Origin of the sequence: Streptomyces sp. NPDC056222 (genome assembly GCF_042264065.1) — a bacterium.
In the GTDB taxonomy this organism is placed as follows: Bacteria; Actinomycetota; Actinomycetes; order Streptomycetales; family Streptomycetaceae; genus Streptomyces.
Window position 1 is genome coordinate 1 of the sequence record NZ_JBHJTL010000055.1, and the last position, 51984, is coordinate 51984.

Annotated in this window: 49 protein-coding genes and 1 riboswitch; of the genes, 16 read left to right on the top strand and 33 right to left on the bottom strand. The window is 70.5% G+C overall.

Annotation, left to right across the window (positions count from 1 at the left end; genetic code table 11):
• Positions 1–10: 10 nt before the first annotated feature.
• The gene (locus ACFC0D_RS24040) at positions 11–1816 is read right to left on the bottom strand and encodes a chitinase (protein WP_376439461.1); all 1806 of its coding nucleotides are present in this window, start codon (positions 1814–1816) and stop codon (positions 11–13) included.
• 67 nt (positions 1817–1883) lie between these two features.
• A complete protein-coding gene (locus ACFC0D_RS24045; RefSeq protein WP_376439464.1) occupies positions 1884–2351 on the bottom strand; it encodes a hypothetical protein in 468 nt (155 codons plus the stop codon).
• A gap of 287 nt (positions 2352–2638) precedes the next feature.
• Here ACFC0D_RS24045 and ACFC0D_RS24050 point away from each other — a divergent pair, with 287 nt between their 5' ends.
• The gene (locus ACFC0D_RS24050) at positions 2639–4939 is read left to right on the top strand and encodes an MMPL family transporter (protein ID WP_376439466.1); all 2301 of its coding nucleotides are present in this window, start codon (positions 2639–2641) and stop codon (positions 4937–4939) included.
• Between the two features lie 53 nt (positions 4940–4992).
• On the opposite strand, the gene ACFC0D_RS24055 is transcribed toward ACFC0D_RS24050, so the two are convergent.
• From ACFC0D_RS24055 to ACFC0D_RS24080, 6 genes are all read right to left on the bottom strand, one after another.
• On the bottom strand, positions 4993–6411 hold the full coding sequence (locus ACFC0D_RS24055) for an NAD(P)/FAD-dependent oxidoreductase (RefSeq protein ID WP_376439469.1): 1419 nt from the start codon (positions 6409–6411) through the stop codon (positions 4993–4995).
• Between the two features lie 25 nt (positions 6412–6436).
• The gene (locus ACFC0D_RS24060) at positions 6437–7231 is read right to left on the bottom strand and encodes an ABC transporter permease (protein ID WP_376439472.1); all 795 of its coding nucleotides are present in this window, start codon (positions 7229–7231) and stop codon (positions 6437–6439) included.
• Positions 7231–8166 carry an ABC transporter permease gene (locus tag ACFC0D_RS24065; protein ID WP_376439475.1) on the bottom strand — a complete coding sequence of 312 codons (936 nt, stop codon included), beginning with the start codon at positions 8164–8166 and terminating at the stop codon, positions 7231–7233. The genes ACFC0D_RS24060 and ACFC0D_RS24065 overlap by 1 nt, the downstream gene beginning before the upstream one ends.
• Positions 8163–9314: an ABC transporter ATP-binding protein gene (locus tag ACFC0D_RS24070; protein WP_376439478.1), complete on the bottom strand. Its 1152-nt coding sequence runs from the start codon at positions 9312–9314 to the stop codon at positions 8163–8165. Before ACFC0D_RS24070 ends, ACFC0D_RS24065 begins: the two co-directional genes overlap by 4 nt.
• A 70-nt stretch (positions 9315–9384) precedes the next feature.
• A complete protein-coding gene (locus ACFC0D_RS24075) occupies positions 9385–10635 on the bottom strand; it encodes a PotD/PotF family extracellular solute-binding protein (protein WP_376439480.1) in 1251 nt (416 codons plus the stop codon).
• A 29-nt stretch (positions 10636–10664) separates the two neighbouring features.
• Positions 10665–12179 carry a gamma-aminobutyraldehyde dehydrogenase gene (locus ACFC0D_RS24080; RefSeq protein ID WP_376439483.1) on the bottom strand — a complete coding sequence of 505 codons (1515 nt, stop codon included), beginning with the start codon at positions 12177–12179 and terminating at the stop codon, positions 10665–10667.
• Positions 12180–12324: 145 nt separating this feature from the next.
• Between ACFC0D_RS24080 and ACFC0D_RS24085 the strand changes: the two genes are divergently transcribed.
• Positions 12325–12903, top strand: coding sequence for an NADAR family protein (locus ACFC0D_RS24085; protein ID WP_376439486.1), 579 nt, complete (start codon positions 12325–12327; stop codon positions 12901–12903).
• A gap of 60 nt (positions 12904–12963) precedes the next feature.
• Here the strand turns inward: ACFC0D_RS24085 and ACFC0D_RS24090 are convergent, their stop codons facing one another.
• Positions 12964–13599, bottom strand: coding sequence for a DUF4190 domain-containing protein (locus ACFC0D_RS24090; protein WP_376439488.1), 636 nt, complete (start codon positions 13597–13599; stop codon positions 12964–12966).
• Positions 13600–13674: 75 nt separating this feature from the next.
• Between ACFC0D_RS24090 and ACFC0D_RS24095 the strand changes: the two genes are divergently transcribed.
• The 6 genes from ACFC0D_RS24095 (at position 13675) to ACFC0D_RS24120 (ending at position 19348) form a co-directional block, all read left to right on the top strand.
• Complete coding sequence (locus tag ACFC0D_RS24095) at positions 13675–14700, top strand: adenosine deaminase (RefSeq protein WP_376439491.1); 1026 nt, start codon at positions 13675–13677, stop codon at positions 14698–14700.
• 28 nt (positions 14701–14728) lie between these two features.
• On the top strand, positions 14729–15451 hold the full coding sequence (locus ACFC0D_RS24100; protein WP_376439493.1) for a glycerophosphodiester phosphodiesterase: 723 nt from the start codon (positions 14729–14731) through the stop codon (positions 15449–15451).
• Positions 15448–16233 carry an SAM-dependent methyltransferase gene (locus tag ACFC0D_RS24105; RefSeq protein WP_376439496.1) on the top strand — a complete coding sequence of 262 codons (786 nt, stop codon included), beginning with the start codon at positions 15448–15450 and terminating at the stop codon, positions 16231–16233. Before ACFC0D_RS24100 ends, ACFC0D_RS24105 begins: the two co-directional genes overlap by 4 nt.
• On the top strand, positions 16233–17402 hold the full coding sequence (locus ACFC0D_RS24110) for a sensor histidine kinase (protein ID WP_376439499.1): 1170 nt from the start codon (positions 16233–16235) through the stop codon (positions 17400–17402). Before ACFC0D_RS24105 ends, ACFC0D_RS24110 begins: the two co-directional genes overlap by 1 nt.
• The gene (locus ACFC0D_RS24115; protein ID WP_376439503.1) at positions 17399–18070 is read left to right on the top strand and encodes a response regulator; all 672 of its coding nucleotides are present in this window, start codon (positions 17399–17401) and stop codon (positions 18068–18070) included. The genes ACFC0D_RS24110 and ACFC0D_RS24115 overlap by 4 nt, the downstream gene beginning before the upstream one ends.
• Before the next feature lie 102 nt (positions 18071–18172).
• Entirely contained in the window at positions 18173–19348 is a 1176-nt protein-coding gene (locus ACFC0D_RS24120; protein ID WP_376439505.1) for a serine hydrolase domain-containing protein, read from the top strand.
• Here ACFC0D_RS24120 and ACFC0D_RS24125 read toward each other — a convergent pair.
• The 4 genes from ACFC0D_RS24125 to ACFC0D_RS24140 form a co-directional block, all read right to left on the bottom strand.
• Positions 19327–19872, bottom strand: a complete 546-nt coding sequence (locus tag ACFC0D_RS24125; RefSeq protein WP_376439507.1) for a hypothetical protein — start codon at positions 19870–19872, stop codon at positions 19327–19329. The two genes, ACFC0D_RS24120 and ACFC0D_RS24125, sit on opposite strands and share 22 nt — an antisense overlap.
• Positions 19873–19902: 30 nt before the next feature.
• The gene (locus ACFC0D_RS24130) at positions 19903–20424 is read right to left on the bottom strand and encodes an HXXEE domain-containing protein (protein WP_376439509.1); all 522 of its coding nucleotides are present in this window, start codon (positions 20422–20424) and stop codon (positions 19903–19905) included.
• Positions 20425–20459: 35 nt separating this feature from the next.
• A complete protein-coding gene (locus ACFC0D_RS24135; protein ID WP_376439511.1) occupies positions 20460–21623 on the bottom strand; it encodes a PotD/PotF family extracellular solute-binding protein in 1164 nt (387 codons plus the stop codon).
• A 143-nt stretch (positions 21624–21766) separates the two neighbouring features.
• Entirely contained in the window at positions 21767–23203 is a 1437-nt protein-coding gene (locus ACFC0D_RS24140) for a gamma-aminobutyraldehyde dehydrogenase (protein ID WP_376439514.1), read from the bottom strand.
• A 191-nt stretch (positions 23204–23394) separates the two neighbouring features.
• On the opposite strand from ACFC0D_RS24140, the gene ACFC0D_RS24145 reads away from it, so the two are divergent.
• The 5 genes from ACFC0D_RS24145 (at position 23395) to ACFC0D_RS24165 (ending at position 28705) form a co-directional block, all read left to right on the top strand.
• Positions 23395–23901 carry an Lrp/AsnC family transcriptional regulator gene (locus tag ACFC0D_RS24145; RefSeq protein ID WP_329115333.1) on the top strand — a complete coding sequence of 169 codons (507 nt, stop codon included), beginning with the start codon at positions 23395–23397 and terminating at the stop codon, positions 23899–23901.
• Positions 23886–25265, top strand: coding sequence for an aspartate aminotransferase family protein (locus ACFC0D_RS24150; RefSeq protein WP_376439517.1), 1380 nt, complete (start codon positions 23886–23888; stop codon positions 25263–25265). The genes ACFC0D_RS24145 and ACFC0D_RS24150 overlap by 16 nt, the downstream gene beginning before the upstream one ends.
• Before the next feature lie 218 nt (positions 25266–25483).
• Positions 25484–26212, top strand: coding sequence for an ABC transporter ATP-binding protein (locus ACFC0D_RS24155; protein WP_376439520.1), 729 nt, complete (start codon positions 25484–25486; stop codon positions 26210–26212).
• Positions 26194–27339, top strand: coding sequence for a hypothetical protein (locus ACFC0D_RS24160; RefSeq protein ID WP_376439524.1), 1146 nt, complete (start codon positions 26194–26196; stop codon positions 27337–27339). Before ACFC0D_RS24155 ends, ACFC0D_RS24160 begins: the two co-directional genes overlap by 19 nt.
• Before the next feature lie 271 nt (positions 27340–27610).
• Positions 27611–28705 (top strand): LOG family protein, encoded by a 1095-nt coding sequence (locus tag ACFC0D_RS24165; protein ID WP_376439527.1) that lies wholly within the window; start codon positions 27611–27613, stop codon positions 28703–28705.
• Between the two features lie 139 nt (positions 28706–28844).
• On the opposite strand, the gene ACFC0D_RS24170 is transcribed toward ACFC0D_RS24165, so the two are convergent.
• A complete protein-coding gene (locus ACFC0D_RS24170; RefSeq protein ID WP_376439530.1) occupies positions 28845–29957 on the bottom strand; it encodes a hypothetical protein in 1113 nt (370 codons plus the stop codon).
• A gap of 112 nt (positions 29958–30069) precedes the next feature.
• Between ACFC0D_RS24170 and ACFC0D_RS24175 the strand changes: the two genes are divergently transcribed.
• Positions 30070–31014 carry a hypothetical protein gene (locus ACFC0D_RS24175; RefSeq protein ID WP_376439533.1) on the top strand — a complete coding sequence of 315 codons (945 nt, stop codon included), beginning with the start codon at positions 30070–30072 and terminating at the stop codon, positions 31012–31014.
• Between the two features lie 96 nt (positions 31015–31110).
• Entirely contained in the window at positions 31111–32079 is a 969-nt protein-coding gene (locus ACFC0D_RS24180) for a hypothetical protein (protein WP_376439535.1), read from the top strand.
• Between the two features lie 77 nt (positions 32080–32156).
• Here ACFC0D_RS24180 and ACFC0D_RS24185 read toward each other — a convergent pair whose 3' ends face one another.
• The 11 genes from ACFC0D_RS24185 to rpsB all read right to left on the bottom strand — a co-directional run bounded on the left by ACFC0D_RS24185 (position 32157) and on the right by rpsB (position 44232).
• The gene (locus tag ACFC0D_RS24185; protein ID WP_376439538.1) at positions 32157–33179 is read right to left on the bottom strand and encodes an ABC transporter ATP-binding protein; all 1023 of its coding nucleotides are present in this window, start codon (positions 33177–33179) and stop codon (positions 32157–32159) included.
• On the bottom strand, positions 33179–34792 hold the full coding sequence (locus ACFC0D_RS24190; protein WP_376439574.1) for an ABC transporter permease: 1614 nt from the start codon (positions 34790–34792) through the stop codon (positions 33179–33181). The genes ACFC0D_RS24185 and ACFC0D_RS24190 overlap by 1 nt, the downstream gene beginning before the upstream one ends.
• Positions 34793–34830: 38 nt before the next feature.
• Complete coding sequence (locus ACFC0D_RS24195; protein WP_376439577.1) at positions 34831–35910, bottom strand: thiamine ABC transporter substrate binding subunit; 1080 nt, start codon at positions 35908–35910, stop codon at positions 34831–34833.
• A gap of 86 nt (positions 35911–35996) precedes the next feature.
• Positions 35997–36102, bottom strand: a riboswitch (TPP riboswitch).
• A 29-nt stretch (positions 36103–36131) separates the two neighbouring features.
• Positions 36132–37238 (bottom strand): 23S rRNA (adenine(2503)-C(2))-methyltransferase RlmN, encoded by a 1107-nt coding sequence (gene rlmN, locus ACFC0D_RS24200; RefSeq protein WP_361850956.1) that lies wholly within the window; start codon positions 37236–37238, stop codon positions 36132–36134.
• A 93-nt stretch (positions 37239–37331) separates the two neighbouring features.
• Positions 37332–37790, bottom strand: a complete 459-nt coding sequence (locus ACFC0D_RS24205; RefSeq protein ID WP_376439543.1) for an SRPBCC family protein — start codon at positions 37788–37790, stop codon at positions 37332–37334.
• Between the two features lie 160 nt (positions 37791–37950).
• The gene (locus ACFC0D_RS24210) at positions 37951–39570 is read right to left on the bottom strand and encodes an MFS transporter (RefSeq protein WP_376439546.1); all 1620 of its coding nucleotides are present in this window, start codon (positions 39568–39570) and stop codon (positions 37951–37953) included.
• Positions 39571–39702: 132 nt separating this feature from the next.
• Positions 39703–40794, bottom strand: a complete 1092-nt coding sequence (locus ACFC0D_RS24215; protein ID WP_376439549.1) for a phosphatidate cytidylyltransferase — start codon at positions 40792–40794, stop codon at positions 39703–39705.
• Complete coding sequence (gene frr, locus ACFC0D_RS24220) at positions 40794–41351, bottom strand: ribosome recycling factor (protein WP_137993093.1); 558 nt, start codon at positions 41349–41351, stop codon at positions 40794–40796. Before frr ends, ACFC0D_RS24215 begins: the two co-directional genes overlap by 1 nt.
• A 101-nt stretch (positions 41352–41452) precedes the next feature.
• Positions 41453–42217, bottom strand: coding sequence for a UMP kinase (gene pyrH / locus ACFC0D_RS24225; protein WP_376439553.1), 765 nt, complete (start codon positions 42215–42217; stop codon positions 41453–41455).
• A gap of 158 nt (positions 42218–42375) precedes the next feature.
• The gene (tsf, locus tag ACFC0D_RS24230) at positions 42376–43212 is read right to left on the bottom strand and encodes a translation elongation factor Ts (RefSeq protein ID WP_376439556.1); all 837 of its coding nucleotides are present in this window, start codon (positions 43210–43212) and stop codon (positions 42376–42378) included.
• A gap of 114 nt (positions 43213–43326) precedes the next feature.
• A complete protein-coding gene (gene rpsB / locus ACFC0D_RS24235; protein WP_376439559.1) occupies positions 43327–44232 on the bottom strand; it encodes a 30S ribosomal protein S2 in 906 nt (301 codons plus the stop codon).
• Between the two features lie 257 nt (positions 44233–44489).
• Between rpsB and ACFC0D_RS24240 the strand changes: the two genes are divergently transcribed.
• Complete coding sequence (locus tag ACFC0D_RS24240) at positions 44490–44954, top strand: murein hydrolase activator EnvC family protein (RefSeq protein ID WP_376439562.1); 465 nt, start codon at positions 44490–44492, stop codon at positions 44952–44954.
• Between the two features lie 74 nt (positions 44955–45028).
• On the opposite strand, the gene ACFC0D_RS24245 is transcribed toward ACFC0D_RS24240, so the two are convergent.
• The 8 genes from ACFC0D_RS24245 to lepB all read right to left on the bottom strand — a co-directional run bounded on the left by ACFC0D_RS24245 (position 45029) and on the right by lepB (position 51962).
• Complete coding sequence (locus ACFC0D_RS24245) at positions 45029–45586, bottom strand: TetR/AcrR family transcriptional regulator (RefSeq protein WP_376439580.1); 558 nt, start codon at positions 45584–45586, stop codon at positions 45029–45031.
• A 53-nt stretch (positions 45587–45639) separates the two neighbouring features.
• A complete protein-coding gene (gene whiG, locus ACFC0D_RS24250) occupies positions 45640–46479 on the bottom strand; it encodes an RNA polymerase sigma factor WhiG (RefSeq protein WP_329115397.1) in 840 nt (279 codons plus the stop codon).
• A gap of 239 nt (positions 46480–46718) precedes the next feature.
• A complete protein-coding gene (gene dprA, locus ACFC0D_RS24255; RefSeq protein ID WP_376439566.1) occupies positions 46719–48053 on the bottom strand; it encodes a DNA-processing protein DprA in 1335 nt (444 codons plus the stop codon).
• The gene (locus ACFC0D_RS24260; protein ID WP_376439569.1) at positions 48050–49663 is read right to left on the bottom strand and encodes a YifB family Mg chelatase-like AAA ATPase; all 1614 of its coding nucleotides are present in this window, start codon (positions 49661–49663) and stop codon (positions 48050–48052) included. The genes dprA and ACFC0D_RS24260 overlap by 4 nt, the downstream gene beginning before the upstream one ends.
• 1 nt (position 49664) lies before the next feature.
• The gene (locus ACFC0D_RS24265; RefSeq protein ID WP_376439572.1) at positions 49665–50129 is read right to left on the bottom strand and encodes a YraN family protein; all 465 of its coding nucleotides are present in this window, start codon (positions 50127–50129) and stop codon (positions 49665–49667) included.
• 117 nt (positions 50130–50246) lie between these two features.
• On the bottom strand, positions 50247–50555 hold the full coding sequence (locus ACFC0D_RS24270) for a DUF2469 domain-containing protein (RefSeq protein WP_005311352.1): 309 nt from the start codon (positions 50553–50555) through the stop codon (positions 50247–50249).
• A 55-nt stretch (positions 50556–50610) separates the two neighbouring features.
• Positions 50611–51087, bottom strand: a complete 477-nt coding sequence (locus tag ACFC0D_RS24275; RefSeq protein WP_376439583.1) for an NUDIX hydrolase — start codon at positions 51085–51087, stop codon at positions 50611–50613.
• A gap of 71 nt (positions 51088–51158) precedes the next feature.
• Positions 51159–51962 carry a signal peptidase I gene (lepB, locus tag ACFC0D_RS24280; RefSeq protein ID WP_376439586.1) on the bottom strand — a complete coding sequence of 268 codons (804 nt, stop codon included), beginning with the start codon at positions 51960–51962 and terminating at the stop codon, positions 51159–51161.
• Positions 51963–51984: the final 22 nt, after the last annotated feature.

Genomic DNA, 51984 nt, shown 5'->3' on the forward strand with positions numbered 1-51984 from the left:
CTGCCGGCCGTCAGCTCCAGCCGTAGGCGTCGAAGTTCCGGCTGAACTCCCAGCCGTTGAACCGGTCCCAGTTGATCGACCAGGTCATCAGGCCGCGCAGCGCCGGCCAGGTGCCGTGGGTCTGGTAGGTGCCGCAGTTCGTCTTCTTCGTCAGGCAGTCCAGCGCCTTGTTCACCTCGGACGGTGTCGTGTGGCCGTTGCCCGCCTGGGTGGAGGCCGGAAGACCGATGGCGACCTGGTCGGGGCGGAGCGCCGGGAAGACGCGCTCGGTGTTGCCGGCGACGGGGAAGCCGGTGAGGAGCATGTCGGTCATGGCGATGTGGAAGTCCGCGCCGCCCATGGAGTGGTACTGGTTGTCGAGGCCCATGATCGAGCCCGAGTTGTAGTCCTGGACGTGGAGCAGGGTGAGGTCGTCGCGCAGTGCGTGGATGACCGGGAGGTAGGCGCCGGCGCGCGGGTCCTGGCCGCCCCAGGGGCCGGAGCCGTAGTACTGGTAGCCGAGCTGGACGAAGAAGGTCTCCGGGGCCATCGTCAGGACGAAGTCGGAGCCGTACTTGGCCTTCAGGGACTTCACCGCCGAGATCAGGTTGACGATCACCGGGCTGGTCGGGCTGCGGAAGTCGGTGTCACCGGTCTGCAGCGAGAGGGAGTGGCCCTCGAAGTCGATGTCCAGGCCGTCGAGTCCGTACTCGTCGATGATCTTCGAGACGGAGGAGACGAAGGTGTCGCGGGCGGCCGTGGTGGAGAGCTGCACCTGGCCGTTCTGGCCGCCGATGGAGATGAGGACCTTCTTGCCTGCCGCCTGCTTGGCCTTGATGGCCGCCTTGAAGTCCGCGACGGACTCGACGTTCGGGCATTCGGTGGCCGGGCAGAGGGAGAAGCGGATGTCTCCTGAGGTCACCGAGGTCGGCTCGCCGAAGGCGAGGTTGATGACGTCCCAGGAGTCGGGGACGTCGGCCATCCGGGTGTAGCCGGAGCCGTTGGCGAAGCTGGCGTGGAGGTAGCCGACGAGCGCGTGGGCGGGGAGGCCGCCGCCGGGGTTCCCGCCACCGCCGGACGTCGTGGTGGCCGAGACGGCCGTGGACCTGGCCGACTCGCCGGCGCTGTTCACGGCGGAGACCTGGAAGGTGTACGAGGTGGAGGGCGCGAGGCCGGTCGCGGTGTACGAGGTGCCGGTCGCGGTCCCCGCCAGGGTTCCGCCGCGGTAGACCTTGTACGACGTGGCACCGGCGACGGCGGGCCAGGACAGCGGCACGGAGGTGGAGGTCGGGGAGCCCGCGGTGAGACCGGTGGGGGTGGCCGGTATCTGGACGGGGTCTCCGCCGGGGCCGACGAGGGAGACGTCGTCGGCGTGGTAGGCGCCGGTGCCGTACCAGCCGTGGGTGTAGATCGTCACCGAGGTCGTCGAGGCCCCGGTCGTGAACGTGGTGTTCAGCTTCTGCCAGTCGGGGGCGGACTGGGTCCAGGTGGAGACGTCGGACGTACCGGTTCCGGATGCGCCGAGGTAGACGTAGCTGCCGCGCACCCAGCCGCTCAGTGTGTAGGCGGAGTTCGGCTTGACGGTGACGGTCTGGGAGCACTTGGCGTGGTCGCTGCCGGCGGGGGTCGCCTGCAGCGCCTTCGTCCCACCGTGCACGGGTGCGGAGACGACGGCTCCGCTGCCCGCCGTACAACTCCAGCCGTCGAGACCGGATTCGAAGCCGCCGTTGCGTGCGAGGTCGAGGTCGGCGGCCTGGGCCGCGGGGGTGAGCGAGGCGAGTCCGCCGGCGGCGAGGACGCCCGCCAGCAGAAAAGTGAGAGGTCTGGTGCGGTCCACAACTGCCTCCGGGGGTGGGGGAATCGAGGTGGAGCGCGCCACAGCATGGTCCAGACCAATCAAGTGGTCAAGACCTCTGCCCCCCTTCCCCCCGCGCCAGTTGGCCCACCGCCTCGTGCATCGCGAGCTCCAGGAGCGAGGCGTCGTTGAGCGTCCCGCTCCCGTCGGGCGGGATCAGCCAGCGCACGCCGCCGGTGGCCCGCCCCGGGTAGGGGACGACGATCCAGGTGCCGCGACCGGCGCTGCGCACCCCGGTACCGAGCCAGCGCGCGGCCGTGCCGGGCGGCACGAAGAATCCCGTACGGGCCTCGCCGAAGTCGGCGAGCACCGGCCCGGGCCGTGCCACCAGCCGGGTGAGCACGTCGAGCGTGGGACAGCCGAGCTCCCCCGGCAGGATCAGCACGTCCCAGCGCCTGCCCGCGGGCAGCAGCGCCACCCCGTGCGGGTTGCGCTCCCATTCCCACCGGCAGGCGTCGGGATCCGGTGCCACCGATGCCAGCCATTCCACTGCGGTCCTGGCCCCCGAACCGGTCATTGCCCTTGGCCTCCATTCCGTGTGCGGACGCGACGTCCACACGCAGAGAGCGGGGTCGGCGACGATCATTACGCGGGTTCGGGCCACGGGTTGGTAGTGAACTGGGTCACACCGCGACCGACTGGTGTGCGCGGGGGGCGCACACCCGGCGCACGCCCTGGGGTCGAGGCCCGCCGGGACGCGCCCGATCGGGTGGACGGCGGCGGGCCGGGTCGACGGCTTCCGCCGCTCGCCGACCCCCGCGTGTTCGTATGGGCCTCCGCGCCGCCCTCACCACGGGAGTATCCATGCCCTTCCCGCCGTCTTCGGGTACCGCACCCGGCAGCCGAAGCACCGGCAAGAAGGGGCTGCTGTGGCGGCTGGGCGCATGGTGCGCCCACCACTTCGTCATCGTGATCGCGGCATGGATCGTCGCGCTGGCCGGCCTGTTGGTCCTTCAGCACGCGTACGGCGGGGAGTACTCGGACAACTACTCGCTGCCCGGCACCCAGTCCCAGGAGGGGCTCGACGTCCTCCGGGAGCACGAGCCGGCCGCCGGCGGCTACAGCGCCCAGGTGGTGCTGTACGACTCCGCGAAGCCGCTCACCGAGGTGAGCGACCAGATCTCCTCGACGGTCACCGCCCTCGGGAAGCTGCCGGAGGTCCTGAATGCGCAGAACCCGCTGCCGGCGCCCGGCACCACACCACCGGCCCCGCCCCCGGGCACCCCGAACGTCGGACCGCTCTCGACGGACGGCAAGACCGCCTACATCACGATGCGCTTCAGCGTGCAGCCCTCCACCCTCGGCGACGACTACCTGGACGGCGTGGACAGCGCCGTGGAACCGCTGCGCGCCGCCGGTGTCGAGGTCGAGTACGGCGGTTCGCTGGGCGAGCTGGCCCGGCCGGAGGCGGACGACCGGACCAGCGAGGCGATCGGCTTCGGGGTCGCGATCGTCGTCCTCCTGATCGGCTTCGGCAGTGTGCTGGCCGCCGTGCTGCCGCTGGTCACCGCCCTGTTCGCGGCCCTCTGCGGGATCGCGGTGCTCGGGCTGCTCGCCTCCGTGTGGACCTTCGCGACCGTCTCCCCGACCCTGGCCACTATGATCGGCATCGGCGTCGGCATCGACTACGCGCTGTTCCTGATCACCCGCCACCGCCAGCTGTTGATGAACGGCATGGACCCGGTGTCCGCCGGCGGGGCGTCCACCGCCACCAGCGGCCGGGCCGTCCTGGTCTCGGGCTGCACCGTCATCATCGCCCTCTCCGGACTCTGGGTCTCCGGACTGACCTTCATCGGACTGCTCGGACTCGCCGCCACGTGCACCGTCGTCACCGCCGTGATCGGCGCGCTCACCCTCGTACCGGCGATGCTCGGGCTGATCGGGCGGCGGATCGACAAGCTGAAGGTGCGCAAGCCGATCGCCGAGACCGACGCCGAGTCGGGCGTGGAGGAGGGGACCTGGCACCGCTACGCCCTGCGCGTCGAGCGCCGGCCGTGGTGGTTCCTGGCCGCGGGCGTCATCGTGCTCGTGGTGCTCGCCATTCCCATGTTCTTCATGCAGCTCGGGCACATCGGCGACGGCGCCGACCCGAAGTCCTTCACCGACCGGCGCGCCTTCGACCTGATGTCCTCGGCCTTCGGACCCGGCTCCAACGGCCCGCTGACCCTGGTCATCGACCAGACCTCGGTACCCGCCGCCGACCGGTCAGCCCTCGCCTCGCAGGCCCAGAAGGCCCTCACCGGGGTCCCGAACGCTCTCCTGATCACCCCGCTGCAGCCGACCTCGGACGGCGACGTCCTGCTCAGCACCGCCTACTCGGTCGCCGCGCCGCAGGACGAGCTGACGACGCAGCTGGTCAACGACCTGACCGGCACCGTCCTTCCGAACGCTGTCTCCGGGACCGTGGCCACCACCTACGTCACCGGCACCACCGCCGCCCAGGTCGACTTCCTCGACATCGTCTCCAGCCGGCTGCCGCTCATCATCGCCGTGGTCGTGGCCCTGGCGTTCCTCGTCATCCTGGTCGTCTTCCGAGGGCCGCTCGTCGCGGCCAAGGCCGCGATCCTCAACCTGCTGTCGATCGGCGCCTCGTACGGAGTGGTGGTCGCCGTCTTCCAGTGGGGCTGGGGAGGGCCTGCGCTCGGCGTCTCCGGAGACGTCCCGATCGAGAGCTACGTGCCGATGATGATGTTCGCGATCGTCTTCGGTCTGAGCATGGACTACGAGATCTTCCTGCTGTCCCGCGTCCACGAGGCCTGGCTGCGCACCGGCGACGCGAAGGCGAGCGTCGCGCACGCCCTGGAGATCACGGCGCGCGTCATCACCTGCGCGGCGCTCATCATGGTGAGCGTCTTCGCCGCCTTCATCATCAGCGACAACATCGTGGTGAAGATGCTCGGTCTCGGCCTGGCGGCAAGTGTGCTCATCGACGCGACGGTCGCACGTCTGCTGCTGGTGCCCGCCGTGATGACGCTGCTCGGGGAGAAGGCCTGGTGGACCCCGCGCTGGCTGGACCGGATCCTGCCGCACGTGGACACCGAGGGCGACAGCGTACTGGCGGAGGCGGGCACGAACGGCACGGCGGGGCCGCGGCAGACGCCGTGACCCCGCCGGCCGGGCCGCCCGACCGGGGCCCGGCACTGTCCGGAGGACGGACCCTAGCTGTCGAAGCCCAGGCCCAGGCGGTCCATCGCCTTCAGCCACAGATTGCGACGGCCGCCGTTCTCGTCGGCCCTGGCCATCGACCACTTGGTGATGCCGATGCCGGCCCAGGCGATCGGCTCCGGCGGGAACGGCAGCGGCTTGGAGCGGACCATCTCCAGCTCCGTACGCTCCGTGCGCTCACCGGCCAGCAGGTCCAGCATCACGTCGCCGCCGAAGCGGGTGGCGCCCACACCGAGGCCGGTGAAGCCCGCCGCGTAGGCGACCTTGCCCTGGTACGCCGTACCGAAGAAGGCGGAGAAGCGCGAGCAGGTGTCGATCGCGCCGCCCCAGGCGTGACTGAAGCGGAGCCCCTCCAGCTGCGGGAAGCAGCGGAAGAAGTGCTCGGCGAGCTTCAGATACGTCTCCGGGCGGTGGTCCATCTCGGCGCTGACCCGGCCGCCGAAACGGTAGACCGCGTCGTAGCCGCCCCACAGGATCCGGTTGTCGGCGGTGATCCGGAAGTAGTGGAACTGGTTGGCGCTGTCCCCGAGCCCCTGGCGGTTCTTCCAGCCGACGGCGGCGAGCTGCTCGGGGCTGAGCGGCTCGGTCATCAGGGCGTAGTCGTAGACCGGGACGGTGTAGTGCCGGACCCGCTTGACCAGCGAGGGGAAGACATTGGTGCCGAGCGCGACCCGGCGGGCGAGGACCCTGCCGTACGGGGTGCGCACGCCCATGCCCGCGCCGACGGAGACGAGGTCGAGGCCGGGGGTGTTCTCGTAGATCCGCACCCCGAGGTCGGCGCAGGCCCGCTTCAGACCCCAGGCCAGCTTGGCGGGGTTGAGCATGGCGACGCCGCGCCGGTCCCACAGGCCGCCGAGGAAGGTCGGGGAGTCGACCTCCGCGCGGACCGCGTCGCCGTCGAGGAGGTCGAGGCCGTCCGCGAGACCGAGCCGCTCGATCTCCGCGTACACCTCGGTGAGTTCCTCGACCTGGTACGGCTCGGTGGCGACGTCGAGCTCGCCGGTCCGCTCGAAGTCGCAGTCGAGCGAGTATCGGGCGACCGCCGCCTCGATGGCGTCGAGGTTGCGCTCGCCGAGCTCCTCCAGCTTCGGCAGCTCGCCCGGCCAGCGGGCGAGTCCGTTGCCGAAGCCGTGGGTGAGGGAGGCGGCGCAGAAGCCGCCGTTGCGGCCCGAGGCGGCCCAGCCCACCTCGCGCCCTTCGATCAGGACGACATCCCTGGAGGGGTCGCGCTCCTTGGCGAGGAGCGCGGTCCACAGTCCGCTGTATCCGCCGCCGACGACGAGAAGGTCGCACTTCTCGGTGCCGGTGAGGGCGGGCAGCGCTCCGGGCTTGCCGGGGTCTTCCAGCCAGAAGGGGACGGGCTGGGCGTCGGAGAGAGATTGTGCAGCGAGACGCATGGCGACTGGGGCCATGGTTTCCAACTCCTTCAGGGCTTGCTCAGGTTGTCGCTGTTTTCTTGCGCCGGTTCGTAATGATCTGTCCGGCTACCACCACCAGTACGGCAATGATGAACATGGCCGTGCCGATGACATTGATCTGGACGGGCGTGCCGCGCTGTGCCGAGCCCCAGACGAACATGGGGAAGGTGACGGTCGAGCCCGCGTTGAAGTTGGTGATGATGAAGTCGTCGAACGAGAGCGCGAAGGCGAGCAGCGCTCCGGCGGCGATTCCGGGGGCGGCGATCGGCAGCGTGACCCGTACGAAGGTCTGCACCGGGCCGGCGTAGAGGTCGCGCGAGGCCTCCTCCAGACGCGGGTCCATGGACATCACCCGCGCCTTGACCGCCGTCACCACGAACGACAGACAGAACATGATGTGGGCGATCAGGACCGTCCAGAAGCCCAGCTCGGCGCCCATGTTGAGGAAGAGCGTGAGCAGGGAGGCGGCCATGACGACCTCGGGCATCGCCATCGGCAGGAAGATCAGCGAGTTGATCGCGCCACGCGCCCGGAAGCGGTAGCGGACCAGCGCGAAGGCGATCATCGCGCCGAGGAGCGTCGCGCCGAGGGTGGCCCAGGCGGCGATCTGGAGGGAGAGCGTCAGCGAGCCGCACAGGTCGGCGACGCCGCACGGGTCCTTCCAGGCGTCCAGGGAGAAGCGCTGCCAGGCGTAGTTGAAGCGCCCGTTCGGCTTGTTGAACGAGAACACCATCACGACGATGTTCGGAAGGATCATGTACGCGAGCGTCAGCAGGCCCGCGAGGGCGACAAGGTTCCGACGGATCCAACGCATCAGACCAGGTCCTCCGTTCCCGCACGGCGGATGTAGACGGTGACCATGAGCAGCACGATCGCCATGAGGATGAAGGACAGCGCGGCGGCCGTCGGATAGTCGAGGACCCGCAGGAACTGCGACTGGATGACGTTGCCGACCATCTTGGTGTCGGTCGAGCCGAGGAGTTCGGCGTTGACGTAGTCGCCGCTGGCCGGGATGAAGGTGAGCAGCGTGCCGGAGACCACGCCCGGCATGGAGAGCGGGAAGGTCACCTTGCGGAAGGTGGTGGCGGGGGACGCGTACAGGTCCTTCGCCGCCTCGTGAAGCCGGCCGTCGATCCGCTCCAGCGAGGTGTAGAGCGGCAGGATCATGAACGGCAGGAAGTTGTAGGTGAGACCGCAGACCACCGCCATCGGGGTGGCGAGCACCCGGTCGCCCTCGGTCCAGCCGAGCCAGCTCGTCACGTCCAGGACGTGCAGGGTGTTGAGCGCGTCGACCACGAGGCTGTCGTCCGCGAGGATCGTCTTCCACGCCAGCGTCCGGATGAGGAAGCTGGTGAAGAACGGCGCGATCACGAGGACCAGCAGGAGGTTGCGCCACCGGCCGGCCTTGAAGGCGATCAGATACGCCAGCGGATAGCCGAGGAGCAGGCACAGCAGGGTGGCGGTACCGGCGTACAGCAGGGAGCGGACGAACTGCGGCCAGTACTCCTGGAAGGCGTCCCAGTACGTCTGGAAGTGCCAGGTGACCTCGAAGCCCTTCTCCAGGGAGCCGGTCTGCACCGAGGTGGAGGCCTGGTAGACCATCGGCAGCGCGAAGAAGACGAGCAGCCAGACGATGCCGGGCAGGAGCAGCCAGTACGGGACGAGCCGCTTGCGGGTGGAGGGCTTGCGCGTCACCGGTGCTCCGGCCGGCGCGGTCTCCTCCTCCTTGGTGAGGGTGGAAGTGCTCATCCGGCGTCCTCCACCGTCTCCACGCCCGCGTCGATGTCCTGATCGGCGTCCAGGCCGAACGTGTGCGCCGGGTTCCAGTGCAGGACGACCTCGGCGCCGGGCGCCAGACGGGCGTCCCGCTCGATGTTCTGCTCGTAGACCTGGAGCTCCGCCCCCGCCGGCGAGTTCACCACGTACTGGGTGGACACGCCGATGAAGGAGGAGTCGGCTATGCGGCCGGTGACCCTGTTGCGGCCGTCGGCGATCTTCCCCGCGTCGTCGGCGTGCGCGAGCGAGATCTTCTCGGGACGGACGCCGACGAGGACCTTGCCTCCGGTGCGTACGGTCGCCGAACAGCGGTCCGCGGGCAGCCGGAGCTTGCCGCCGCCGGCCGTCACGACCAGGTCGGAGCCGCCGTTCTCGACGACCTCGGCCTCGATGAGGTTGGAGGTGCCCAGGAAGTTCGCCACGAACGTGGTCCGCGGGTTCTCGTACAGGTCGGCGGGGGCGCCGAGCTGCTCCACCCGGCCGCCGTTCATCACCGCGACCTGGTCGGCCATGGTCATGGCCTCCTCCTGGTCGTGGGTGACGTGGACGAAGGTGATGCCGACCTCGGTCTGGATGCGCTTGAGCTCCAGCTGCATCTGGCGGCGCAGCTTGAGGTCGAGAGCGCCGAGCGGCTCGTCGAGGAGGAGGACCTGCGGGTGGTTGATGAGCGCCCGGGCCACGGCGACGCGCTGCTGCTGGCCGCCGGAGAGCTGGTGCGGCTTGTGCCGGGCCTTGTCGCCGAGCTGGACGAGCTCCAGCATGTCGTCGACCTGCTTCTTCACCGACTTGATGCCCCGCCGGCGCAGACCGAACGCGATGTTCTCGAAGACGTCCATGTGCGGGAAGAGCGCGTAGGACTGGAAGACGGTGTTGACCGGCCGCTTGTACGGCGGGAGGTCGGTGACGTCCTTGTCGCCGAGGAACACGGTGCCGCTGGTGGGCTCCTCCAGGCCGGCGATCATGCGCAGCGTGGTCGTCTTGCCGCAGCCGGAGGCGCCCAGGAGGGCGAAGAACGAGCCCTGCGGGATGGTCAGGTCGAGCGGATGGACGGCGGTGAAGGAGCCGTAGGTCTTGCTGATCCCGGTGAGACGGACGTCGCCGCCGGTGTTCTTGTCAGTCATGGGTTGCGATCCCAGGTTCGTAAGAGGTGGACGACGATGGGGGCGCCCCCGCGCTTGCCGCTGCGGGGGATCAGGCACCGATGAGCTTGGCGAACTTCTCCTCGTACGCCGTCTCTTCCTCGCTGGTGAGCGAGCGGAAGGCGTGCGACTTCGCGGCCATGGCCTTGTCCGGCAGGATCAGCGTGTTGTTCGCCAGCTCCGGGTCGATCTTGGCGAGCTCGTCCTTCACCCCGTCGACCGGGCAGACGTAGTTGATGTACGCGGCCAGCTGTGCGGCGACCGGGAGCTCGTAGTAGTAGTCGATGAGCTTCTCGGCGTTGGCCTTGTGGCGCGCCTGGGCCGGGACCAGCAGGTTGTCGCTGGAGGTGATGTAACCGGCGGACGGTATCGCGAACTTGATGTCCGGGTTGTCGGCCTGCAGCTGGATGACGTCACCGGCCCAGGCGAGACAGGCCGCGAGGTCGCCCTTGTCCAGGTCGGAGGTGTAGTCGTTGCCGGTGAAGCGCCGGATCTGCTTCTTGTCGACGCCCTTCTGCAGCCGGCCGATCGCCTCGTCGTACTCGGCGTCGGTGAACTTCCCCGGGTCCTTGCCCATGTCGAGCAGCGTCATGCCGACGGAGTCGCGCATCTCGGTGAGGAAGCCGACCCGGCCCTTGAGGGAGGGGTCGTCGAGGAGCTGGGTGACGGAGTCGACCTTCTTGCCGCCGGTCGCCTTGGAGTTGTAGGCGATGACGGTGGAGATACCGGTCCACGGGTACGAGTAGGCGCGGCCCGGGTCCCAGTCGGGGCGGCGGAACTGCGCGGACAGGTTCGCGTACGCGGTGGGGAGGTTGGCCGCGTCGAGCTTCTGCGCCCAGCCGAGCCGGATGATGCGTGCCGCGAGCCAGTCGGTGACGCAGATCAGGTCGCGACCGGTGTCCTGCCCGGCCGCGAGCTGCGGCTTGATCTTGCCGAAGAACTCGACGTTGTCGTTGATGTCCTCGGTGTACTTGACCTTGATCCCGGTGCGCTTGGTGAACGCCTCCAGGGTGGGGCGGGACTTCTCGTCCTCGCTGACGTCCATGTACTCGGTCCAGTTGGAGAAGGCGACCTGCTTCTCCTTGGCCGAGAAGTCCGTGGACGCGGGGCCGCCCTGGCCCTCCCGCTTGGCCGGCGGGATTCCACAGGCGCTCAGGGTCGCGAGGCCGCCGACCGTGAGCGCGCCGACGCCACCGGCGCGCAGCATCGAACGGCGGGTGAGGGCGCCCCGGCCACTCGTCAGACTGCGTCGCATCGCCGCGAGTTGTGCGGCGGACAGGCTGTCGGGCTCGTACTGCTCCATGCGCTGTACCTCTCGGGGGTTGGGGAGGACTACCGGTCTCCGAAGATCGTGCGGTGCCAGTCCTTCCGGGCCACCGCGGTGTTTTCGTACATCACATGCTTGACCTGCGTGTACTCCTCGAAGGAATACGCCGACATGTCCTTTCCGAACCCGGAGGCCTTGTAGCCTCCGTGCGGCATCTCGCTGATGATCGGAATGTGGTCGTTGACCCAGACGCAGCCCGACCTGATCTCGCGGGTGGCGCGGTTGGCCCGGAAGACCTCGCGGGTCCAGGCGGAGGCGGCGAGGCCGTAGGGGGTGTCGTTGGCGAGCCGGATGCCGTCGTCGTCGCTGTCGAAGGGCAGGGCAACCAGGACCGGTCCGAAGATCTCCGACTGCACGACCTCGCTGTCCTGCGCGGCGCCGGTGATCAGGGTCGGACGATAGTACGCACCGTTCTTGAGCTCCCCGCCCGGGGCCTCTCCGCCGGTGACGACGGTGGCGTAGCCGCGGGCGCGGTCGACGAAGGCGGCGACGCGGTCGCGCTGGGCGTGGCTGATCAGCGGGCCGAGGTCGGTGGACGGGTCGAACGGGTCGCCGAGGCGGACGGTCTCCATGAGTTCGGCGACCCGGGCGACGAAGGCGTCGAAGAGCGGGCGCTGGACGTACGCGCGCGTGGCGGCGGTGCAGTCCTGGCCGGTGTTGATGAGCGAGGCGGCGACGGCGCCGTGGGCGGCGGCCTCCAGGTCGGCGTCGTCGAAGACCACGAAGGGTGCCTTGCCGCCGAGTTCGAGGTGGAGCCGCTTGACGGTGGACGTGGCGATCTCGGCGACGCGCTTGCCGACAGGGGTGGAGCCGGTGAAGGAGGTCATCACCACGTCCGGGTGGCCGACGAGGTGTTCGCCGGCGGTGCGTCCCGCGCCGTTGACGATGTTGACGACACCGTCGGGGATGCCCGCGTCGGTGGCCGCCTGGGCGAACATCAGCGAGGTGAGCGGGGTGAGTTCGGCCGGCTTCAGGACGATCGTGTTGCCGGCCGCGATCGCCGGGAGGATCTTCCAGGCGGCCATCTGGAGCGGGTAGTTCCAGGGGGCGATGGAGCCGACGACACCGATCGGCTCCCGCCGTACGTACGAGGTGTGGTCACCGCTGTACTCGCCGGCCGACTGGCCCTGGAGGTGGCGGGCCGCTCCGGCGAAGAAGGCGGTGTTGTCGACCGTGCCGGGCACGTCGAACTCGGTCGACAGCTTGATGGGCTTGCCGCACTGGAGGGACTCGACGCGGGCGAAGTCCTCGGCCCGCTCGGCGAGCACCCCGGCGAACCGGTGCAGCGCGTCCGAGCGCTCGCCGGGTGTGGCACCGGCCCAGCCCGGGAACGCCTCCTTCGCGGCGGCGACGGCGGCGTCCACGTCCGCGGTGGACGCGAGTTCGTACGTGTACACGCTCTCGCCCGTGGCCGGGTCGACGACGCTGTGCTCCTCGCCCGAGGTCCCGGGCCGCAGACGGCCGCCGATGTACTGTGCGCCGTCCGCGAAGCGGTCCGTCACCTGGAAGCGGTTGCCCATGACGCTCTCCGTTGTTCCAGCTCGAATTGAGTGCCGATCCTGACAGAGCTATACCAGCCCAACAAGTGATTCCGTTGTTGCCTTTTGGTTACGCGACGGAATCGGTCGACCATGTGTCGAGGGGTCGGGTAAATGACCGTACGGAATGTCCGTGGCGGCTGCCAGAATCGCGTGCATGGGGAAGATCGACGAGTTGACGCAGCAGGTCAGCAGGGGCGACAAGGTGAAGTGGCTGCATTTCTGGGGCCACCGCCCGAGGCCGGACGGGCAGCTCTCCGCGAGCTGTCTGAGCCAGTGGTGGGAGTCACCCTTCGAGGTCGACGGGGTGCGGTACGCGACGGCCGAGCACTGGATGATGGCGGCGAAGGCCCGGCTCTTCGGCGACCCGGAGGCCGAGCGGGCCGCACTGTCGTCCCGCACGCCCGCGGAGGCCAAGAACGCCGGGCGGCAGGTGCGGGGCTTCGACGAGACGGTCTGGCAGCGGGAGCGCTTCGAGATCGTCGTGGAGGGCAGCGTCCACAAGTTCGCCTCGGACGACGCCCTGCGGGCGTTCCTGCTCGGCACGGGCGGCCGCGTCCTGGTGGAGGCGAGCCCGTTGGACCGCGTCTGGGGCATCGGTCTCGCCGCCGACGACCCGCGCGCGATGGACCCCGCCCGCTGGCGGGGACTGAACCTGCTGGGCTTCGCGCTCATGGAGGCGCGGGAGCGCCTGCGCGGCGCGTAGAGGCGACGCAGAGGGCCCCGCAGCCGGACGGCGCGGGGCCCTTCTCCCTGGCGGGACGGGCTAGCGGTTCTCGACCACCAGGCTCGTCGCCCACGGGTCGTCCGTGTCGTTGTCGTAGCTGTCTCCCTGGGCGACGGCCCAGATGATGAAGCCCAGGAACACCGCGCTGATCAGGATGCCGATCGAACCGAGGACGATGCCCGCGGTCGCCATCCCGCCGTTGTTCGCCTCGCCCCGCTGCACCTTCTTGCGGCCGATGATGCCGAAGATCAGGGCCAGGACGCCCAGGACGACACCCAGGCCGTACATGCAGAAGCCCACGGTGGCGATGATGCCGAGCACCATCGCCGCCGTCCCCATCCCGTTGGACGGGGACGCCTGCCAGCCGGTCTGGCCGTAGCCGCTGTATCCCGGATAGCCGGGGTAGCCGTACGCCGCCGGCGCGGGCGCGGCCGGCGTCGCGGCCGGGTATCCGTACGCGCCGGGTGTGGTCGCGGGGCCTCCGGGGGCCACGGGCGGCGGCGGCACGTCCCCGGCCGCCGGCATCGAGGTCATCGTCGGCTGGTCGTGCACCGGCGGACGGTCCTGCGGCGCGGGCGTCGAGGACTTGCTCAGTTCCACCCCGTCGCGGTTCGGCGGAGCCCACGGGTCCGCCGGGTCGTACCCGCCCTGCGGCTGGTCGCTGTTGTCAGACATGGGCCTCCCCCATCGTGGTCACGCCATGCTACGACCTCCCCCCGACGGCGGACCGGCCCGGCCTACGATGATCCGATGACCGATCTCCACTCCTTCATCGCGGGCCTCCCCAAGGCCGAGCTGCACGTCCACCACGTCGGCTCCGCCTCTCCGCGGATCGTCTCCGAGCTGGCGGCACGCCACCCCGACTCGAAGGTCCCCACGGACCCCGAGGCGCTCGCCGACTACTTCACCTTCACCGACTTCGCGCACTTCATCGAGGTCTACCTCTCGGTCGTCGACCTCGTCCGCACCCCGGAGGACGTCCGGCTGCTGACGTTCGAGGTCGCCCGGGACATGGCGCGGCAGAACATCCGGTACGCCGAGCTCACCATCACCCCGTACAGCTCGACCCGCCGCGGGATCGACGAGCGCGCCTTCATGGCGGCCATCGAGGACGCCCGCAAGGCCGCCGAGGCCGAGCTGGGCATCGTGCTGCGCTGGTGCTTCGACATCCCCGGCGAGGCCGGTCTGGAGGCCGCGGAGGAGACCGCCCGGCTCGCGGTCGACCTGCGCCCCGAGGGCCTCGTCTCCTTCGGCCTCGGCGGCCCGGAGATCGGCGTACCGCGCCCGCAGTTCAAGCCCTACTTCGACCGGGCGATCGCGGCCGGCCTGCGCTCCGTCCCGCACGCGGGCGAGACGACAGGACCGGAGACGATCTGGGACGCCCTGAACGAGCTGGGCGCCCAGCGCATCGGCCACGGCACCAGCGCCGTGCAGGACCCGGCGCTCCTGGCCCATCTGGCGGAGCACCGGATCGCCCTGGAGGTCTGCCCGACCTCGAACATCGCGACCCGTGCGGTCGCCGATCTGGACCAGCACCCCATCAAGGAGATGGTGGCGGCCGGCGTCCTGGTGACGATCAACAGTGACGACCCGCCGATGTTCGGTACGGACCTGAACAACGAGTACGCCGTCGCCGCCCGTCTTCTCGAGCTCGACGAGCGCGGTCTGGCAGCCCTCGCCAAGAACGCGGTCGAGGCGTCGTTCCTGGACGAGGCCGGGAAGGCCCGCCTTGCCGCCGAGATCGACGACTACACGGAGACGTGGCTCGCGCGCTGAGCGACGCCCCAGCCGCAACAATGGCCCCATGGACCTCGGAGCCCTGGATCACGTCACTGTCGTAGGCCACCGCGGCGACCCGTACCGCGTGCGGGAGAACACGGTCCCCTCGATCGTCTCGGCGATCGAGGGGGGCGCGGACGCCGTCGAGATCGATGTACGGCTCACCCGCGACGGGGTCCCCGTCCTGCTCCACGACGACACGCTCGAACGGCTGTGGGGCCACGACCGGCCGCTGTCCGCGCTCACCCACTCCCAGCTTCGGGAGCTGACGTACGGCGGGGTCCCGACGCTGCGCGAGGCGCTGATCGCGGCCGGACCTCACCGGCTGATGCTCGACCTGCCCGGCGGGAACGAGGAGTCGGTCCGCACGATCGTCGGTACGGTCCGCGAGTGCGGGGCCGCCGAGCGTGTGTACTACTGCGCGGGCGGGGTGGCGATGCTCCAGGTCCGGGCCGCCGACCCGGCCGCGGAGATCGCCCTGACCTGGACGACGCTCGCACCGCCGCGTGCCGTGCTCCTGGACGCGGTGCGGCCGCGCTGGCTCAACTACCGCTTCGGTCTGGTGAGTCGGGAGCTGGCGGAGCGGGTGCACCGGGACGGGTACCTGCTGTCGGCCTGGACCGCGGACACCCGGCGCTCCATGCGTAAGCTCCTGTCCCACGGGGTGGATGCGATCACCACCAACCGGGTGGACGCGCTCGCCGCCGAACTGCGAGCCGCCGAACTGCGAGGGGGAGACCACCGGTGACAGGGGCCGAGCGGATCCGGACCGACATCGCGCACAACGCCCGCGTGTGGAACTACTGGCTGGGCGGCAAGGACAACTACCCCGTCGACCGGGCGGTCGGCGACCAGGTCACCGGCCTCTACCCGAGCATCGGTGAAGTGGCCCGCGCGGACCGGGCGTTCCTCGGCCGGGCGGTGACGCATCTGGCGGCCGACGCCGGGGTGCGCCAGTTCCTGGACATCGGCACCGGCCTGCCGACGGCCGACAACACCCACGAGGTCGCCCAGCGGGTCGCGCCGGAGGCCAGGATCGTCTACGTCGACAACGACCCGATCGTGCTGACGCACGCCCGCGCGCTGCTGACCAGCGCCCCGGAAGGAGTCACAGAGTACATCGACGCGGACGCGCGGAACCCGGAGCTCATCCTGGAGGCCGCGGCCCGGACGCTCGACCTGTCCCGTCCGGTCGCGGTCATGATGCTGGGCATCCTCAACTTCGTCCTGGACACCGACGAGGCCCGGAGCGTGGTCCGTACGCTCATGGACGCGATGCCGTCCGGCAGCCATCTCGTACTGACCCACCCCACCCTGGAGCCCGAGCTCGGCGGCGAGGGGAACGTGGCGGCGATGAAGTTCTGGAACGAGAACGCGACCCCGCCGATCACCGCCCGCACCCGCGCCGAGTTCACCTCCTTCCTGGACGGGCTCGACGTCCTGGAGCCGGGGATCGTCTCCTGCGCGAGCTGGCGGTTCGCCCCGGCGAGCGAGGTGGCGCAGTTCGGCGCGGTGGGCCGGAAGCCGTAATGGGCATACGGGGGGACGTACGAGGATGGTGGGAGCGGGCACGGGAGTTGGGCGCCTCCCGTCCGCAGGCCGTGGACGTCGGGATCGCGCTGCTCGTCCAGGCGGCCATGACGATGCCGTTCGTGGTGCCCCGCCCGCCGGAGCTGGAGCCGGCGACCTGGCCGGCGTACGGGCTGACCACGCTCACGGTGCTGCCGCTGGTCTGGCGGCGGCGCGCGCCCTTCGCGACGCTCCTGGCGGTCATGGCGGCCAGTGCGCTGTACAAGCTGGCCGTGGAGGGGCCGGGCCAGCCCCTGCCGTACACCGGGCTCGTGGTGATCTACACGATCGCCGCGATCGCGCCGTCATGGCAGCGGCTCACGGCTCTGCTGCTGCTCGCGGTGGCGGTGCCCGTGTCGGTGTGGCTCAACACCCGCTCGGCACGTGAACTGACCTTCTCCCTCTTCGTGTTCGCGGCGGCGTACGTCTTCGGGCGGCTGACCGATGCCCGGCAGCGGGCCCATCGCGTCGAGGCCGAGCAGGCCGCGGCGCGTGAACGGGCGCGGATCGCCCGGGAGATGCACGACATCCTCTCCCATGCGGTGAGCCTGATGGTCGTGCAGGCGGAGGCCGGTCCGGTGGCGGTTCGGGCGGCTCCGGAGCGCGCGGAGGCCGCGTTCGACGCCATCTCCGCGACCGGCCGGGACGCCATGGCGCAGCTGCGCCGGATGCTGGGGGTGCTGCGCGACGGCACGGAGGGCGACGCTCCCCGGGAGCCGCAGCCGGATCTCGGCGGGCTGCCGGAGCTGGTGGAGCGGGTCCGGGCCAGTGGGCTGGACGTCTCGTACACGACGACGGGCGGGGTGCGGGCCCTGCCGTCCGCCGTCGGGGCGACCGTCCACCGCATCGTCCAGGAGGCGCTGACGAACGTGGTGAAGCACGCCGGGGCGCGGACCGCCTCCGTGCGGCTGGCCCACGAGGACGGTGTCCTGGAGATCGTCGTGACGGACGACGGCCGCGGTCCGCGGCGCGGTGCTCCGGAAGGCTCCGGCGGTCACGGGCTCGTCGGTATCCGCGAGCGGGCGGCGGCGCACGGCGGCGCGGCGGTGAACGGACCGGGGCCGGACGGCCGGGGCTTCGAGGTGCGGGTCGAGCTCCCCGTAACCTCTCCCGCGGAGGTGGCGCGTTGACGATCCGTGTCGTGGTGGCCGACGACCAGGAGCTGGTCCGCAGCGGTTTCTCGATGATCCTGGAAGGGCAGCCGGACATCGAGGTGGTCGCGGAGGCGGGCGACGGGGCCGAGGCGGTCGAGGCCGTGCGCCGGCACCACCCCGATGTGGCCCTGCTCGACATCCGGATGCCGCGCATGGACGGCATCGAGGCCTGCCGGACGATCAGCGCCGAGTCGGCGTGCCGGACGGTGATGCTGACGACCTTCGACTCCGACGAGTACGTGTACGAGGCGCTGCACGCGGGCGCGAGCGGATTCCTGCTGAAGGACGTGCGCCGGGACGATCTGGTGCACGCGGTACGGGTGGTGGCGCGGGGCGACTCGCTGCTGGCCCCGTCCGTGGCGCGGCGGCTGGTGTCGGAGTACACCCGTCCGATCCGGCGCGCGCCCCGGCCCGATCCGCGCCTCGACGCGCTGACGGCCCGTGAGCGGGAGACGCTGCTGCTGCTCGCGCGGGGTCTCTCCAACGCGGAGATCGCGGCGGAGCTGGTGGTGAGCGACCACACGGTGAAGACGCATGTGGGGAACGTGCTCGCCAAGCTGGGCCTTCGGGACCGGATCCAGGCGGTGATCTGCGCGTACGAGAGCGGGCTGATCACCGCCGGTTCTCCCCCGGCCGGGGGATGAGCGGGGCGGGCGAAGATCCCCCGCTCCGGCGATCCGGTGATCGCCGCAGGTCAGCAGGATGGGAGTCATCGGGAACACCGGCTCACATCCACGGAGTTGACCATGAAGAGCACCACGCGCACGCTGCTGGCCGCCGCCCTCGTCCTGGGGGTCGCGGCGGGCCCCGCGGTACTGCCGGCCACCGCCGCGGCCCCGTCCACCCCCGCGTCCGTACCGGCGCCGACCTCGAACGCGGCCCTCGAAGCGGCGATCGCCGGGCTCCCCAATGCCCATGCCACGGCCGCGCTGGTACGGGTCGGGGGCACCGAGGGTGTCTGGCGCGGCGCCTCGGGCGTGCACGATCTGGCGACGATGCGCCCGGCCGACGCGAACGCCCGCTTCCGCGCCGGTTCGGTGACCAAGGTGTTCACGGCCGCCGTCGTCCTCCATCTGGCCGCCGAGGGGCGGCTGGACCTGGACCGCCCGGCCCGCTCCTACCTGCCGGAGCTGATCCCGGGCCGGTACGGGAAGGTGACGGTCCGCCAGCTGATCAACCACACGCACGGCATCCCGGCGCCGGACTTCGCCGGCACGACGGTCGAGGAGTGGTACGCGAACCGCTTCGAGATCCACGACCCGCGGGACATGGTCCGCTCGGCGACGGCGAAGCAGCGCGAGTTCGCCCCCGGCACCCGCCAGCACTACCTCAACATCGGCTACACCATCGCGGGTCTGCTGATCGAGCGGGTCACCGGTGACACGTACGAGAACCAGGTCGCGGCGCGCGTCCTGCGGCCGCTGGGGCTGCGCGACACGTACTTCCCCGGGGCCGACCCCCGCATCAGGGGTCCGCACAACCACGGCTACCAGACGATGAAGCTGGACGACGGCACGACCGGGCTGCGCGATGTCTCGGTGTGGGGGACGACGGACGGCTGGGCGGCCGGCGACATCATCTCGACGACGGCCGATCTGGAGCGGTTCACGACGGCCCTTTTCGACGGCCGGGTGGTGCGCGGCCCGCTCCTGGAGGAGATGTTCACCCTGCCGAAGGTCACGGACTTCACGAGCGGCGACCCGGCCGCGTACGCGGCCGGGCTGGCGATGAAGAAGCTCGGCGGGCGGGAGGTGTGGGGCAAGACGGGCGGCCGCTGGGGCTACAACGCGGCCATCGCCTCGACCCGCGGCGGCGCGCGCACCCTGGTCTACAGCGTCAACTCCACGGACGCGAAGGGCCAGGACACGAACAAGGTCGCGCTGAACATCATGGTGGCGACCTACGGCGCGCCGACGGACTGAGGCGCTTCGGCCACGGCCTGCACCGCTTCGAGCCGCTTGATCATCCGGCGTACGACGAGCAGCGGGATCACTCCGAAGACGCCGAACGACATGTCGATGACGGACCACCAGAAGGGGATGTCCCGGATCGGGCCGCAGATCAGCGCGAGCGGGATGATCCCGGCGCAGGCGATCATCCCGAACTCGATCACCCAGATGTTCCGGACCGGGTCGCGGTAGGGGCCGTAGAACGCGACGGCGATGACGAGGTGGGCGAAGGCCAGCCAGTCGGTGCCGTAGAGCAGGAAGGGGTACTGCGCGTCGGCGGTGTCGACACCGACCCGTACCCGCTCGATCCACTCCAGGAGTCCGGGGAAGAGCTCGGCCACGGGGGCCGCCCAGGACGTCAACGCGTCTTCGAGAAGCCGGATTTCGGTGACGAGCGGGAAGGCGGTGGCCCCGCTCAGGACCAGACAGACGATGAAGACGACCAGCCACACACGGATACGCCTGAGAAGGGCACGGGGCCCCTTCGTCTCGTTCATGACAGCACCCTACGCCAGTCATGAACGCGTTCAAAAACCGGGGTGGCCGGTCACCTTCCGGGCGAGGGCGTGCGCGGCGACGGTCACTCCGCCGGCCAGCGCGAGCCCCGTCACCAGGTCCCGCGCCCTCGTCGGCCGCAGCACACCGGCCCGCCGCAGCCGCCCGCGTGCCCAGAGCGTGAAGGGCACGACGATCAGCGGCGAGGTCGCCGAGCCGGGTGTGTATCCGCGGACGGCGGCGGCCTGCGCCAGATGGACGAGGCCGTGCAGGCCGAAGCCGTTCAGCGCGGCCTGGTAGAAGGCCGACCGGCCGCCGGAGCGCTGTCCGGCGACGGCAGCGGCGGCCACGACGGCCCCCACCGCCGTCACGGCGACGGCGAACTCCCGTTCGTCGACGCTCTCCACGACCTTCCACACCGCCTCGGGAGCCTCCGGGAAGCGCTCGCGCAGCTCCGGCAGATGCTCCCGGAGCCAGCGGGGCCCGAGGAGGATCTCCTCGGTGTCGTGCAGGGCCCAGGCGGCCAACAGGCCGTACGTCACAGCAGAGTTCACGTTCGAGTTCGCGTTCGCATTCACGTCCGGTGAACTCACAGGCCGACGATCGAGTTCCACCTCTTCGCGAACTCCGTCCGCTCCTCCGAGGTGATGTCCCGGGCGATCGACAGCCGCCCCCGCATCTCGTCGTCGGGGAAGATCAGCGGATCCTCGGCGAGGGCCGCCAGCTCCTCGTCGTCCGAGGCCGCCAGGACGTCACGGGCGGCGGGGACCGGGCAGACGTAGTTGACCCAGGTGGCGAGCTCGGCGGCGACCTCGGGCTCGTAGTAGTAGTCGATCAGCTTCTCGGCGTTGGTCTTGTGTCGCGCCAGGTTGGGGATCATCAGCGACTCGGCCCACAGCTCGGCGCCCTCCTCCGGGACGACGAACTCGATGTCCGGGTTGTCGGCCTGGAGCTGGATGACGTCGCCCGAGTACGCCTGGCAGGCCAGCACGTCGCCGGTCGACAGGTCCTTGATGTAGTCGTTGCCGGTGAAGCGCCGGATGTGCCGGTTCCGCACGAGCCCCTCGATCTGCTCGCACACCGTGTGGAAGTCGTCGGCGGTCCACCGGGTCACGTCGACGCCGTTGCCCTGCATGAGCAGGGCGAAGGACTCGTCGAGCCCGGACAGCAGGGTGATCTTCCCGCGCAGTTCGTCGTCCCACAGCTCCTTGACCGAACGGATCTCCCGGCCCAGCTTCTTGCGGTTGTAGGCGATGCCGGTGATCCCGGACTGCCAGGGGACGGAGTGCAGCCGTCCCTCGTCGAAGGAGGGCGAGCGCAGCTGCGGGTCCAGGTACCGGGTGATGTTCGGCTGCTTCGCCCGGTCCATCTCCTGCACCCAGCCGAGCCGTACGAACCGGGCGGCCATCCAGTCGCTGACGACGATGAGGTCGCGGCCGGTCTCCTGGTGGTTCATCAGCGCCGGGCTGATCTTGCCGAAGAACTCGTCGTTGTCGTTGATCTCCTCGGTGTAGCGGACGGAGATCCCGGTGCGTGCGCCGAAGGCGTCCAGCGTGGGCCGCTTCGAGGTGTCGTCGTCATCGGTGTCGATGTAGAGAGGCCAGTTCGCGAAGTCGAGCGTCCGGTCCCGCGCGGACAGGTCCCGCCCGGCCCGCTCCCCCGGCTCGACATAGGCGGCGGGCACCCCGCAGCCGGCGAGCACGGTCGCGGCCCCCACACCGCCGATCCCGCGCAGCAGGGACCGGCGGGACATTGTGTTCCTGGCTGTCGCTCTCACCCGTGCAGCATCCCGGGCCCGCCGCGAAGGAACAATGGACGGTCCGTCGACCGAACGGCCGCGGCCCCGACACCCTGTCGATCAAGGGTGTCGGGGCCGCGCCCGGAGAAGCCGGCGATCTAGCCGAGGGACGTCATCACGTGCTTGATGCGCGTGTAGTCCTCGAAGCCGTACGCCGACAGGTCCTTGCCGTAGCCGGACTTCTTGTAGCCGCCGTGCGGCATCTCCGCCACCAGCGGGATGTGGGTGTTGATCCACACGCAGCCGAAGTCGAGGGACTTCGACATGCGCATCGCGCGGGCGTGGTCCTTCGTCCAGACCGACGACGCGAGGGCGAACTCGACACCGTTGGCGTACGCCAGGGCCTGCTCCTCGTCACGGAACGACTGCACCGTGATGACCGGGCCGAAGACCTCGTTCTGGACGATCTCGTCGTCCTGCTTGAGGCCGGAGACGACGGTCGGGGCGTAGAAGTAGCCCTTGTCGCCGACCTGGTGGCCACCCGCCTCGACCTTGGCGTGGGCCGGGAGGCGGTCGATGAAGCCGGAGACCTGCTTCAGCTGGTTGGCGTTGTTGAGCGGGCCGTACAGCACGTCCTCGTCGTCCGGCTGACCGGTCTTCGTGTCCGTGGCCGCCTTGGCCAGCTGCGCCACGAACTCGTCGTGGATGGACTCGTGCACGAGGACACGGGTCGCGGCCGTACAGTCCTGGCCCGCGTTGAAGAAGCCCGCCACCGAGATGTCCTCGACGGCCTTGGCGATGTCGGTGTCCTCGAAGACCACGACCGGGGCCTTGCCGCCCAGCTCCAGGTGGACGCGCTTGACGTCCTTGGACGCCGACTCGGCGACCTGCATACCGGCGCGCACCGAACCGGTGATGGAGGCCATCGCCGGGGTCGGGTGCTCGACCATGGCCCTGCCGGTCTCGCGGTCGCCGCAGATCACGTTGAAGACGCCCTTGGGCACGATCTGCCCGATGATCTCGGCGATCAGGACGGTCGACGCGGGGGTCGTGTCGGACGGCTTGAGGACGACCGTGTTGCCCGCGGCGAGCGCCGGGGCGAACTTCCACACGGCCATCATCATCGGGTAGTTCCACGGCGCGACCTGGGCGCAGACACCCACGGGCTCGCGGCGGACGATGGAGGTCATGCCCTCCATGTACTCGCCGGCCGAACGGCCCTCGAGCAGCCGGGCGGCACCCGCGAAGAAGCGGATCTGGTCCACCATGGGGGGAATCTCTTCGCTCGCCGTGAGAGCGACGGGCTTGCCGGTGTTCTCGACCTCGGCGGCGATCAGGTCCTCGGCGCGCTCCTCGAAGGCGTCCGCGATCTTCAGCAGGACCTTCTGGCGCTCGGCCGGCGTGGTGTCCCGCCAGGCCGGGAACGCGGCCGCGGCCGCGTCCATGGCGGCGTCGACGTCCGCCTGTCCGGAGAGCGGAGACGTGGCGAAGACCTCGCCCGTGGCCGGGTTGACCACATCGATGGTCCGTCCGTCGGCGGCGTCCCGGAACTCCCCGTTGATGTAGTTACGCAGCCGGCGCAGCTCGGTGGTCACTTTGCCACCCCTCCTGTCACGTTCATGGTCGCACTTCGTCGTGCGGCGTCCCGTTTGCTGAGACACCTCAGCCTAATCGCTTCCCTGACGCTTTCGACAGGCCCGACATCCGCCAACTTCGGATTCGGTGAGATCCGAAGCCTCAAACAACGAATTTCATCGCTCTGGGCTTGCCAGACCGACGAGTCTCGGTGCACAGTGAAGCCGTGGCCAGTCAAAGCACGAACTCCAGAACCGGTTCCGGTTCGTCCCCGACGATCGATGCCGTCTCCCTGGCGATCATCGAACAGCTCCAGGAGGACGGTCGCCGTCCGTACGCGGCGATAGGCAAGGCCGTCGGCCTTTCCGAGGCGGCGGTGCGACAGCGTGTTCAGAAGCTGCTCGACCAGGGCGTCATGCAGATCGTCGCCGTCACCGACCCGCTCACCGTGGGCCTCCGGCGGCAGGCGATGGTCGGCATCAACGTCGAGGGTGACCTCGATCCGGTGGCGGAAGCACTGACGGCCATGTCGGAATGTGAGTACGTGGTGATGACCGCGGGCTCGTTCGACCTGATGGTGGAGGTCGTCTGCGAGGACGACGACCATCTGCTGGATGTGATCAACAAGCGCATCCGCACCCTCCCCGGCGTGCGCTCCACGGAGAGCTTCGTCTACCTCAAGCTCAAGAAGCAGACCTATATGTGGGGAACTCGATAACCGTGACCCAGGACCTGTCCAAGACCGCGTACGACCACCTGTGGATGCACTTCACCCGCATGTCGTCGTACGAGAACAACCCCGTCCCCACCATCGTGCGTGGTGAGGGCACCTACATCTTCGACGACAAGGGCAAGCGCTACCTCGACGGTCTCGCGGGTCTCTTCGTGGTCAACGCCGGTCATGGCCGCAAGGAGCTGGCCGAGGTCGCGTACAAGCAGGCCCAGGAGCTCGCGTTCTTCCCCGTGTGGTCGTACGCGCACCCCAAGGCCGTCGAGCTCGCCGAGCGTCTGGCCGACTACGCCCCGGGCGACCTGAACAAGGTCTTCTTCACCACCGGTGGCGGCGAGGCCGTCGAGACCGCCTGGAAGCTCGCCAAGCAGTACTTCAAGCTGCAGGGCAAGCACACCAAGTACAAGGTCATCTCGCGTGCGGTCGCCTACCACGGCACCCCGCAGGGCGCCCTGTCGATCACCGGCCTGCCGGCCCTGAAGGCCCCCTTCGAGCCGCTGGTCCCCGGCGCGCACAAGGTGCCGAACACCAACATCTACCGTGCCCCGATCCACGGCGACGACCCCGAGGCCTTCGGCCGCTGGGCCGCCGACCAGATCGAGCAGCAGATCCTCTTCGAGGGCCCCGAGACCGTAGCGGCCGTCTTCCTGGAGCCGGTGCAGAACGCCGGCGGCTGCTTCCCGCCGCCGCCCGGGTACTTCCAGCGGGTCCGCGAGATCTGCGACCAGTACGACGTGCTGCTCGTCTCGGACGAGACGATCTGCGCCTTCGGCCGCCTGGGCACGATGTTCGCCTGTGACAAGTTCGGCTACGTGCCGGACATGATCACCTGCGCCAAGGGCATGACCTCGGGCTACTCCCCGATCGGCGCCTGCATCGTCTCGGACCGCATCGCGGAGCCGTTCTACAAGGGCGACAACACCTTCCTGCACGGCTACACCTTCGGTGGCCACCCGGTGTCGTCGGCGGTCGCGATCGCCAACCTCGACATCTTCGACAAGGAAGGCCTGAACCAGCACGTGCTGGACCAGGAGGGCAACTTCTTCGAGACCCTGAAGAAGCTGCACGACCTGCCGATCGTCGGCGACGTCCGCGGCAACGGCTTCTTCTACGGCATCGAGCTCGTGAAGGACAAGGTCACCAAGGAGTCCTTCACGGACGAGGAGACCGAGCGCGTCCTCTACGGCTTCCTCTCCAAGGCGCTGTTCGAGAACGGCCTGTACTGCCGTGCCGACGACCGTGGCGACCCGGTCATCCAGCTGGCCCCGCCGCTCATCGCCGACCAGGGCACCTTCGACGAGATCGAAGGCATCCTGCGCTCGGTGCTCACCGAGGCGTGGACCAAGCTCTGACCGTCCCCGCCCTTCGAGGCACAGGACCTCACGCCGCCCTCACGGCGTGACCCCGGCCCGGGTATGCCGCCATCCGAGTGGATGGCGGCGGCCCGGGCCGCGTGCTGTCCGTACAAACGGATCCGAATACTTACGGTGCCCAGTGACCGACAGGCCCGTCCCTTCGTTCCCCCGGACGGGGGAACGCAAGAATCGGATCCGACATCGAGGTGTACGCGATGGCCCCACCGGACAACGACGTGCTCTGGGCGCGTTCCCTGCACTGCACCCTGGAGGGCTCGGACGTTCTCACCGGCGTCTCCCTGGGCGTGCGCGAGGGCGAGGTCCTCGCCCTGATCGGCCCGCGCGGCAGCGGGAAGACCACATTGATGCGCTGTCTCTCGGGACAGACCGTCGCCCAGCAGGGCGAGGTCTGGTTCAACAGCAGCCCCGTCCACACCATGAGCCAGGCCCAGCGCGAACGGTTGCGCCGGGACCGCTTCGGCTGGATCGACCCCGAGCCCGGGCTCGTCCCCGAACTGACCGCCTGGGAGAACGCGGCCCTGCCGCTCCTGCTGCGCGGCGTCTCCCACAAGGCGGCCAAGACCTCCGCCCTGGAGTGGCTGGAGCGGCTGGACATCGGGATGCACGGCCGTAAGCGCCCGCACGCCCTGACCCAGTCGCAGCGCCAGCGGATCGCCATCGCCCGGGCCCTGGTCACCACCCCGTCGGTCCTCTTCGCCGACGAGCCGACCGCCTCCCTGCACCGCGCCGACGGGTCCCAGGTGCTGCGGACGCTCACCGCCGCGGCCCGCTCGCACGGCATCACCGTGCTGCTCGCCACCCACGACAGCGAGGTCGCCACCCTCGCCGACCGCTCGGTCGCCCTGCTCGACGGGCGCCGCGTCGGCACCGCGACGCCGACCAATGGGGCGGAGGGCGTCGCCGCGTGCTCGCTCTCCGTCTAGTCCGCGGGACCCACCCCCTCGTCCTGCTGCGGCGCCTCCTGGTCGCCGCGGCGGCCGCGGGGGTCGGCTTTCTGCTGCTGTGCACGCTGGGGTACGCCGTGGGCCACCCGGACCGGTCGGCGGCGGCGACCCTGCGCCTGCTGTGGTGCCTGGTCCCGCTGGCGGCGACCACACACTTCGCGGTCGCCGTGGCCCGTACGGACCCCAGCACGCGGCCGAGGCCCGGGCTCTCGGCGATCGGCCTGGGCCCGGCCCGGCTCACGGCGATCGCCGCCGCCTCGACGGCGGTCTCCTGCACGCTCGGCTCGATGGTCGCGCTGCTGTTCTACCTGCACCTGCGCGGCGACATCACCGGGCTGCCGTTCGACGGCGCCGCCGCCGATCTCCTGGCCGCGCACCAGCCGATCCCGCTCGCGGGCGCGCTCACCCTGCTCGCGATCCTGCCGGTGGTCGCCTCCACGGCCGCGGCGCTCGCGCTGCGCCCCCGCGGGACTCCCTCGGCCCCCGAGGGCATCGAGAAGGTCGCCCCCTCCGGGCTCCCCTGGGGCGTGGCGCTCCTCGCGATGGGCCTCGCGGTCGAGACGTACGCGGGCGAGGGCGGCGGGGACGCCGTGTTCCCCCTGCCGGGCCGCTTCGACGGCAGCCCCGGCGGCGTGCTCGCCGGCTGGATCCTCACGGCGCTCGGCCTCGCGATGGCGGGCCCCGGCATCACCCACTGGTGCGGCCGCGTCCTGCAGGCGGTCCGCCCGGGCGCGATCCGTCTCCTCGCCGGCCGCGTCCTGATGGACGAGTCCCGGCGCATCGGCCGCCCGCTCGGCGTGGTGTGCGCGGTGGCCTCGGGCGCCCTCGCCGGGGCGAGCCTGTACAGCTCCCGGGCGGGCGGCTTCGGCCCGCTGACGGGGCTGGGAGCGGCGCTGGTGATGGCCTGCACGACGGCGACACTGCTGACGGCGGCCCTGGAGTCCAAACAGTGCCGCGCCCACACCACGGAAGCCCTGGTCCGCCTGGGCGCCCCGCCCACGGCCCTCCGCAACGCGGCCCTGATGCGGGCGGGTGTCCTGCTGGCGGTGTTCCTGCCGCTCACATGGCTGGTGGGGACACTCGCGGCGGTCCCCCTGGGCGCCTGACGCCCACCCGCGGCCGACGTCGGGGGTCCCCCGGACGAAGTCTGGGGGAGGGCGGGCACACGGGACGGCGCCCTCGCGGGCGCGTCCGCCCCTCGGGCCCGCCACGCACGGGCGTCGCGCACCTTCGGGCCCCGTCACCTTTCGCCCCGTCACCTTCGGGACCCGTCACCTTTCAGGCCCGTCACCTTCGGGACCCGTCACCTTTCAGGCCCGTCGACAGGGCGGATGCGCTGACACGGCACCCGCCCCACGAGGGCCTATCGTGGGCACCATGACCCGCCCGCACGCGCGCGAAATCCACACCGCCGCCGAGTTCGACGCGGCCGTCATCCACGGGTCCCTCCTCGGCTACCGGATCCAGTCCGTCGACCTCACCGACCACACCTTCGCGCTGCTCTCCGCCTCCACCACCGGCGCCGTCTTCCTCGGCTGCGCCATGCAGCCGGAGGCCGCCGCCAAGGTCCGCGCCGACGGCGCCCTGGTCTTCCCGCCCGTGCCGGATCTGCCGTTCGACCCCTACCGCGCCCGCCTCTACTCCCCCCACGAACTGTTCGAAGGCGTCCGGGACGAGGGGTACGAGGCGACCCCCGACGCCCGCGCGTACGATTGGTTCCAGCGGACGAAGGCCGACGGCGACGTCTTCGCGTCGATGCTCCGCTCCATCCACGACGACGCGATCTCCGACGCCCTCGACGAACTCCTCGGCGGCAGCGGGGTCGTCGGTGTGATGGGCGGGCACGCCATGGGCCGTGGCACCGACGCGTACGCCGGCGCGGCAAGGCTCGGGCGGTCACTGGCCCGTACGGGTCTCACCGTGGCGACGGGCGGCGGCCCCGGCGCGATGGAGGCGGCGAACCTGGGCGCGTACACGGCGCCGCTCGCCGACGCCGTCCTCGACGAGGCGCTCGAACTCCTCGCCAAGGCACCCTCGTTCACCCCGTCCGTCACCGAGTGGGCCCGCGCCGCCTTCGAGGTGCGCGCGCGGTGGCCGAAGGGCGGCGACTCGGTCGGCATCCCCACCTGGTTCTACGGTCACGAACCGCCGAACCCGTTCGCCGGCCACATCGCGAAGTACTTCGCCAACGCCACCCGCGAGGACGGCCTGCTCGCGCGCTGCACCGCCGGGGTGGTCTTCCTGCCCGGCGCGGCCGGCACGGTCCAGGAGATCTTCGACAACACGACGCCGAACTACTACGAGTCGCGGGGAGAGCCGACCCCGATGGTTCTGGTGAACCGCGCCCACTGGACGGAACGGCTCCCCGCCTGGCCCCTGCTCCAGGCACTGGCCGCGAACCGTCCGATGGCGGCCAGGATCGCCCTGGTGGACTCGATCGACGAGGCCCCCGAGGCGCTCCGACGTCTCTGACCGGGGGCCGGTCGGTGCTGATGGCGGACGGGACGTGGCCGCCTCGACGTCCCGCGGGGAACTGATCGGGACGTCACCTCTGTCGGCGCGCGTGGTCGTACCGCGCGGGCCGACGGAGGGCCTAGGGGCAAGACACCCCCTAGCCCTGGAGCCGCCGTACCGCCTGCGCCTCCGCCCGCTCCACCGACGCCCTGCCGTGCACATGCACCAGCGCCAGATGGAACAGCGCGGGCGCGAGCGGCGCCCAGCGGTGGACGCGGTCGGGGCGGAGCAGGTAGCGGGTCACGTCGGCCGAGCGGAACGGGACGTAGTCGATCGTCCGGTGCTCCCAGCGGTCGGCGACGCCTCTGCCCATGCGCTCCTGGAGCTGATCTCCCGTCATGTCGTTGAGCCGGGCGTAGAAGTGGGCGCCCCAATGCCGCTTGTCCACATCCAGAACGAAGGCCAGCAGCGCGAGCGAGTACTCGTGCGGCTCCAGTGACATCTCCTCGCGCATCCCCCGGCGGGCGACCGCGTGCAGATCGGGCGCATTGCGGCCGGCGGAGTCGATGTGCCGGGCGAGTCCTTCGTTGACGGATGAGTTCCACGCACCAGGTGCCATGCGTACCCGGTTGCTGCGTTGGCTCACCGCCAGCAGGTGGTCCGATGTCACCACGGCGATGTTGACGCCGAAACTGCACTGGAGGAACGCGGGGGCGTTCAGGGGCTCTTCGGGGTCGAGGTAGCGGGACCGGGGAGAGGTTCCGTCGGGCATCCTGCGGTCGAGCTGCTGAGCGGCGAGGAAGGTGTAGTAGTCCGTCGGCCTCAGCCTCAGATGGACCTCGGCCTGCTCGTCGAGGGCGCTCCTGGAGACCTCGAGGCTCTCGACGGCGTACCGCGGCCCGTTCCACACCGGCGCGCGGTCGCCGGACGCCTCCGCGCGGTTCTCCTCCGCCTCGATCTCGGCGCGCCAGTCGTCCATCTCCTCGGGCAGCGCGACCGCCTCGGTGAGGACCTGGACGTGGACGGACTCGGGGGCGATCGCCCGGTCCCCGTCCCCCTCGACGATCAGCGCGGAGGTGCGCAGCGGCCCCAGGGAGAACGTCGACCACGCTCCGCGCTGCCCCTCCCGGAAGGTGAGGCTGCGGACCATCCCCGCCGAACGCCGCCGGATCCTGAACCAGGTGTCCTGCGTCCACTGCTGGAACAGGGTGGCGAACACGACTCCCAGGATGGCGCCGACCACTCCGTTGCCCAGATCTATTCCGCTCACCCGCAGCAGCGTAGGCCAGATGATCACGTTCGGTGGCCGCGCGAGGCAACTTCGACGCCCGATCCGTCGTCTGGCAGTCCGTACCGCCATCCTTCCGGAACGGAGCCACCCGGTGCTCATAGGACTGCTGACCGCCATCGCCGCCTCGATCTGTTACGGCACGGGCTCCGTCCTGCAGGCCGTCGGGTCTCGCAAGTCCGCCCGGCGTGAGGCGGCCGCGGCGGGCCGGCTCACGGACCGCGGCGGGCCGAGTCTGTCCTCCACCGCGAAGGCGGCGACGACGTGGGAGTTCGTCGTCGGCACGATCCTGGACTTCATCGGCTTCGGTCTCGGCGCGCTCGCGGCCCGGCTGCTGCCGCTGTTCCTGTCCCAGACCGTGATCAGCGCGAACCTGGTCGTCACGGCGGTCCTGAGCGTCCGGCTGCTCGGGATCCGGCTCACCCGCGCGGAGTGGACGTCCATCGGCGTCGTCTGCTCGGCGCTGGTGCTTCTGGCGAGCGCGGCGGGCCCGGAGGGCAGCGGGCACACCCCGGTCGCCACGCACTGGTGGCTGCTCGCGATCTCCGTGCTCCTGATGGTGGGCGGGACGGCCGTCGTACGGCTCCTGGGTGGGCGAGCGGCGATCCTGGCCGGTCTGCTCTCGGGGCTCGGCTTCGGCGCGCTGGGCGTCGGGGTCCGGATCCTGAACGGCATCGACCCCTTCGACCTCGGCGCGCTTCTCACCGACCCGGCGCTGTGCGCGATCCTCGTCGCCGGCATCGGCGGCATGTATCTGCACACCGTCGCGCTCCAGATCGGCTCGGTGAACGGAGCGACGGCGGCGCTGGTGGTCGGCGAGACGGTGCTCCCCGGCATGATCGGCGTCTGGTGGCTGGGCGACGCCTCCCGCCCGGGCTTCGCCTGGCTCGCCGTCCTCGGCTTCGCCCTCGCGGTCGCGGGCGCGGTGGCGGTGGCCTGGTTCGGCGCCCCGGAAGGCCACGGGGCGGAGGACACGGGAGTGCCGGACGAGCACGGGTCCGTGCCCGAGGACCGTCGCGATCCCGTACGCGTTCCGTAGCTCCCCACGTCGTCGCACCCGCCCTCCACCGCACGGCGGACCCGGTCCCGCCCGCGGAGTGACGACCGGAACGACCGGCGCCGGGACGCTCGTTCCATGACGCCGAAGACACTCCTCTCCACCTGGCCGTCCTGGGCCGGCCGCACGGCACTCGTCTGGTCCGTGCTGTACGCCACGGGCGCGGCGGTCGCCGCGCTCACCGGCCCCGCGTTCGGCTACGCACTCCTCGGCAAGGCGACGGGCCCGGCCGCGGAGGCGACGGCGGCGGGGCTGTACGGGGCCGCGGCCGTCCTCGCGTACGTGATGGTGCGCCGCCCCGGAAGGCATTGGCTGCCCCGCGCCGCCTGGCCGGTCGTCGCCCTCTGTCTGACCTCGGGCTTCGCCTTCCTTCTCACCCCGACGCATCTGCTGTTCTTCCTGTCCCGCAATCAGCCGGCCATCGACTGGGCGGCCTGGGTGAACCAGGGCTTCGCGGTGCTCGGCGCGGTCCTGTGGGGGTGTGCGGCCCTCGCGTACCGCCGCCGGACCCTCGGCACCTGCCCGCACTGCGGCGGCCGGGCCGGCACCCCGTCCGGCCTGCCGCCGGCCACCCGGGCAGGCCTCGTCGCGGTCGCGGCCCTCGTCCCGTACGCGGCCCTGAAGACGGCCTGGGCGCTCGGCATGACGCCCGGCTTCACCGGTGAGGGGCGGCCCGGCGCCGACCCCCGGTACACCAGCGACGCGGGACTCTGGCTGTACGACCACGGCGTCGACATCACCGTCGTCCTGGCCCTGATCGGCATGGCCCTGGCGCTCGCCCTCACCCGCCCCTGGGGCCGACGGCTCCCCCGCGTACCGCTGCTGGCCCTGGGATGGGCGGGCGCGGGCGCGCTCACCCCGTTCGGCGCCTTCCTGGCGGTGATGGGCCCACTGATCTGGGCGGGTGTGATCGATCTCGCCGTGGACGACCATGCGCCCTGGGTGTTCGTCGTCGTCTACGGGGGCTTCTGCGTCTACGGGCTCGCGCTCGGCCGGGCGACCCGCTCCTACCAGCGAGCCACCCGCCGGGTCTGCGGCCGCTGCTGACCGAACGGGCGCCGCGGGGTCTGCGTGACGGGCCGAGGAACCGCCGGTCCGGCAGGCCGAGGCCCGGCCCTCAGCCCTCAGCCCTCCGCCAGGATCACGACCTCCTCGGCCGCGAACGTCACGCCCACCCGCGCGCCCTCCTCCGGTGCGTCCCGCAGGGGCAACTCCGCCTCCAGAGCGGGGCCCTCGGCCGGGCGCAGCAGGACCGCGACGTGGGTGCCGCGGAAGGTGCGGGCCTCGACCGTGCAGGGCAGGCCGTCCTCCGGGGCGCCGAGCCGGACGCCGCCGGGGCGCACGAGGAGCTTCCCCCGGCCCTGGGGCGCTCCGTCGGGCACGGGCACCTTCCCCCACACCGTGTCGGCCGCGTCCCCGCCGACCGTCCCCTCGACCACGTTGTCGAATCCGAGGAAGCGCGCCACGAACTCGGAGGCAGGCCGCTGCCAGACCTCCCGCGGAGTCCCGGACTGGGCGATCCTGCCGTCCCGCATCACCACGACCCGGTCGGCGAGCGCGAACGCCTCCCCCTGGTCGTGGGTGACGGCGAGCACCGTCGTACCCAACCGGCCGAAGAGACCGCGCAGTTCGACCACGAGCCGCTCCCTCAGCCCTCGGTCCAGCTGGCCGAGCGGCTCGTCCAGCATGAGGAGCCTGGGCCGTGGGGCGAGTGCGCGGGCGAGCGCCACGCGCTGCTGCTCGCCGCCCGAGAGCGAGGCGACGGCCCGCCGTCCCGCTCCGGGCAGGCCGACGAGGTCCAGCAACTCCCCGACCCGCCGGTCCTGTTCGGCCTTCCCGACCCCGCGCATCCGCAGCCCGAAGGCGACGTTGCCGCCGACGTCCCGCTGCGGGAAGAGCTGGTGGTCCTGGAACATGAGCCCGACGCCCCGCCGGTGGGCCGGCACCCCGGCCTGGTCGCTGCCGCCGAGCAGCACCTGGCCCTCGTCGAGGGCCTGGAGTCCGGCGACGGCCCGCAGCAGCGTGGACTTGCCGCTGCCGCTCGGCCCGAGCACGCACACGATCTCGTGCTCGGCCACCGCCAGGTCCACCGAGTCGAGCACGGCCCGCTGCCCGAACCGTACGGTCGCGGCCTTGAGCGTCAGCATCAGAACTCCCCGGAGGTCCGGTCGGTGCGGAGCCGTTCGAGCAGCAGCAGGGCCACCGCGCACACCACCATCAGAATCGTCGAAAGGGCCATGGCCTGGCCGTAGTTGAGCTCTCCGGGCCTGCCGAGCAGCCGGGCGACGGCGACCGGCAGCGTGGGGCTGTCGGGCCGGGCGATGAAGACCGTCGCGCCGAACTCTCCGAGAGACACCGCGAAGGCGAATCCTGCCGCGATCAGCAGTGCGCGCCGTACCAGCGGCAGATCGACCTCACGCCAGGCGCGCAGCGGCGAGGCCCCGAGCACGGCCGCCGCCTCCCGCAGCCGCTCGTCGACCGCACGGAGCACGGGCAGCATCGTCCGTACGACGAAGGGGACACCGACCAGGGCCTGCGCGAGCGGTACGAGGATCCAGCTCGCCCGCAGGTCGAACGGCGGCTCGTCCAGGGTGATCAGGAAGCCGAAGCCGACGGTGACGGCGGAGACCCCGAGCGGCAGCATCAGCAGCGCGTCGAAGCCGCGCACGAGGCGGCCGGCGCGCCGGGTGAGGGCCGCCGCCGCGAGCCCACCGATGACGAGGGCGATCAGGGTGGCGACGACGGCGTACCGGAGCGAGTTCCCGATCGTGTCCAGCAGCGGCACGAGGAAGGTGCCGGAGGGGTCCGGGGTCTGCAGGGCCCGGTAGTAGTCGAGCCCGTATCCCTCGGAGGTGGCGAAGGAGCGTTCGACGAGGACGCCGAGCGGCAGCACGATCAGCAGCGCGACGGACAGCAGGACCCCCGCGAACAGCAGCCACTGCCCGGCGCCCCGGGGCCGGCGCGCCGTCTGTTCGGGCGCGACCAGCTTCAACGCGGTCTCCCGCCGGCGGACGGTCCGGGCGTGCACGGCGAGGACCACTCCGACGGCGACGAACTGCACCATCGTGAGAACGGCCGCCGTGGTCAGATCGAAGCGGACGACGGTCTGCCGGTAGATCTCCGTCTCCAGGGTGGAGTACGTGGATCCGCCGAGGATCTGGACGACGGCGAAGGAGCTCGCCGTGAAGAGGAAGACCATCAGCGCGGCCGCGGCGACGGAAGGGGCGAGCGCCGGCAGGGTCACGGTCCGCCACGCGGTCCAGCGGGACGCGCCGAGGACCCGGGCGGCCTCCTCCTGGCGCGGGTCGAGCTGCGCCCAGAGACCGCCGACGGTCCGGACGACGACGGCGTAGTTGAAGAACACATGGGCGATCAGGATCGCCCAGACGGTGGTGTCGAGCCGCATCCCCCACAGCTCGTCGAGGAGCCCACCGCGCCCGACGAGCGCCAGGAAGGCCGTACCGACCATGACGGTCGGCATGACGAAGGGCACGGTGACGACGGCGCGCAGCAGCCCCTTCCCGGGAAAGTCGAAGCGCGCGAAGACGTACGCGCCGGGCAGCGCGATCAGCAGGGTCAGCCCGGTCGAGGCGAGTGCCTGCCAGAGCGTGAACCAGAGGACGTCGAGGATCTCCGGCCGGCTCAGCGTCTCGCCGAACCGGCCGAACTGCCACGCCCCGTCGACCCGCAGCCCGCGCTCGACGATCGAGACGACGGGCCAGGCGAAGAAGAGCGCGAAGAAGGCGACGGGCACGACCATCAGGCCGAGCCGCGCCGCGCTTCCCCTGCGGTCGGGAACTACTTCAGAACGAGCGACGACCACTGCTGGATCCACTGGTCACGGTTCTTGGCGATCTTCTCGGGCGCCATGGTCTGCGGCTTGTCGATGACCACACCGTGCTTCGTGAAGAGCTCCGGCAGGGTGGCGTCCTTGGCCACCGGATTGACGAACATCTGCAGCGGCATGTCGTCCTGGAACTTCTTGGAGATCAGGAAGTCGATCAGCGCCTTGCCGCCCTCGGGGTTCTTCGCCCCGTTCAGCAGTCCCGCGAACTCGGTCTGCCGGAAGCAGGTGCCGGTGGAGACCCCGGTGGGGGCTTCCTTGGGCTGCGGCTCGGAGTAGAGGACCTCGACCGGCGGGCTGGAGGCGTACGAGACGACCAGCGGCCGGTCGCCCTTGGCCTTCTTGCCGCCCGCGGAACCGGAGAACTCCTGGTTGTAGGCGAGCTCCCAGCTGTCGACGGTCTTCACGCCGTTGGCCTTGAGCTTCGTCCAGTAGTCCTGCCACCCGTCGTCGCCGTACTGGGCGGCGGTGCCGAGCAGGAAGCCGAGGCCCGGGGAGGAACGCTCGGGGTTCTCCACGACCAGCAGGTCCTTGTACGCGGGCTTCGCGAGATCGTCGAAGCTCTGCGGCGGCGCGAGCTTCTTGTCCGCGAAGTACTTCTTGTCGTAGTTGACGCAGATGTCACCGGAGTCGATCGGGGTGACCCGGTGCTCCTTGTCGGTCTGGACCTCGGCGGGGATCCGGTCCAGGCCCTTCGCCTCGTACGGGACGAAGATCCCGTTGTCGAGCGCGCGGGACAGCAGGGTGTTGTCGACGCCGAAGAAGACGTCACCCTGCGGGGAGCCCTTGGTCAGGATCTCCTTGTTGACGGCCTCGCCGGCGTCGCCGCTCTTGAGGACCTTGACCGTGAAGCCGGTCTGCTTGGTGAACTCCGCCAGCACCTCCTTGGAGGCGTTGAAGGAGTCGTGGCTCACGAGGGTCACGGTCTTCGGCGTGGGCGCGCCGGACTTGCCCGCCGCGTCCCGGACGTCCTCGGAACCGCACGCGGCGAGCGTGGTGACGCCGAGCGCGGCGACGATCGCCGCGGCGGCCATCTTCTTGGTGCTCACTGAAATTCCTCCTGGGTGTGACCAGGAAGAGACGCGGCCCTGCCGACCGGAAGGCGGGCAGGGCGCAACAGCTCGAGTTACGACCGAACTTCCTACCCAGAATGACCTGGGCAAGGTTCAGAGGGTCTGCGGTCCTGACCGCACTCTCAGCGCTGTGGCGCTCCCCTGTCGGAATATGGAGATGTGTTCGAGCACAGAGTACAAGGTCAGCGTTCGGACGCCGCCAGCTGTCCACAGGCGCCGTCGATCTCCTGACCGCGGGTGTCACGGACGGTGACCGGAACGCCGTGGGCGGCGATGGCCTCGACGAACGCCTTCTCGTCCTCGGGACGGGAGGCGGTCCACTTCGACCCGGGCGTCGGGTTCAGCGGAATGAGATTCACATGGACCCGCTTGCCCTTGAGCAGCCGCCCGAGCAGGTCGCCCCGCCACGCCTGGTCGTTGATGTCGCGGATGAGGGCGTACTCGATGGAGATCCGGCGGCCGGACTTCTCCGCGTACTCCCAGGCCGCGTCGAGGACCTCGCGGACCTTCCAGCGCGTGTTGACGGGCACGAGGGTGTCACGCAGCTCGTCGTCGGGGGCATGCAGGGAGACCGCGAGCCGGCACTTGAAGCCCTCGTCGGCGAAGCGCAGCATCGCGGGCACGAGACCGACGGTGGAGACGGTGATCCCGCGCTGCGAGAGACCGAGACCGTCCGGCTCGGGGTCGGTCAGCCGGCGGATGGCGCCGACGACCCGCTTGTAGTTGGCGAGCGGCTCACCCATGCCCATGAAGACGATGTTGCTGAGGCGCGCCGGTCCTCCCGGCACCTCGCCGTCGCGCAGGGCGCGCATGCCGTCGACGATCTGGTGCACGATCTCGGCGGTCGACAGGTTCCGGTCGAGACCGGCCTGCCCGGTGGCACAGAACGGGCAGTTCATCCCGCAGCCGGCCTGCGAGGAGATGCACATGGTGACCCGGTCCGGGTACCGCATGAGCACGGACTCGACGAGCGTGCCGTCGTGCAGCTTCCACAGGGTCTTACGGGTGGTGTCGTCGTCGCACGAGATGTGCCGGACCACGGACATCAGGTCGGGCAGCAGCTCGCCCTGCAGCTTCTCGCGCGAGGACGCGGGAATGTCGGTCCACTCGGCGGGGTCGTGGGCGTACCGCGCGAAGTAGTGCGTGGACAGCTGCTTGGCGCGGAACGGCTTCTCGCCGATCGCGGCGACGGCCTCCTTGCGCTCGGCGGGCGTGAGGTCGGCGAGGTGCCGCGGCGGCTTCTTGGCTCCGCGGGGGGCGACGAAAGTGAGTTCTCCGGGCTTGGGCATGGTGGTACCAGTGTCGCAGACGCGCACGTGTGGCTCGGGGCCGTCGCGGCCGGGGCATCGCCCGGGGACGTCGCCGACGGTCCCGGACGGCCCTCAGACGGCCCGGACCGTGTTATCGGCGTGCTCGTGCACCGCGATCCTCGCCAGTTTCGTCAGCATCATGCCGTTGCGGACGGCTACGAGGTAGTCCACGGGGAGCCCGTGCATCCGGATCCCCGGGCCACGGAGGGGATGCCAGTCGAGGGTGAAGAGCGTGTGCTCGCCCCAGGGGAGCAAGGTCATGGAGATGCGGGCCGCGCCGAAGGGCTCCGCCTTCGCCTCCAGCTCCAGGCGCCGTTCCGGTTCGCAGATACGGACGACGACCGTGTCGTCGAGGGTGAAGGGGCCGCCGCCGACCCGGACCTTCAGACGGGCGCCCACGTCCGGCCAGTGCGGGTCCGCCGCCAGGACCTGCTGGGTTCCCGTGACCCACTCCCCGTAACGATGGCCGTCGGACAGCAGGCGCCAGACCTCCGACGGCGTGCTCAGGATCAGACGGCGGTTCCGGGCCACGCCGATCACGCTCCTTCTGGACGGTGGGCCACGACGGGCGCACCGTCCGGGCGCCCTGGGCCTGACCTCCAGACTCACGCGGACCGCCCGCCCCCGCCCCCCGGCAGGTCCGAACGGAGTCCTCCCCCGGTGACCACCGCACAGCAGCGACACGTCCCCGTCAGGACCGCGGAGAACCGGGCTGCGTGGACGGGATCCGTGGGGTGAAGAACAGCGCGAGGACCGAGGACAGGGCGAGAACGGCGAGGGCGGCCCGCAGACCGTCCAGACGGGCGGCGGCGTTCGCGTCCAGCGCGGCCTGAGTCACCTCCGGGCTGGTGCCCGCATCGTCGAGAGCCGCACTGAGCTGGGCGTCCGAGAGGAACGGCACGCCGCTCTGGAGCTCCACAGCGGCCTTGTTCTTGACCTCGGCCGGAATCGCCGCGTTCTGCTCCACGCTGCTCAGGAACGAGGCCGTGAGCGCGGCGATCAGAAGCGACCCGGCCAGTGCCGTACCGATCGAGGCGCCGAGGTTGGTGACGGCGTTCTGGATGCCGCCGACCTCCGCGCTCTTGCTGTCCGGAACGGCGGAGACGGTGACCGAACCGAGCTGCGAGGCCAGCGCGCCCATCCCCAGCCCGATCAGCAGGAGCGGCACGGTGACGATCTCCGCGCCGGCGTCGGCGTCGAGCGCGGCCATCAGGGCGAGCGCCCCCGCGAGCAGCGCCAGCACCCCGAGCCTCACCACCTGCCGCGGCGAGATGTCCGGGAGGAAGCGCGGGATCAGGAGGGCCGCCGCCAGCAGCGTCAGCGAGAGCGGCAGGATGCGCGCCCCCGTCGCCAGCGCGGACAGGCCCAGGGCGATGGACAGATAGAGCGGGACGACGAAGAACACGCCCATCTGCACGAGGTACTGGAAGAAGAACATGGTCAGACCGCCGGTGAGCTGCCTGTTCCGCAACATCGCCGGGTCGACGAGCGGCTCCCGGCCGCGGACCGCGAGCCACGCCTCCCAACGGAGGAACAGCCACACCAGAAGCAGGCCCACCAGCATCGTCCACACGACCATGGAGACGCCGAGCCACGACGGCGCGTCCGGCTTCGGCCGGAACCAGCCCCACTCGTCCGAGCGGAGCACCCCGTAGACGAAGATCCCGAGCCCTAGCGCGGACAGCACGACGCCCACGAGATCGATCCGCGGACGCTCCTCACCCACGGCGTCGGCGATACGACGCGCGAACACCAGGATGACGAGCACCACCAGGACCTCGCCCGCGAAGACCCAGCGCCAGGAGAAGTACGTCGTGGCGACACCGCCGATGAGCGGCCCCAGCGCGATGGCCACCGCCCCGGCGGCCGCCACGATGCCGTACGCCGCCGCCCGACGCTCCGTGGCGAAATTACCGGCCACGAGCGCCACGATCGCGGGCATGATGAGCGCCGCCCCGATCCCCTCCAGGAACGACCAGCCGAGGAGCAGCACAGGAAGATTCGGTGCCAGCGCCGTGGTGAGGGACCCACAGCCGTAGACCACACAGCCGATCATGAACGCGCGCTTGCGGCCGATCAGCGCCCCGACCTTGCCCCCGGGGATCATGAACATCGCCATCACCAGCGTGTACGCCGTGATGGCGCCCTGGATCCCGGTGACCGTGGTCCCCACGTCGTCGGCCACCGTCGCGATCGACACGTTCATGACCGAGCTGTCGAGCGCCATCAGGAACTGACCGGCCGCAAGAGTCAGCAGAACCGATCGCGCCCCCGTCGCCGGACCCTCCGAGGTGCCTCCCCTGCGTGCCATGGGCGCATCGTGCCAACGGCACCGACGGCACTGCCACGACCCGCCGCAGGTGTCCACCACATGGCGCACGGACAACGGGAAAGGGCCCGCCGCTCCCGAGGGGACGACGGGCCCTTCGCCACGAACGTCGTATCAGGCCGTGCCGACGAACAGCACGAACAGCAGCCACACCACCGGAGCGGTCGGCAGCAAGGAGTCCAACCGGTCCATGATGCCGCCGTGACCCGGCAGCAGCGTGCCCATGTCCTTGATGCCCAGATCGCGCTTGATCATCGACTCGCCGAGGTCACCGAGCGTCGCACTCGCCGCCACCGCAAGGCCCAGCAGCAGACCCTGCCACCACGAGCCACCGTCGATCAGGAACTCCATGCACAGCGCACCCGCCGCCATCGCGAACGCCACCGCACCGAGCAGACCCTCACGGGTCTTCCCCGGACTGATCCGCGGAGCCAGCTTGTGCTTGCCGAAACGCCAGCCGATCGCATACGCACCGGTGTCACTGACCACGGTCAGCACCAGGAACGTGAGCACCCGCTCCGGCCCGTCGTCGGCCGTCAGCATCAACGCCACGAACGTCGCCAGGAACGGCACGTAGAACGCCGCGAACACGCCCGCCGTGACGTCCTTCAGATAACCCTCGGGCGGCTCCGTCATCCGCCACACCAGCACCGCGAGAGCGGTCAGGGCCATGGCGACCCAAGCCCCCTCCGCACCCCGGACATACCCGGCCACCACCATCGCCGCACCGCCGACGGCGAGCGGGACGAGCGGAGCCTTGATGCCCTTGCGCTCCTGCAGACGGGAGGTGAGCTCCCACAGACCGACCACGACGGCGACCGCGATCACGCCGACGAACGCGGCCTTCCAGATGAACAGCGACGCGATGATCACGGCGCCGAGCCCGACGCCGACCCCTATGGCCGCGCCCAGGTCGCGCCCCGCGCTCTTCTTCTGCGGAGCCGCGGGAGCGGGCTGGGACGGGCTGGACATGGGCTCCTGCGGGTGCTCGTTCGGCGTCTCGTCACGGAACAGGGGACCGCTCCGCTGAGCGGCCCCCCGGTCGTGGTCGTCCTGGTGATCGCCGGCGGGGACGTCGGGCACGATGGGCATGGGCCGAGTCTGCGCCGCCTGCAGCCCATCGTATGCGGGACCCGCCGGGGCAGGCCCCTGGTCGGGCCCCCAGTAGCCGGAACCGGCCGGGGCCCCCCAGGAAGAGTCGTTCATCAGACCTCGAGCAGCTCGGCTTCCTTGTGCTTGAGCAGCTCGTCCACCTGCGCCACGTACTTCGCGGTGGTGTCGTCGAGCTCCTTCTCGCCGCGGCGGCCCTCGTCCTCGCCGACCTCGCCGTCCTTGACCAGCTTGTCGATGGTCTCCTTCGCCTTGCGGCGCACGGAACGGATGGAGATCTTCGAGTCCTCGGCCTTGCTCTTGGCGACCTTGATGTACTCGCGGCGGCGCTCCTCGGTGAGCTCCGGGAACACCACACGGATGATGTTGCCGTCGTTGCTCGGGTTGACGCCCAGGTCCGAGTCACGGATCGCCTGCTCGATGTTGCGCAGCGCGCTCTTGTCGAACGGGGTCACCACCGCCATGCGCGGCTCGGGCACCGAGAACGACGCCAGCTGATTGATCGGCGTGATGGCACCGTAGTAGTCGGCCACGATCTTGTTGAACATCGCCGGGTGCGCACGGCCGGTGCGGATCGCGGCGAAGTCCTCCTTGGCGACCACGACGGCCTTCTCCATCTTCTCCTCGGCCTCGAGGAGGGTCTCTTCGATCACCACTTGCTCCTGCGTGTCGTCGCGTCTTGTCCTGCACGGTGTACGACCGGCAGGGCTCTGTCCATCCCCTCGCGGGGAGGTACCCGGATTCGAGCCGAGGCTCAGGCCCGGGTGCCCTGGTCGCTCACGAGAGTGCCGATCTTCTCACCCTTCACCGCGCGCGCGATATTGCCCTCCGCAAGCAGTTCGAAGACGAGGATCGGGAGGGTGTTGTCGCGGCACAGCGTGATGGCGGTGGCGTCCGCGACCTTCAGGTCGCGGGAGAGCACCTCGCCGTACTCCAGCGCGTCGAACTTGACCGCGTCGGGGTTGGTCTTCGGGTCGGAGTCGTAGACCCCGTCCACGCCGTTCTTGCCCATCAGCAGGGCCTCGGCGTCGATCTCCAGGGCACGCTGGGCGGCCGTGGTGTCGGTGGAGAAGTACGGCATTCCCATACCGGCACCGAAGATGACCACACGGCCCTTCTCCAGATGGCGCACGGCACGCAGCGGGATGTACGGCTCCGCGACCTGGCCCATGGTGATGGCGGTCTGGACGCGGGAGTCGATGCCTTCCTTCTCCAGGAAGTCCTGGAGGGCGAGGCAGTTCATGACGGTGCCGAGCATTCCCATGTAGTCGGAGCGCGCCCGGTCCATGCCGCGCACCTGCAGCTCGGCGCCGCGGAAGAAGTTGCCGCCGCCGATCACGACCGCGATCTCCGCTCCGTCGCGGACGACTGCGGCGATCTCGCGCGCGATTTTGTGCACGACGTCGGGGTCGACGCCGAGCGCGCCGCCGCCGGCGAATGCCTCGCCGGACAGCTTCAGCATGAAGCGGCCGGCCTTTTTGCCGTGGATGTCGTCGCCCTGTGCGGCGGACTGGTTCATGGAGATCTCCTCGTGCACATACGACGAAGGCCATTGCCGGTGGGTCCTTGCGGTTTCCCGTACGGCAATGGCCTCCTCGTCAGATCTGCGGTCGTCCTACGCGAGCGTGGACGACTGCTTCAGACCCTACCGGGGTCCGGTGTCCGTTGCGTACGGACTCAGATGCCGACCTTGATGCGCGTGAAGCGCTTCAGGGTGACACCGGCCTCGTCCAGGATCTGCTGGACGGACTTCTTGTTGTCCAGCGCGTACGGCTGGCCGAGCAGCGTGGCGTCCTTGAAGAAGCCGTTGACGCGACCCTCGACGATCTTCGGGAGCGCGGCCTCGGGCTTGCCCTCGGCGCGGGTGGTCTCCTCGGCGACGCGACGCTCGGTCTCGACGACCTCGGCCGGAACGTCCTCACGGGTGAGGTACTTCGGCGCGAAGGCGGCGATGTGCTGCGCGACACCCTTCGCGACCTCGGCGTTCTCCTTGTCGAACTCGACGAGAACACCGATCTGCGGGGGCAGGTCGGGCATGGTGCGGTGCATGTAGGCCGAGACGAAGCCGTCGGCGTACTGCGCGAAGCGGTCGAGAACGATCTTCTCGCCCAGGTTGGCGTTGGCCTCGTCGACGTACGCCTGAACCGTCTTGCCGGGCTCGATCTCGGAGGCGAGCAGCGCCTCCAGGTCGGCCGGAGCGGAGGCGGCGACGTGGGCGGCGAGCGCGGCGGCGACGGCCTGGAACTTGTCACCCTTGGCGACGAAGTCCGTCTCGCACTTCAGCTCGACGAGGACACCGGAGGTGTTGTCGTCGGCGATGAGGGAGACGACGGCGCCGTTCTCGGCAGAGCGGCCCTCGCGCTTGGCGACGCCCTTCTGGCCCTTGATGCGCAGAGCCTCGACGGCCTTGTCGACGTTGCCGTCGGCCTCGTCAAGAGCCTTCTTGCAGTCCATCATGCCGGCGCCGGTGAGCTCACGGAGCTTCTTGACGTCAGCGGCGGTGTAGTTCGCCATGAGTCTGAGTTTCTCTCTCGAAGTCTGAAAGATCTACGGGTGGACGGCGGGGGCTTCGTGGGCCCCCGCCGTCTACATCCGAAACAACCGGACCTGTGAAGGTCGGGCCGTGGGTCAGGCCTGCTCGGCCTCGGCGGCCGGAGCCTCGGCGGCCTCGACGACCTCGGCGGCCGTGGCAGCCTCGGCGTCGGCGACCTTCTCGGTCTCGGCAGAGGTCTGGACCTCGGCCTCGTCAGCCTTCTTCTCACCCTCGAGCAGGTCGCGCTCCCACTCGGCGAGCGGCTCGCCGGCGGCCTTCTCGCCCGGCTTCGAGTCGCCGGTCGCGGCGCCGGAGCGGGCGATGAGGCCCTCGGCGACGGCGTCGGCGATCACGCGGGTGAGCAGGGTGACGGAGCGGATCGCGTCGTCGTTGCCCGGGATCTTGTAGTCGACCTCGTCGGGGTCGCAGTTGGTGTCGAGGATCGCGACCACCGGGATGTGGAGCTTGCGCGCCTCACCGACGGCGATGTGCTCCTTCTTGGTGTCGACGATCCAGACGGCGCTCGGCACCTTCTGCATCTCGCGGATACCACCGAGGGTCTTCTCCAGCTTGGCCTTCTCGCGGGAGAGGACCAGGAGCTCCTTCTTGGTGAGACCCGAGGCGGCGACGTCCTCGAAGTCGATCTGCTCGAGCTCCTTGAGGCGCTGCAGACGCTTGTAGACGGTGGAGAAGTTGGTGAGCATGCCACCGAGCCAACGCTGGTTGACGTACGGCATGCCGACACGCGTCGCCTGCTCGGCGATGGCCTCCTGGGCCTGCTTCTTCGTACCGACGAACATGATGGAGCCGCCGTGGGCGACGGTCTCCTTGACGAACTCGTAGGCGCGGTCGATGTACGACAGCGACTGGAGCAGGTCGATGATGTAGATGCCGTTGCGCTCGGTGAAGATGAAGCGCTTCATCTTCGGGTTCCAGCGACGGGTCTGGTGACCGAAGTGGACGCCGCTCTCCAGCAGCTCCCGCATCGTGACGACGGCCATGGCCGTATCTCCTTGGTGTTCTCGGTTATGTCCTGACGCCCCGACGCGCCGTGCCACAAGGGACCGAAAAGGCGCTGCCACGACCGGTGAGGGTTGAGTGGCGGGGCGTGCGAAGTCGACCCGGTGACCCGGATCGCCATAGGAAGTGTACGGGACCCGGGGCGTGCCGGGTGACGGCGCTGTCCACAACCGGCCGGTATTCCACAGATACCGTCCGTGATCCCCGCGAACCGGGCGCCCACGGGAGTGTGATCCCCATGCACCTCACGACACTGCTCCTGATGGCCGCCCTGATCTGGCCCGTGGGACCACCGCGCCCCGAGATCGTCCGCGGCTGGGAACCACCGGCCGGCCCCTACGGCCCCGGCCACCGCGGCCTCGACCTGGCAGCCCCACCGGGCACCACGGTGAACGCCGCGGCCTCCGGCGTCGTCACCTTCGCAGGGCAGGTGGCCGGCCGCGGAGTCCTCACGATCACCCTGCCGGACACCGGAAGCCCGCCCCTGCGCACCACCTACGAACCGGTGACGCCCACAGTCGCCACCGGCACCACGGTCACCCGCGGCCAACCGGTCGCCACACTCGCCACACCACCCGAGGAAACGCACTGCCCGGAGTCCTGCCTCCACTGGGGCCTGCTCCGCGGCGACACGTACCTGAACCCACTGCTCCTCCTCCGACAGGGCCCCTCGAGGCTGCTGCCGGTGACGGGGGTGCCGTGATCCGGGGCCACGACGGGGGCGGGGACGGGGTGGGAGGGGAGGGGGCGGGGGGGGGGAGGGGCCCCAGAGGGGGATCAGCCGCTGACGCCTCGGAGGGCCATGGAGACCGCCGCGTCGGCGATCCGGTCCGGCTCCTCCGCCGCTCCCAGCTCGATACGGCGTACGGCCGCGTCCACGACGCCCTGGAGGAGCATCGCACCGAGGCGGGGCTGCGCCTGGCCGAGGTCTGCGAGGGCCTCGACGATCATGGCGACGAGACCGCCGTGGGCGGCGCGGATCTTCTCGCGGGCACCGTCGTCGAGCTCGCTCGCGGAGATCGCGACGACCGCCCGGTGGCGCCTGTCCCCCACCAGCTCGAGCTGCTTGCGTACGTACGCCTCGACCTTGCCCTCGGCGGTGTCGGCCTGGGCCATCGCCGTCTCGACCTCGGCCGCCCAGACGGGGAAGTCGACGGCGCACAGCTCCTCGACCACGGCCGCGCGGGACCGGAAGTACTCGTACACCGAGGAGCGGGCGAGGCCCGTGCGCTCGGCGAGGGCGGGGAAGGTCAGCGCTTCCGTACCACCCTCGGACAGCAGGGATCGCGCGGCGTCCAGCAGGGCGCCGCGTTGCATCGTCCGGTGCTCGGCCACACTGGCCGCTCGAATCCTGGGCACGGCACCACTGTACGACCGGCCTCGCGGCGTCAGCGTCCTACATCGGCCAGCTTGGCACGCAGCTGCAGGACCGACTTGGTGTGGATCTGGCTGACCCGGCTCTCGGTGACGCCGAGGACGTGGCCGATCTCGGCGAGGGTGAGGCCCTCGTAGTAGTACAGCGTGACGACGGTCTTCTCCCGTTCGGGGAGCGTGTTGATCGCCCGGGCGAGCAGCCTTCTGAGCTCGCGGTCCTCGGCGACCTCGACGGGGTTGTCGGCGGCGGTGTCCTCGAGGGTGTCCATGATGGACAGCCGGTCGCCGCCCTCTCCTCCGACGTGCAGCAGCTCTTCGAGTGCCACGACGTTCGCGAGGGACAACTGGCTGAAAACGGCGTGGAGTTCCTCGAGCGCGATGCCCATTTCGGCGGCGACCTCGCTCTCGGAGGGGGTCCGTCGCAGCTGGGCCTCGAGGGTCGCGTAGGCACGCTCGACGTTGCGGGCCTTCTGGCGCACGGAGCGGGGAATCCAGTCCAGGGCGCGAAGTTCGTCGATCATCGCGCCGCGGATGCGCGTGATGGCGTAGGTCTCGAACTTGATCGACCGCTCGACGTCGAACTTCTCGATGGCGTCGATCAGCCCGAAGACCCCGGAGGAGACGAAGTCGGCCTGTTCCACATTGGAGGGCAGTCCGACACTGACGCGGCCGGCGACGTACTTCACGAGGGGCGAGTAGTGCAGGATCAGCTGCTCCCGTAGCCGCTCGTCGCCCGTGTCCTTGTACGAGCGCCACAGCTCGTCGAGCGATGTCGGTGCGGGCGGTCGCACGGCGCCTCCCCGGGCTGCTGGGGGCACCGCGGCGCGGTCAGGCCCGGAGGTGTGCTGGGGCATGCGTTGCCTTGAGCCGTTCTGCTGTGGTGTGGGTCGGTGGGTGTGTCCGGTAGGGAATCCTGGTGAGCGTAGCGTGACTGGACTGTCGCGGTGAGCGAACCTCTGCGGATCGCGCCGGTCCGGGTGGGCTGCCTCGTCCACATCTTCGAACCCGGGCCGTGGCGCGTGTCGGCCCCTCGGGTGCGGCCGAGAGAACTCGATTGTTCATCTGCATCACCTTTTCACCCGAATGCTCCAGGTCAAGTACCGCCTCGCCGCGCGTTCGATCCTTCTGTGCGGCTGTTCGTCAACCGCCAGTCGTCGCCTTGCCGTTCGACGAAGCCGAGGGAGTGCAGTTCGTACAGCCTGGCGAGGGTGTCGTCGGGGGTCGTCCCGGCGCGGTCGGCGATCTGCGGTGCGCGTGTGGGGCGGCCGGCGGGCAGGGCTTCGAGGACGCGGGCGGTGTGCGGGTCGAGGAGGTCCCTGGGGAGGACGGGTCCGCGTCGGGCGGGGGCGAGTTGACCCATGGCGCCGACGAGTTCGATCACTTCGGCGGCGTCGGTGACGAGGGTGGCCTCGCCGCGCAGGAGTTCGTGGACTCCTGCGGAGAGGCCGCTGGTGACGGGGCCGGGGATGCCCATGGTGTGGCGGCCGAGGCGGTGGGCGTTGCGTGCGGTGACGAGGGAGCCGCTGCGGTACTCGGCCTCGACGACGACGGTGCCTCGGGTGAGTGCGGCGATGACGCGGTTTCGGAGGATGAATCTGCTGGGTGTGGGGTGACTTCCGGGTGGCAACTCCCCTAGGACGAGGCCTTGTTCTGCGATGCGTCCGATGAGTCCGGCGTGGCCGCGGGGGTAGGGGGTGTCGACGCCGCAGGCGAGGACGGCGACGGTGGCGCCTTGGGCGGCGAGAGCGCCTCTGTGGGCGGCGCCGTCAATGCCGAAGGCTGCGCCGGAGACGACGACCCAGCCGCGTTCGGCGAGTCCGGAGGCGAGGGTGGTGGCCATGTGGGCGCCGTAGGGGGTGCAGGCGCGGGCGCCGACGACGGCGACGGAGCTCAGGGCCCAGGTCCGCAGGTCGGCCGGGCCGCGGATCCAGAGTCCGATGGGGCGTGTGTCGCCGAGGTCGTCGAGTTGCCGGGGCCATTCGGTGTCGCCGGGGATGACGAGCCGGCCGCCGTGCCGTTCGGCGGCGTCGAGGTCTCGGTGTGGTTCGACGGCTGCGGCTCGGCGCCGCCATCCGGCGACCCGTTTCTCCCCGGTGCCGGGGAAGGGCCCGGTCTCTGGGGGCCGGGTGGAGCCGCGCGGGGCTGAGTGGCTCGGGTGGGGCGGGAGGGGGGTGTCGGTGTGGGCGGGTGTTTCGTGGTCGTCCGTGGCGGGGTCGCGGAGGCGCCGGAGGAAGCCGGCGGCGCCGTACGTGCGGAGCCAGCGGCCGGCGTGTTCGTCGCCGGGTTCGACGATGCGGGTGAGGGCGGCGCGGGCGAGGCGTTCTTCGTCCGGGGTGGCGTGGGGTGTTTCTTCCCTGTCGTGGTCGTGTTCTTCGCCGGGGGTGGCGCGGCGCGTTTCTGCCGTGGTGTGTGCTTCGTCCGGGGTCATGCGAGGGCCCCCGCTCCGACGGGTACGCCTCGGGCGATGCCGGTGCGCAGTTGGAGGGCGAGGTCGATGTCGTGGGCGTCGGGCCGGTCGTGTCCGGCGAGGTCGGCGACGGTCCAGGCGACGCGGATGACTCGGTCGAGGCCGCGTGCGGTGAGGAGTCCGCGTTCGATGTCGCGTTCTGCGGCGGCGAGGGCTCCGGGGTGGACGAGGTAGCGGGTACGCAGTTCGTGTCCGGGGACTTCGCTGTTGACGTTCCAGGGGGTGTCGGCGAGGCGGGCCGCTGCGCGGGCGCGGGCTTCGCGGACGCGGTCGGCGACGGCGGCGGTGGTTTCGCCGCGGCCGCCTTGGCCGAGGAGGTCGGATCGGGTGACGGGTTGGGCTTCGACGCGGAGGTCGATGCGGTCGAGTAGGGGGCCGGAGAGGCGTGCCTGGTAGCGGCGGATGAGGGAGGCGGGGCATTCGCATCCGGCGCCGTGCAGGGTGTGTCGTCCGCAGGGGCAGGGGTTGGCCGCGAGGGCGAGCAGGAAGCGGGCGGGGAGTCGGACGACTCCCGCGGCGCGGGCGACGACGACGTGGCCGGACTCGAGGGGTTGTCGTAGGGCGTCGAGGGCTTTGCCGGAGAACTCGGGGGCTTCGTCGAGAAAGAGGACCCCTCGATGGGCGAGGGACACGGCGCCGGGGCGTGGGAGGCCGTTGCCGCCGCCGACGAGGGATTGCATGGTCGCGGAGTGGTGGGGTGCGCAGTAGGGGGCGCGGCGGACGAGGGGTTCGCCGGGCGGGAGGATGCCGGCGACGGAGTGGACGGCGGTGACTTCGAGGGACTCCTGTCGGGTGAGTGGGGGCAGGATGCCGGGGAGTCGTTCGGCGAGCATGGTTTTTCCGGCGCCGGGTGGTCCGGAGAGCAGGACGTGGTGGCTGCCGGCTGCGGCGACTTCCAGGGCTCGGCGGGCGCTGTGCTGTCCGGCGACGTCGGCGAGGTCGGGTCCGTCGGTGGGGTCGGCGGCGAGGCCGGTGCCGATGCCGGCGCCGGGGACGAGGAGTCCGGCGAGCATGGAGTCGGGGCGGCCTTCTTCGGCGGCTTCTTCTTCGGGGACGGGTTCGTCGGAGAGGACGGCGATGAGTTGGCGGAGGCTGCGGACGCCGAGGACGGACACTCCGGGGACGAGGGCGGCTTCGCCCGCTGTCTGTTCGGGGACGACGACCTGTTGGTAGCCGGCTTCGGCGGCGGCGAGGACGGCGGGCAGGACGCCGCGGACGGGCCGGACGCGGCCGTCGAGCCCGAGTTCGCCGATGAGGACGAGGTCGGCGATCACTCTGGGGTCGATGCGTTCGGCGGCGCCGAGGACGGCCGCGGCGACTGCCAGATCGAATCCGGATCCGCCTTTGGGGACGGAGGCGGGGCTGAGTCCGACGGTGAGTTTCTTCTGGGGCCATTCGGCGTCGGAGTTGACGATGGCGGCGCGGACCCGGTCGCGGCTCTCGCTGAGGCTCTTGTCCGGGAGTCCGACGAGGGTGAAGGCGGCGACTCCGGCTTCGAGGTCGGCCTGGACCTCGACGACGACGCCTTCGACGCCGACGAGGGCGACGGAGCAGGTGCGGGCGAATCCCATCTCAGGCCACCCCCCGGGCGTGGGTGACGGCGGGGGCGCCACGGCGTGGCAGGACGATGCCGATCAGGTCGATGCGGACGCCGCCGTCGGGAGGTGGTCCTCCGTGGCGGTCGAGCCAGCAGGCGGCGAGTCGTTTGAGCCGGTCGGCCTTGATGGGGGTGACGGCGGCCATGGGGTGTTCGAAGGCGCCCGCGCGGCGCGTCTTCACTTCGCAGATGACGATGGTGTCGCCGTCGCGGGCGACGATGTCGATCTCGCCGGTGCGTCCGCAGCGCCAGTTCCGTGCGAGGACGGACATTCCGGCCTCGGTGAGTCGCCGGGCGGCCAGCTCTTCCCCGTACCGTCCGAGTGCGTTCGTCGGGTTGGTCGGGCCGGCTGGGTTCGTCGCGTGGGTCGGGCCGGCTGGGTTGGTTCCGCGGGTCGGGTTGGTCGGGTCGGCTGCGTTCGTCGCGTGGGTCGAGTTCATTCGGTACCACCTCCGGTACCGACTGTGACGCTCCGCGATTTCGCGTGTGGATCTTGGTGGACGGTTGCCCGTCTGTGGACAACCGCCTCACCCTTGCGGGTGGTTTCAGCCCGCGCCTCAGCTGCCGGGGAGTTCCAGGTCGCTCTTGTTGAGCTCCTCGATGTTCACGTCCTTGAAAGTGAGCACCCGGACCTGCTTGACGAACCTGGCCGGCCGATACATGTCCCAGACCCAGGCGTCGGCCATGGACACCTCGAAGAACACTTCGCCCTGGACCGAGTGCACCTGCATCTCGTAGTCGTTCGTGAGGTAGAAGCGCCGCTCGGTCTCGATCACGTATTTGAACAGCCCGACGACATCGCGGTACTCCCGGTAGAGCTTCAGCTCCATCTCGGTCTCGTACTTCTCGAGGTCCTCGGCGCTCATGGCATGTTCCCCTTCAGCCGTGCGTCCACCTATTGTGCGCCAGCCACTCGCACCCCTAGACGATTTCCGGGGCGAGCACCACCGGCGCATTCGGCGGTCCCTCGTCGAGCAGCCTGTGCAGCAGCTCGGCGAGTCTGGTCGGGTACACCGTCTCACGCGCCGCCGACAGTTCGGCGGAGGTCCACCACCTCAGCCCCGTGGTACTGCGCGCTTCCAGCTCGGTGAGCCCGCCGGGGGCCGTCACGGTCTGGGTGGTTCGTGCCAGGTAGTACCACTCGTCCTGGTCCCAGCGCCGCCCGTCGAAGGGGAACGAGCAGATCCGCTGCCAGATGACCGGCCCGAGGTCGACGTCGGTGATCCCGGTCTCCTCCGCCAGCTCGCGAAGCGCCGCCTCCTCGCGGGTCTCGTCGCCCTCCAGGCCGCCGCCGGGCGTGAACCACCAGGTCTGGTCGGGGTCGTCGGGCTCGTATCCGTGCATGAGCAGGATGCGGTCGTCGGGGTCGAGCAGCACGACCCGCGCGACCCGTCGCAGCTCCCGCTCTGACGCTGCCGAACCCGCCGAACCCGCCGGACCCGCAGCCCCGGCCGACTCCTCTGTACCCGTCACGTGCTCACCGTCTCCTTGCCGTTCCGCCCGCCCGACGCACCACCGGTCCCGCCGGACCCACCACCCGAGGCGGCACCGGACGGCCCGCCGGACCGCCCACCGAGCCTCGCCGCCACCGGACCGTACGCGGCTCCGGCCAGGATCAGTACACACCCGGCGACGATCGCGTAGAAGAGCGGCTTCACGGGTCCGGGCTGCGAGATCCCACCCGGGAGTGCCGCGAAGCCCTCGGGCCGCGCGAGGACGCCGTTCATCGGCCAGACGACGGCATCCACCCTGCCGGTGACCGCGGAGCGCGGCACGGAGCCCTGGCCGGCCTCCTCGAGGTGGACCCGGGAGTCGAGGGAGTTGTGCCGCTCGTCGCCGAGGAGGAAGAGGCTGTCCTGCGGCACGGTCGCGGAGAACCGCTGTCCGGAGGCGGGGGCGCCGGCGGGCAGATACGTCTCTTCGACCGCCTTGCCGTTCACGGTGAGCCGGCCGTCCGCACCGCAGCAGGCGACCGTGTCGCCGCCGACTCCGACGACGCGCTTGACCATGGGGACGCCGCCCCAGAGCTGGTCCTGGAAGATGACGATGTCGCCTCGCCGCACCTCGTCGCCGTCGATGCGCTGGGCGAGAACCTTGGACCCGACGGCCAGGGTCGGGGTCATGGAGTCGCTGGGCACGCTGTAGGGCTGGTAGAGGACGGCTCCCCAGACGAAGCCGCCGAGGAAGAGCACACAGCCGACGGCCACGGCCAGCCCCGACAGCACGCTGCCGAGGCGGCCCCGGGCCCCGGGCGGTAGTGTCGTTCCCCTCAAGCCAGCGCGCCCCACCCGCAAG

What these genes read in the sequence shown, in the direction of transcription:
- ACFC0D_RS24090 (WP_376439488.1), bottom strand. Translation starts at nt 13,599, where the DNA reads ATGTCTGACAACAGCGACCAGCCGCAGGGCGGGTACGACCCGGCGGAC.
- ACFC0D_RS24075 (WP_376439480.1), bottom strand. Translation starts at nt 10,635, where the DNA reads ATGGAGCAGTACGAGCCCGACAGCCTGTCCGCCGCACAACTCGCGGCG.
- rlmN (WP_361850956.1), bottom strand. Translation starts at nt 37,238, where the DNA reads ATGCCCAAGCCCGGAGAACTCACTTTCGTCGCCCCCCGCGGAGCCAAG.
- ACFC0D_RS24110 (WP_376439499.1), top strand. Translation starts at nt 16,233, where the DNA reads ATGGGCATACGGGGGGACGTACGAGGATGGTGGGAGCGGGCACGGGAG.
- ACFC0D_RS24070 (WP_376439478.1), bottom strand. Translation starts at nt 9,314, where the DNA reads ATGACTGACAAGAACACCGGCGGCGACGTCCGTCTCACCGGGATCAGC.
- ACFC0D_RS24215 (WP_376439549.1), bottom strand. Translation starts at nt 40,794, where the DNA reads ATGAACGACTCTTCCTGGGGGGCCCCGGCCGGTTCCGGCTACTGGGGG.
- ACFC0D_RS24120 (WP_376439505.1), top strand. Translation starts at nt 18,173, where the DNA reads ATGAAGAGCACCACGCGCACGCTGCTGGCCGCCGCCCTCGTCCTGGGG.
- ACFC0D_RS24100 (WP_376439493.1), top strand. Translation starts at nt 14,729, where the DNA reads ATGGACCTCGGAGCCCTGGATCACGTCACTGTCGTAGGCCACCGCGGC.
- ACFC0D_RS24065 (WP_376439475.1), bottom strand. Translation starts at nt 8,166, where the DNA reads ATGAGCACTTCCACCCTCACCAAGGAGGAGGAGACCGCGCCGGCCGGA.
- ACFC0D_RS24270 (WP_005311352.1), bottom strand. Translation starts at nt 50,555, where the DNA reads ATGAGCGCCGAGGACCTCGAGAAGTACGAGACCGAGATGGAGCTGAAG.
- ACFC0D_RS24180 (WP_376439535.1), top strand. Translation starts at nt 31,111, where the DNA reads ATGACGCCGAAGACACTCCTCTCCACCTGGCCGTCCTGGGCCGGCCGC.
- ACFC0D_RS24195 (WP_376439577.1), bottom strand. Translation starts at nt 35,910, where the DNA reads ATGGCCGCCGCGGCGATCGTCGCCGCGCTCGGCGTCACCACGCTCGCC.
- tsf (WP_376439556.1), bottom strand. Translation starts at nt 43,212, where the DNA reads ATGGCGAACTACACCGCCGCTGACGTCAAGAAGCTCCGTGAGCTCACC.
- ACFC0D_RS24095 (WP_376439491.1), top strand. Translation starts at nt 13,675, where the DNA reads ATGACCGATCTCCACTCCTTCATCGCGGGCCTCCCCAAGGCCGAGCTG.
- ACFC0D_RS24210 (WP_376439546.1), bottom strand. Translation starts at nt 39,570, where the DNA reads ATGGCACGCAGGGGAGGCACCTCGGAGGGTCCGGCGACGGGGGCGCGA.
- ACFC0D_RS24085 (WP_376439486.1), top strand. Translation starts at nt 12,325, where the DNA reads ATGTCCGTGGCGGCTGCCAGAATCGCGTGCATGGGGAAGATCGACGAG.
- ACFC0D_RS24080 (WP_376439483.1), bottom strand. Translation starts at nt 12,179, where the DNA reads ATGGGCAACCGCTTCCAGGTGACGGACCGCTTCGCGGACGGCGCACAG.
- ACFC0D_RS24155 (WP_376439520.1), top strand. Translation starts at nt 25,484, where the DNA reads ATGGCCCCACCGGACAACGACGTGCTCTGGGCGCGTTCCCTGCACTGC.
- dprA (WP_376439566.1), bottom strand. Translation starts at nt 48,053, where the DNA reads ATGACCCCGGACGAAGCACACACCACGGCAGAAACGCGCCGCGCCACC.
- ACFC0D_RS24185 (WP_376439538.1), bottom strand. Translation starts at nt 33,179, where the DNA reads ATGCTGACGCTCAAGGCCGCGACCGTACGGTTCGGGCAGCGGGCCGTG.
- ACFC0D_RS24055 (WP_376439469.1), bottom strand. Translation starts at nt 6,411, where the DNA reads ATGGCCCCAGTCGCCATGCGTCTCGCTGCACAATCTCTCTCCGACGCC.
- pyrH (WP_376439553.1), bottom strand. Translation starts at nt 42,217, where the DNA reads ATGAACCAGTCCGCCGCACAGGGCGACGACATCCACGGCAAAAAGGCC.
- ACFC0D_RS24045 (WP_376439464.1), bottom strand. Translation starts at nt 2,351, where the DNA reads ATGACCGGTTCGGGGGCCAGGACCGCAGTGGAATGGCTGGCATCGGTG.
- ACFC0D_RS24240 (WP_376439562.1), top strand. Translation starts at nt 44,490, where the DNA reads ATGCACCTCACGACACTGCTCCTGATGGCCGCCCTGATCTGGCCCGTG.
- whiG (WP_329115397.1), bottom strand. Translation starts at nt 46,479, where the DNA reads ATGCCCCAGCACACCTCCGGGCCTGACCGCGCCGCGGTGCCCCCAGCA.
- ACFC0D_RS24060 (WP_376439472.1), bottom strand. Translation starts at nt 7,231, where the DNA reads ATGCGTTGGATCCGTCGGAACCTTGTCGCCCTCGCGGGCCTGCTGACG.
- ACFC0D_RS24165 (WP_376439527.1), top strand. Translation starts at nt 27,611, where the DNA reads ATGACCCGCCCGCACGCGCGCGAAATCCACACCGCCGCCGAGTTCGAC.
- ACFC0D_RS24265 (WP_376439572.1), bottom strand. Translation starts at nt 50,129, where the DNA reads ATGAACTCGACCCACGCGACGAACGCAGCCGACCCGACCAACCCGACC.
- ACFC0D_RS24190 (WP_376439574.1), bottom strand. Translation starts at nt 34,792, where the DNA reads ATGGTCGTGCCCGTCGCCTTCTTCGCGCTCTTCTTCGCCTGGCCCGTC.
- ACFC0D_RS24260 (WP_376439569.1), bottom strand. Translation starts at nt 49,663, where the DNA reads ATGGGATTCGCCCGCACCTGCTCCGTCGCCCTCGTCGGCGTCGAAGGC.
- ACFC0D_RS24125 (WP_376439507.1), bottom strand. Translation starts at nt 19,872, where the DNA reads ATGAACGAGACGAAGGGGCCCCGTGCCCTTCTCAGGCGTATCCGTGTG.
- ACFC0D_RS24135 (WP_376439511.1), bottom strand. Translation starts at nt 21,623, where the DNA reads ATGTCCCGCCGGTCCCTGCTGCGCGGGATCGGCGGTGTGGGGGCCGCG.
- rpsB (WP_376439559.1), bottom strand. Translation starts at nt 44,232, where the DNA reads ATGGCCGTCGTCACGATGCGGGAGCTGCTGGAGAGCGGCGTCCACTTC.
- ACFC0D_RS24050 (WP_376439466.1), top strand. Translation starts at nt 2,639, where the DNA reads ATGCCCTTCCCGCCGTCTTCGGGTACCGCACCCGGCAGCCGAAGCACC.